Source organism: Staphylococcus sp. FSL K6-0223, assembly GCF_038008285.1.
In genome coordinates this window covers 807401-865071 of record NZ_JBBOYX010000002.1, presented here as the reverse complement: position 1 = coordinate 865071, position 57671 = coordinate 807401, and the positions used below count along the sequence as shown (strand labels likewise).

Below are 57671 nucleotides of genomic sequence, written 5' to 3'. Positions count from 1 at the left end.
GATATGTCTCCAACTATGAAGAAGGATGATAGAGTAATTGTTAATAAAATAAAGGTGACTTTCGATTTACTTAAAGATGGGGATGTTATCATGTATAGTCGTGACAATAAATTCCATTTCAGTAGAATTGTTGGTAAACCTGGAGAATCAATTGAAATTAAAAATCATAACTTATATAGAGATGATAGACGCGTCAATCAACAATATGGTAAAAATAGACAAATAAATAATATTGCATTACGAGATATTAAAGATTCAGATGGAGATACTGTACCACCTGGTTCATATTTTGTATTAAATGATAATGATGATAAAAAATCAGACTCAAGACGCTATGGTTTAATTGATAAAAAAGATATCATTGGCGATGTGAGTTTAAAATATTACCCTTTTAAAGAATTTGCCTATGATTTTTAGAAATTAGAAGAGGTGTGAAAATTGAAAAAAGAAATAGTAGAATGGATTGTCGCCATCGCCGTAGCGCTAGCACTTATATTTGTAATTGGGAAATTTATTGCTAAGCCGTACACTATTAAAGGTGATTCAATGGATCCTACACTTAAAGATAGTCAACGTGTAATGGTAAATATTATTGGTTATAAAATTGGTGGCGTGAAAAAAGGTAACGTCATTGTTTTCCACGCTAATAAAAAGGATGACTATGTAAAACGTGTTATTGGAACGCCAGGCGATAGTGTTCAGTATAAAAATGACACTTTATACATCAATGGAAAGAAACAAAAAGAACCATATTTAAATTATAATGAAAAGCGAAAACAAACCGAATATATTACAGGAACATTTAAAGTTAAAGACTTACCAAATGCTAATCCTAAAACAAATGTAATACCTAAAGACAAATACTTAGTTTTAGGTGATAATCGTGAAGTAAGTAAGGATAGTCGCTCATTTGGTTTAATTGATAAAGATCAAATTGTTGGTAAAGTATCATTTAGATTCTGGCCGTTTAACGAATTTAAATCAAATTTTAATCCGGAAAATACTAAAAATTAAAAAGTATACAAAATGATTTTAATAATGGGGATGTCTATAATTAAAAATTATAGACGTCTCCATTTTTTATTAATATTAGAACCTAACTTTGATGTGATAATATAAAGGATAAAGGAGTGAGGGAATGTTATGGAATTAAATACATATATCGGTAGAGCTGGTACGGTCAAATCAGCTTCGATGTTAAATTATATAAAGAACGAAATGAAACATGATCCTTTAGGCGATCCCATCGTATTAATCGCTCCAACTCAGAGTACATTTCAATTAGAACAAGCTTTTGTAAATGATTCAGAACTTAATGGAAGTTTGAGAACAGAAGTCCTTCACTTTGAAAGATTAAGTCATCGTATTTTTCAAGAAGTGGGAGGATATACAGAACAGAAATTATCTAAAGCTGCTATGCAAATGATGATTTATCATATCGTTCAACAATATGATTCAGAACTCAAATTATACCGTTCTCAATCTAAATATTATGGCTTTAGTGAAAAACTTGCTGAACTGATTCAAGATTTTAAAAAATATAGTGTTACACCGGATCATTTAGATCAATTTATTACAGAACATCAATTACAAACAAGAACGCAACATAAACTAGAAGATATTACTCTAATTTATAAAGAATTAGAATCTCGCATGAGCGGTGAATTTATAACTACTGAGGATAGTTTAGAACGTTTTATTGACCAAATGTCTAAATCTGAGTGGCTCAAACGAGCAGAAATATTTATCGATGGTTTCTACAACTTCTCAACACTTGAATATAGGATTATTGAAGCTTTAGTACAACATGCTAAGAGTGTCACAGTTCTACTAACAACAGATGGTAATCAAGACCCATTCAGTCTATTTAGAAAGCCATCAGAAGTTTTAACACATCTTGAAGACATTGCGAATCAATTAAATATTCACTTAAATAAAACCTTATTTCAACAAAAGTTTCGATTTGAAAATGATGATCTCAAACATTTAGAAAGTGATTTTGATGCTTTGCAAATGACACCTCAATCTCATTCAAATCATGTGGAAATACTTGAATCTTCAAATATGCGTGAAGAAGTAAATGAATTAGCAAGACGAATTATTAAAGATGTTCGTGATCATCATTTGAGATTTCAAGACATTGCTATCTTATATCGTGACGAATCATATGCATATTTATTCGAATCTATTTTTTCTTTATACGACATTCCCTTTAATATCGATACTAAAAAGTCAATGTCACACCATCCAATTATGGAAATGATTCGTTCTTTAATAGAGGTCATACAGTCAAATTGGAATATTAACGCAATGTTGCGTTTATTTAAAACAAATGTACTAACTTCACAATTTAAGAATAGTAGCTACTTAATAGATTTATTGGAGAATTTCGCATTAGAGCGCGGTGTATATGGTAAACGTTGGTTGGATGAGGAAGTATTTCATGTTGACCAATTTAATAAAATGGGACGTAAATCTCATGCTCTAACCCCTCAAGAAAAAGAAACTTACGAAGAGGTAGTTCGTTTAAAGAATAATGTCATTGATAAAGTTCTTTACTTTGAAAAAGCGATGAGTGACGCTACCACTGTGAGAGATTTCGCGACTGCTTTTTACGAAAGTATGGAATATTTTGAGCTGCCAAACCAACTCATGACTGAGAGAGATGAGTTAGATGTAGAAGGTAAGCATCAACAAGCGGAGGAAATCGATCAAATTTGGAACGGATTTATTCAAATTTTAGATGATTTGGTAACAGTTTTTGATACTCAAGAGATGACTTTGAAACAATTTCTTGAAGTGTTTGATATAGGATTAGAGCAACTAGAATTTGTCATGATACCACAGACCTTAGATCAGGTAAGTATCGGTACAATGGATTTGGCTAAGGTCGATAATAAACGACATATATACATGGTAGGTATGAATGATGGTTCATTACCTCAACCGGTATCTTCATCTAGCTTGATTACAGATGAAGAAAAGAAATATTTTGAACAAAATGCACAAATTGAACTAAGTCCGACATCAGATATTTTACAAATGGATGAAGCATTTGTTTGTTATATTGCTATGACACGCGCACGAGAAAAAGTAACTTTTTCATATAGTTTGATGGGAAATTCAGGCGATGAAAAAGAAATAAGTCCATTTTTATCACAAATTAAAGATTTATATCATCATTTAGATATAGTTAATATTCAACAAGAACATGAAGAACAACCAATAAGTCTTATGCAACATGTGCATCAAACTAAAATTGAATTATTTGATGCATTGCGTACATGGTTAGACCATGAGGACGTGGATATAAGATGGCTAGATGCATACCAAGTGATTCGAGATGATGAGCAATTAAATGATGGATTGGATTATCTTATCACTTCTCTAACTTATGATAATGAAACAGTACAATTAAATGAGACACTCACAAAGCAATTGTATGGAACAACTATTAATGCAAGTGTGTCACGTTTTGAAGGCTATCAACAATGTCCATTTAAGCATTATGCCTCCCATGGTTTAAGGTTAAATGAACGTTCGAAATATGAATTACAAAACTTTGATTTAGGAGATATATTCCATTCAGTGCTCAAACATATTTCTGACCGTGTAGAAGGTGACTTTAAAAACTTAGATCGTAAGAAGATTAAAGCGCTAACTGAAGAAGCATTAGAGTTGATACTGCCTAAAGTTCAATTCAACTTATTGAATTCAACAGCCTACTATAAGTATTTATCTAGAAGAATAGGTTCTATAGTAGAAACAACTTTAAATGCATTAAAGTATCAAACAGGCTTTTCAAAATTTATACCGCAAAGGTTTGAGACAGGATTCCGAAAATCACCTAGAAATAAAGATGAATTAGTTGCGCAACCTCTACATACTAAACAGGGAATCCCAATTAACATAAGAGGTCAAATCGATCGGATTGATACGTATACTAAAGGCGATCACAGTTATGTAAATATCATTGATTATAAATCTTCAACTGGTAGTGCGACTTTAGATTTAACGAAGGTGTACTATGGTTTGCAAATGCAAATGATGACTTACATGGACATCGTCTTACAAAATAAAGATAGATTAGAACTTACTGATATCGTTAAACCTGGTGGATTACTTTATTTCCATGTCCATGAACCACGTATTAAATTTGATAACTGGTCTAAAATTGATGAAGATAAATTAAATAAAGAACTAATTAAAAGTTTCAAAATGAGTGGTCTTGTAAATAGTGATGAGGAAGTAATAGATGCTTTAGATAAGCGTTTGGAACCAAGCTTTAATTCAGATATCGCCCCAATTGGTTTAACTACTAAAGGTGCCATAAGTAAGAATACGAGTCGTGTAGCGAATGAAAACGTTATTCGTCAATTTATTCAGCACAACAAAAATAACTTTATCGATACGGCTACTCACATTATGGATGGCCATACAGAGGTAGCCCCTTTAAAATATAAAAATACTTTACCATGTCAATTCTGTAGTTATCAGTCAGTATGTCATGTGGATAGTATGATAGATAGTAAACGCTATAGAACTGTAGACGAGTCTATTAAACCTATAGAATTAATCCAAAATATGATTGACGAAGGTGGTGACCAGTGATGATACCAACTAAACCTAATGACGTAATTTGGACTGACGCACAGTGGCGTAGTATATACGCTAAAGGTCAAGATGTACTCGTCGCTGCTGCCGCTGGTTCAGGTAAAACTGCCGTATTAGTTGAACGTATTATTCAACGTATTCTCCGAGATAATATGGACGTTGATCGTTTACTAGTTGTAACATTTACAAATTTGAGTGCGCGTGAAATGAAGCATCGCGTAGATCAACGTATTCAAGAAGCTTCTCTTGCAGAACCTGAAAATGAACATTTAAAAAATCAACGTGTTAAAATTCATCAGGCTCAAATTTCCACATTACACAGTTTTTGTTTAAAATTAATTCAACAACATTACGATGTTTTAGATATTGATCCTAATTTTAGAACAAGTAGTGAAGCTGAGAATGTCTTATTATTAGATCAAACAATTGACGATGTTCTTGAACGTCATTATGACATTTTAGACTCAGATTTTATCGAGTTAACTGAGCAATTATCCTCAGATAGAAATGATGACCAATTTAGAAATATTATTAAACGTTTGTACTTCTTTAGTATTGCGAATCCTAATCCATTCGAATGGTTAGATCAGTTATCTCAACCTTATAAAAATGAAAGCCAACAAGATCAATTGCTGAAATTACTTAATGATTTGGCAATGATATTTCTTAAAGCTGCTTATGAAGAGATTATAAAAAGTTTTAATTTGTTCTCAATGCTCGACAATGTGGAAAAGCAATTAGAGGTAGTGGAAGATGAACACCGCTTTGTTTCTAAAGTGATCGAAGGTGACATGATTAATTCTGAATTATTAGTCTCACATGAATTTGTGAGCCGTTTCCCTTCAATTACCAAAAAGATTAAAGAAGCAAATGAAGGTATGGAAGAAGCGTTAGATGACGCTAAGAAACATTACGATAAATACAAAAGTCTAGTTAGTGACGTAAAAAATGATTATTTTTCAAGAAGTGCTGAAGATTTGAAGTTAGATATGCAGAAATTGGCTCCCAGAGTAGCCTATTTAGCTCAAATCGTAAAAGATGTGATAGAGGAATTTAGCAAGCAAAAACGAAGTCGTAATTTATTGGACTTTGCAGATTATGAGCATTTTGCCTTGCAAATACTCACTAATGATGATGGTACGCCTTCACATATCGCAAAAACGTATCAAGAACATTTTGAAGAAATCCTAGTGGATGAGTATCAAGATACAAACCGTGTTCAAGAAAAGATTTTATCTTGTATTAAAACAGGTGAAGAGTACAACGGAAACCTATTTATGGTAGGTGATGTTAAGCAATCAATCTATAAATTTAGACAAGCTGATCCAAGTCTATTTATTGAAAAATATAATCGGTTCACTAGTGAAGGGGAAGGTACAGGTATGGTCATCGACCTATCTCAAAACTTCCGTTCTAGACAAGAGGTACTGTCTACCACAAATTATTTATTCAAACATATGATGGACGATAACGTAGGAGAAATAATATATGATGATGCGGCTCAATTATATTATGGAGCACCATACGATCAAACTGATAAACCTGTACAACTTCGTGCATTAATTGAAGCGGGTAAAGAAACGAGTGAATTGACAGGAAGTGAGCAAGAAGCCAATTACATCGTAGAACAAGTAAAAGATATAATTGCAAATGAACAAGTATTTGATATGAAGACTGGAACATATAGAAGTGCAACATTCAAAGATATTGTAATACTTGAGAGAAATACTGATAATGCGCGTAATTTGCAACAAGCTTTTAAAAATAGTGATATTCCATTCCATGTGAAAAGTAAAAAAGGATATTTTGAACAAACTGAAGTACAACTTGTTTTATCATTTTTAAAAACTGTTGATAATCCTTTACAAGATATTTATTTAGTAGGGCTCATGCGTTCAGTTATTTATCAATTTACTGAAGATGAATTAGCAGAAATTAGAGTAGTTAGTCCTAACGATATTTATTTTTATCAATCGATTCAAAATTATATTGAGGATGATAATTCTAAAACTCATTTAGTTCATAAACTACAAAGATTTATAAAAGATATAAAAAATTATCAAGATTATAGTCAAAATCAACCTGTTTATCAGCTAATAGATAAATTTTATAACGACCATTTCGTAATACAGTACTTTAGTGGTCTTATTGGTGGTAAAGGTCGACGTGCAAACCTTTATGGCTTAATTAATAAGGCTATCGAGTTTGAGAACTCTAGCTTTAGAGGTTTATTCCAATTTATTCGATTTATTGATGAATTGATTGATAGAGGAAGAGATTTCGGTGAAGAAAATATAGTTGGACCAAATGATAATGTTGTTAGAATGATGACCATTCATAGTAGTAAAGGATTAGAGTTTCCGTTCGTTATTTATTCAGGACTTTCTAAAAAATACAATGAAAAAGACCTGACTCAGCCTGTAATTCTAAACCAACAATACGGATTGGGAATGGATTATTATGATACTGATAAAGAAATGGTTTATCCATCATTATCCTCAGCAGCCTATCGCGCTATTAATAGAAAAGAACATATTTCTGAAGAAATGCGTCTTATTTATGTAGCATTAACTCGTGCTAAAGAACAATTAATTTTAATAGGTAGAGTCAAAAAAGAACAAGAATTGACAGAACTTGAACAATTACCTATATCTGCAGATCTTATTGCAGTGAATGAGCGCTTGACGGCTAAAAATTCATTTAAATTTATTTACAGTATTTTATCCAAACATCAATCAGCATCTTTACCTGATGATCAGAAATTCGAACGAGATATTGAAACACTTAATTCTGAAGTGAAACCACGTGTAACGATTACAATTGATCACTACGAAGATGTATCTACAGAAGAGGTCACGCCTGAAAATGAACGTCGAACAGTTAACGATATTGACGACATTAACAGTGGAAATGATGACGTAAAAGCTAAGATTCACCATCAATTAGCTTATAGATATCCTTATCAAGAAGATACTTTGAAACCTTCAAAGCAGTCAGTATCTGAACTTAAACGTCAACTTGAAACTGAGGAAAGTGACACAAATTATGATAGAGTTAGACAATACCGTATCGGCGTAGCAACATATGAACGACCAAGATTTTTAAGTGAAAATAAGAAACGTAAAGCCAATGAAATTGGTACGTTAATGCACACAGTCATGCAACATCTTCCTTTTAATGAAACAAGATTAACAAGAGAAGAGCTAGATTCATATGTTGATAAGCTGATTCAACTTAATATCATTGAAGAGGATGCCAAAGCTGATATTAAATATGATGATATTATGAGATTTATTGAAAGTTCATTGTATTTGCAAATTGCACAAGCAGACAAAGTATATACTGAATTGCCGTTTGTAGTTAATCAAGCTAAGGTCGATCAATTACCTGAAGATAATCAAGATGTTTCAATTATCCAAGGTATGATTGATTTAATTTTCCAAAAGGATGGAAAATACTATTTCGTTGATTATAAAACAGATGCATTTAATCGACGAAAAGGAATGACTGATGATGAGATTGGTCAACAACTCAAACAGAAATATCAAATCCAAATGGAGTATTACCGTAATACGTTAGAAACTATACTCAAACAGCCGGTTCAAGGTTATCTATATTTCTTTAAATTTGGTATGTTAAAGATAGATGAATAAAAATGTGTTTCAATTAGTTAGAATAAATATTCGCTATGTCAGTCATAAGTGTAAGGCTTATGATGACGTAGCGTTTTTATTTATTGATATCAAATATCCTATTAAGAAATTTCTTAATTTTCTTATTTATATGTTTGTTATTTGAACTTAGATATAGTTATAATATGTAATAAGATATAGATGAGGAGTTGATTATGAATGAAATTTTTATCATTCAAACACAATGACAGAACTTCATACGGGGTAAAAGTTAAACGTGAAGATGCTGTTTGGGATTTACCAATGGTTTTTGCTGAATTTGGTGAAGAAGATTTTCATCCCAAAACATTACTACAAGGATTACAACAAAACCAGACTTTAGATTTTCAAGAACAAGTACGTAAAGCAGTTGTGGCTGCTGAAGATAGCGGTAGAGAAACAGAGTTTAAAATTTCGTTTAATGATGTAGAGTTTTTACCTCCAGTTACACCTCCAAATAATGTTATTGCATTTGGGCGTAATTACCAAGATCATGCGAGCGAATTAAATCATGAAGTTGAACGTTTATATGTATTTACTAAAGCTGCTTCATCTTTAACTGGTGATGAATCAACAATTCCTAATCATAAAGATATTACAGACCAATTAGATTACGAAGGTGAACTTGGTATTGTCATTGGTAAATCAGGTGAGAAGATTCCTAAAGGTTTAGCTTTAGATTATATCTATGGTTATACAATTATTAATGATATAACTGACCGCACAGCTCAAAATGCGCATGACCAAGCATTCTTATCTAAAAGTTTAACTGGTGGCTGTCCAATGGGACCTTATATCGTCACTAAAGATGAATTACCAACCCCTGAAAATGTTAACATCGTAACTAAAGTGAACAACGATATCCGTCAAGATGGTAACACTGGACAAATGATTCTTAAAATTGATGAGTTAATTGAAGAAATTTCTAAATATGTAGCACTACACCCTGGTGATATTATCGCGACAGGTACACCAGCAGGCGTAGGAGCAGGTATGGAACCGCCACAATTCTTGCAACCTGGTGATGAAGTTAAAGTTACAATTGATAACATTGGTACGTTAACGACTTACATTTCAGAAAAATAATTAATTACTACTAAATTTTAAAAGCTTGTTGTATATAGATAGGCTGTCGATAAAATTACTTTTATCGACAGCTTTTTAGATTTGAGTTAACTCATCATTTATATGTCTTACTACATACAAAATAATAGAGTTATAAAATTTAAAAGTGCTGCTACATTTATAATTTCTAAATATGTTATGATAGTTGAGAAAATAAATATATGGGGGGACACAAGCATGTTACATGTCCATATCTTAAGTTGGGTATTAGCAATAGTATTATTTATCGCAACTTATTTAAACTTTTCAAAAATACAAGGTCCTTCACCTTACTTTAAACCATTACATATGGCATTAAGACTATTTATGTTACTCACATTATTTACTGGTTTCTGGGAATTAATTAAAGAATTTATCGCAGCAGCTCATGGCGATGGCGGAAACCATATGTTACTTACTTTGAAAATGCTATGTGGTTTAGCGGTTATTGCTTTAATGGAAGTAACCATTGCTAAAAGAAAGAAAAAAGAAGAAGGACATAAATTCTTTTGGATTACAATCGCGCTAATTATTATAACAATGGCTATTGGCATTATCTTGCCATGGGGCCCATTAACTAAAATGTTTGGTTTAGGTTAAAGTAATTAAAACAAGAAACTGCGTCTATACGTCATTGTATAGTACGCAGTTTTTTTATGTTCTTTTGGTTACATTATAGATTTTAAATATTACTTTATTAGATAGAGCAAGGTTATGAGCGATGTAAATGTGCTTTATCTAGCTTTGTAACCAATCATATTAATTAAATCTTTTGGGTGACTATATGGTGGAGCATAAGCAACTTCAAATTCTGTTAATTCATCAACTGTCATATGGTTCATCATTGCTATAGACAAGACATCAATTCTTTTATCTACGCCTTCTTGTCCAACTGCAGCGGCGCGTAAAAGTTTACGTGAAGTTTTGTCATAATATACTCTTAAATGTAGGGGAGTATTTCCTGGGTAATAACCAGCATGAGCTCCTTGTTTAACTTCTACCATTTCATAATCAAAATGAGAAAGTTCATTTGGTTTAACACCCACACTTGCGAATGTATAATCAAAGAATTTAACAATATTAGATCCTAAATACCCTTTAAATGTAATTGATTTATCTCCAGCTAATTGTTCTGCAATAATGCTAGCCCCTCTGTGTGCTCCCCATGCCAATGGTACTTGAGCTTGTAAATCAACATGTCGATAAAATGAAGTTATAACATCACCTAAAGCGTAAATATTGGGTATATTTGTTTGAAATTTATCATTTACTGGTATGAAGCCATGATCATCTAAGTGAATATTAGAAGATTTAATAAAGTTCGAATGCGGATGTGTTCCTACGCCTTCAATAATAAGGTCGTATTTTTCAGTTATCCCAGATGTAAAAGTAACTTCATTACCTTTAATTTGATGGATTTCTTCGTCAAATCTGTAAGAGATATTTCTTTTTTCTAATTCATCGATAATAGGGTGATTCATATCTTGATCCATTAGTTTATTAATTTGCTCTGAACGATGAATTAATGTGACGTCGAGCCCACGGGTATATAAGTTCTCTAATACTTCTAGTGATATATAACCAGCACCGACTACCAACGCGTTTTTAGCATGGTTATTAGAGATAAACTGATCAATTGCATCAGTATCTTCTAAATTTCTTAAATTAAATGAAATATTGCTATCAAATCCTAGATTATTAGCCCCAGCACCAGGACTTAAAATAAGCGTGTCATATGATTCTTCAAATGTTTCTCCGGTTTGTCTATTCACAACAGTGACTGTTTGATGCTTATCATTAATTTCAGTTACTTCATGATAGGTTTTAACTTTAATTTGCTTTTTATCATAAAATGATTCTGGTGTATAAGCTAATACTTTTTCCCTTTCAGTAACAAGCTGACCAATATAATAAGGTAGGGCACAGTTAGCAAAGCTCATATCTCTATCTTTCTCAAATACAATAATCTCGCTTTCTTTATCTAAACGACGAATCTGACTAGCGCAAGTTGCACCGCCTGCAACAGCACCAATAATGATTATTTTATTCAAATTGTGAACTCCTTTTATAAAAAATTAAAAAAATAAAAAGGGATACATCATCCATGTCATCCCCTTTAATACTTATCTTTATTAATAATAACGAATATTTAAATCAAAGAACTCATTTAAATAGCGACCTATACCATCTTCGTTATTACTATATGTCGTATCATTTGCGACATCTTTTAATTCCTGTAAACCGTTATTCATTGCAATACCATGTGATGCATATTTAATCATTTCTATATCATTATCTTCATCACCGAAAGCAATCACTCGTTCATCTGCGACATTAAGATACTGTTTAACGCATTTGATGCCTCGTGCTTTATTAATACCACGTTTAACGATTTCTATAACAGGAAATGGTGCACCCCAACGACGATGTTCAATATTCTCAGCGTAGAAATGAGTTAACATATCCTTTATTTTAGGAATATTATCTTCTTCTGCTTCAACAAGTAAAGAAGTTGGAGGTTCTGTTAGTTGCTCTAATAAATTACCTGTTTGTATTTTAGGATTCCCCATTGAAAATCCTTCAAATAGGCGTGGATCATGATTATTAATGAATACATAATCGTTTACTTCAGCTATGATATTTGTAACATGAGATTGTTGAAGGGCAGTTATTATATTTTTTGAAATTTCTACATCTAAAACTTCATGTATTGTAGTAAAATCGTTAGCTTTAGGATGATGGACGTAAGCGCCATTGAAATTGACAACCGGTGTATTCATATTTAATTCATGATAATAGATTTGACTCGCTCTATATGGACGACCAGTAGCAATCATAATATGATGGCCACGTTGTTGTAGTTCAGTTAAAACTTGTTTTGTATAGGATGAGATTTCTTTGTTGTCATTTAATAATGTTCCATCTAAATCTAGACAAATTAAATAAGGTTGCATATAAGACTCCTTGTGTATCAATTGTTCATGTAACAGTATCATAGCATTTTATTGGCGTTTTGTCGGATATTTGATATATTAGTATAAAGATAATTTTAAAGAGGTGATACTAATGGAGGAAGCATTAAAAGATAGTATCCTAGGGGCTCTTGAAATGGTAATCGACCCTGAATTAGGCATTGATATTGTCAATTTAGGTTTAGTATATAAAGTTGATGTAGACGATGAAGGTCTATGCACAGTTGAAATGACTTTAACTTCTATGGGCTGTCCTTTAGGACCACAAATTATTGAACAAATTAAAGGTGTATTAGCAGAAATTCCTGAGATTTCTGATACAGAAGTAAACATTGTTTGGAATCCGCCTTGGAATAAAGACATGATGTCTCGTTATGCTAAGATTGCTCTCGGTGTTGGATAACTAATAAATGACTAGGAATAGTTACACATTTTTACTTTTAAAATGTGTGTAGCTATTCTTTTTTGTTTAAACATATAAAATTTTTTATGATAGCGCTATTTAAGATTAAAGTGAGTTAAGAAATTTTTAATAAATTGACATTACTATTTAAATTGAATTAATGTTACAAATATATTACAATACATAAGACTTACTACATTTCGGGAAATGAAAATTCTTGCATAAAAGAGTTTAGATTTGCGCGTTATATAGTGCATGTTTAATGAAAATGTGAGGTATTTGACATAAATTTATTAAGTTAATAAGAATGAAACAGTAATTTTCAATATTTAATATGTATGGAAAATTGAATAAGAAGTGTATTAGATGAACTGAAAAGCATTTGTTTTATCATGGGAAATTATAAAAAGCTCAATTTAACTGTCTAACGAATTAACTACTTATAGGGAATGAATGTTAACAATGGAAAAAGAATTAAAGAAAGGTCATCAACGCGGTAAAAAAATGCGTTATATGCCTGGACTTGATGGTTTGCGAGCAATTGCTGTTATTGGAATTATAATATATCACTTAAATAAAAAATGGCTTACTGGCGGTTTTTTAGGAGTGGATACATTCTTCGTAATTTCTGGTTATTTAATTACTAGTTTATTATTAAAAGAATACGAAGAAACTGGAATAATTAATCTCAAAAATTTCTGGATTAGACGTATAAAGAGATTGTTACCCGCAGTTTTAGCATTGCTAATTGTTGTTGGACTTGCAACACTGATACTTGAACCGGATAATATTGTAAGAGTTAAACATGATATTGTTGCAGCGATATTCTATGTTTCAAACTGGTGGTATATTGCTAAAGATGTTAATTACTTTGAACAATTTTCATTTATGCCATTAAAACATCTGTGGTCACTGGCTATTGAAGAACAATTCTATTTGTTCTTTCCTGCGATATTGATATTATTATTGCTTACGATTAAGAAATATAGAAATGTGGCAGTAATATTTTGGATTATATCATTAGTATCACTTTTATTGATGGTAATTATCTCACAGCCACATATGAATCACTCACGTGTCTATTTTGGTACAGATACCAGATTACAAACGCTTTTATTAGGTGTACTTCTTGCATTTATGTGGCCACCATTTAAACTCAAGACTCAACCACCTAAAGCATTAAGAGCAACAATTGATACTGCTGGAATAGTCGGGTTAATATTTTTATTCATTCTATTCCTTACCGTTAAAGATGATAGTGATTGGATTTATAACGGTGGATTTTATATTATTTCAACGATGACCTTGCTTATTATAGCAAGTGTAGTCCATCCTGCAACTTTAGTTTCTAAAGTATTAGGTAATCCAATTTTTGTTTATATAGGCAAACGTTCATATAGCTTGTATTTATGGCATTTTGCAGTGATTAGTTTTATCCATAGTCACTATATAGATGGTCAAATACCAATATATGTCTATCTACTTGATATCATTTTAACGGTAGCGTTAGCTGAGTTATCTTATCGATACGTCGAAACACCATTTAGAAAGCAAGGTTTCAAAGCATTTGCTATAAACAAACGTTTCAAGCCTCAGTTTATTAGAACAATTATTACGATTGTATTAGCTTTGCCACTTATTTTAATACTTGCAGGTGCGTTTGATAAATTAGGTAAAGATAACATTAATGATAAAGCGCAAACATTTAACACTAGCGAAAATGATAAATATCTTATCCGTATGTTACCTATCGATGACATTAAACTTACTGCTGACGGAAGAACTGAAGAGGGTAAAGAGGATGAAGTATATTCTAATATTAAACCATTGCTAATTGGTGACTCGGTCATGGTAGATATAGGTGAGCAATTTAAATCTAGAGTTCCTAAAGCAAATATTGACGGTAAAGTAGGAAGAAATTTATATCAAGCATTACCTTTAGTAGATAGTAATTATAAACATTATAATCAGCCTTCAGATCAAGTTGTCCTTGAATTAGGTACAAATGGTGATTTTACTGAAGATCAACTTGATAATTTAATCGAAAAATTTGGTAAAGCTCAAGTGTATCTCGTGAACACTAGAGTACCTCGTTCATATGAAGGCCATGTAAATGAATTAATGGCTGATGCTGCTAAAAAACATAAAAATGTAAAACTTGTTGATTGGTATCAACGGTCAGAGGGGCATACAGAGTATTTTGCTCCTGATGGTATTCACCTTGAAAATAGTGGTGTTGAAGCACTCACTGATGAAATTCTAAAAAATATGAAAAAGAAATAGCTCGTATTAAGAAACTAGTTTGACGTTAATCAGCTAACGTTAGGCTAGTTTCTTTTTTATAATTTGAGGTATAAAGTTATTAGATATTAAAGAAATCATTTTCAAAATTAATGGAGAAAAAGGTCAAAAAATAAGCGCAAATTGTTGAATATCGATTAAAGAGGGACTATAATATAGTTAAGGTCAAAGAAAGTCAAAGTCAAAAATCAATTTTGACCTACTCTAAATAATAGAGGTGATAACAATTGGATATTAATCAAATGACTTACGCTGTTCAAGGAGCTTTACAAAAAGCCGTTGAAGCAAGCAAAGAATATGAATTACAAAATATTGAAATCGAAGCTTTATTAAAAGCTGCTTTAGAAGAAAATGAAAGTTTGTTTAAAAGCGTATTAGAAAGAGCAAATGTTGATGTTGATCAATTATCGAAAGCTTATGAAAATAAATTAAAAAATTATCCAACAGTACAAGGCGATAATGTTCAATATGGTCAGTATATAAGTCAAAAAGCGAATGATTTACTAAATAAAGCTGAAACTTATATGAAAGAATATGATGATGAATTTATTTCTATGGAACATTTATTGCGTGCTGCTATGGATATTGATGAAACGACTCAACAATATGTTGGAAATAAAACTGAAGTTATTAAAGAAATCATTACTAAAATTAGAGGAGGAAATCATGTGACATCTCAAAATCCTGAAGTAAATTACGAAGCTTTAGAAAAATATGGTCGCGACTTAGTAGAAGAAGTTCGCCAAGGAAAAATGGATCCTGTTATTGGTAGAGATGAAGAAATACGTAACTCTATCCGTATTTTAAGTCGTAAAACTAAAAACAATCCCGTACTTATTGGTGAGCCCGGTGTAGGTAAAACAGCTATAGTTGAAGGTCTAGCACAACGTATAGTTAAAAAAGACGTTCCTGAATCATTGTTAGATAAAACCATTTTCGAATTAGATTTAAGTGCCTTAGTAGCTGGAGCGAAATATAGAGGGGAATTCGAAGAACGACTTAAAGCTGTGCTTAAAGAAGTAAAAGAATCAGAAGGTCGAATTATTCTCTTTATTGACGAAATTCACATGTTAGTAGGCGCTGGTAAAACTGATGGCGCAATGGACGCTGGAAATATGCTTAAACCAATGTTAGCACGTGGTGAATTGCATTGTATTGGAGCAACTACACTTAATGAGTATCGAGAATATATTGAGAAAGATTCCGCTTTAGAACGTCGATTCCAAAAAGTTGGTGTGAGTGAACCTGATGTAGAAGATACTATATCCATTTTACGTGGTTTGAAAGAACGCTATGAAGTTTATCATGGTGTGCGTATTCAAGACCGCGCTCTAGTTGCAGCTGCAGAATTATCCGATAGATATATAACTGATAGATTCTTACCTGATAAAGCAATTGACTTAGTCGATCAAGCTTGCGCTACAATTCGTACTGAAATGGGATCTAACCCAACTGAATTAGACCAAGTCAACCGTCGTGTAATGCAATTAGAAATTGAAGAAAGTGCTTTAAAAAACGAATCTGACAACGCAAGTAAACACCGTTTAGAGGAGTTACAAGAAGAGTTATCTAATGAAAAAGAAAAACAAGCATCTTTACAATCTCGTGTAGAACAAGAAAAAGAAAAAATTGCAAAAGTACAAGAAAAACGTGCAGAATTAGACCGTAGCCGACAAGCATTAGAAGATGCTCAAACTAAAGGCGACCTTGAGAAAGCTGCGGAACTACAATATGGTACAATTCCTCAATTAGAAAAAGAATTAAAAGAATTCGAAGAGGCTTACCAAGACGAGACAGGTGAGGATAGCGAAAGAATGATTCGTGAAGTTGTATCAGATGAAGAAATTGGAGATATTGTAAGCCAATGGACAGGTATTCCAGTATCTAAACTTGTAGAAACTGAACGTGAAAAACTTCTTAGCTTAAGTGACATCTTACACGAACGTGTCGTTGGCCAAGACAAAGCAGTAGACTTGGTTTCTGATGCAGTAGTTAGAGCACGTGCAGGTATCAAAGATCCAAATAGACCTATTGGTAGCTTCTTATTCTTAGGACCAACAGGTGTAGGTAAAACTGAATTAGCTAAATCACTTGCTGCTTCACTATTTGATTCTGAAAAACACATGATTCGAATTGATATGAGTGAATATATGGAAAAACATGCAGTCTCTCGTTTGATTGGTGCCCCTCCAGGCTATGTTGGTCATGATGAAGGCGGACAATTAACTGAAGCAGTTAGACGAAATCCTTATTCAGTTATTTTATTAGATGAAGTAGAAAAAGCGCACAGCGATGTCTTCAATGTGCTACTTCAAATATTAGATGAAGGTCGACTTACTGACTCTAAAGGACGCAGTGTTGATTTCAAAAATACAATTATCATCATGACAAGTAATATTGGATCACAAGTGTTACTTGAAAACGTTAAAGACGCTGGAGAAATTAGCGAAAGTACTGAGAAAGCGGTAATGGATAGTTTACATGCTTATTTCAAACCTGAAATCTTAAACCGTATGGATGATATTGTATTATTTAAACCATTATCAGTTAGTGATATGAGTATGATTGTCGATAAAATCTTAACTCAATTAAACATTAGATTATTAGAGCAACGAATCTCAATTGAAGTATCTGATAAAGCTAAAAAATGGCTAGGTGAAGAGGCTTATGAACCACAATTCGGTGCTAGACCATTAAAACGCTTTGTTCAAAGACAAATCGAAACACCACTTGCCCGCATGATGATTAAAGAAAGCCTACCTGAAGGTACAACAATTAAAGTAGATTTAAATTCTGACAATGAATTACAATTTGACATTGAAAAACCAGAAAGAATTTAATTAAATAGAATGAATCAAACAAAGATCCAAGAAAGTGTGTGCAAGTCACTTTCTTGGATTTATTTTTTAAAGTTGCTCTTTCTTTATAAATGATTTAAATGTATCAATAAAATTCTCCAAATATTTGGTTTTCTTTCTATAATAAATATAAGTATAAGAGACAGGAGGAACAATATGTTCTGATTTATTAATTAATAAGTTGAAATCGTTTATATATTATCTTGCTATACTATATCTGGGTACTTAGCTTCTAGATATTTAATAGAATATTTAAACTTTAAATATCTTTCGGAGATATCTTTATTAGCGTTTTTAGTGTTATTTTTTTACTGGTCAAATAAAATTAATTTTAATAAGTATGGTATTTTTAGGTATATCTTCAGGATTAACCCGACCTCAAACTATAAAAGGAATATCAAATACTTCTTATTTAAAGCAAGTTTTAAATAATGCTGAAAACTTATACTTCATTATAAATACATCTTTTTTTATATTAGGTGGTTATTTATATTCTCTAGGATCCATTTAATACGTTCTATTGTATATATTGATGCTTTATATCATTTATATAATAATAATTTTATTACTAAGGAGAAGACAACATGAAAATCAACACTAATTTTAACAACAACATTATACCTTATGACTATGCTGCAGGTGCACAACCTACTCAACTAATACATAATAACCCAATTAAATCTTTTCCATTTACTGTAGAAGATTTACCATTCGGTACAAAATATATTGCTTGGACATTAATAGATTATGATGCTATTCCAGTATGTGGCTTCCCGTGGATTCATTGGGCAGTTGCTAACGTGAGTGTAAATAGCGATACAATAGATATTGTTGAAGACCTTTCTAGAATTAAAGGTGACTTTGTACAAGGTAAGAACAGCTTTGCAACAGGTTTATTAGCTGAAGACTTTTCAGATATTGAAAATCATTATGTAGGGCCTACGCCTCCAGACAAAGATCATTACTATGAACTTGTAGTTTATGCTTTAAGTGAAAAGCTTAATTTAAAAAATACCTTCTATGTTAAATGAATTATTACATCAAGTTGATTCTAAATTATTAGATAAAGCAAAAATTAATTTAGTAGGTAGAAAAGTTTAAGGGATAGGGCATCTTCCTCATAAACAATAATAAAACTTCATTTTGGTAAAAAAAAGACGAGAATACGTATGAACAATTAAGTCATCGTATCTCGTCTTTTTATAAATATTACTATGAATCGTATTGATCTGAACCTTTGCTTGGTTTCATAACCGCACCTAAAATAGCGATAAAAATTGTGAATACAACAGCCATAATGATTGGATTAATTACATTAAGCGCTGGACCACTGTTAAGGCTATTCAATACGAAGTTAACCATTTCAAGCAACAATACTGCCCAAATAAATGTCATGAGGTATTTCATTGCCTATAACCTCCGCTTATAAAATCGATAACTCTATTTTAAGTGAAATATTTAAGTTTGTATAGTAGTAATCAAGGATTAAGTCCTATAATTTTAACCTTTTTAGGATTAAGGATATCATATAATTATTATGAGCAAATTGTTGTTATTAATCACTTAAGCTATTTAAAGGTTTTGAGGTCATAGATATGCCTAAAACGCTACTTTTGAAAAGAGGTATAAAAATGAATCTACTTGAGTTTGAAAACAAAAATGTGTTAAATTAATACCTGGTATTAAAAAATTATTTAAGAAGGTGTACGACCATGAACGTGGGTATTAAAGGTTTCGGTGCTTATGCTCCGGAAAACATTGTAGACAATGCCTATTTTGAACAATTTTTAGAAACTTCAGATGAATGGATTTCTAAAATGACTGGTATTAAAGAAAGACACTGGGCAGATGAAGATCAAGACACATCTGACTTAGCGTACAATGCGAGTGTAAAAGCAATTGAAGATGCTGGTATTCAACCAGAAGATATAGACATGATTATTGTAGCAACTGCAACAGGCGATATGCCGTTTCCAAGCGTAGCTAATATACTACAAGAACGTTTAGGAACTGGCAAAGTAGCAACTATGGATCAACTTGCTGCTTGTTCTGGATTTATGTATTCAATGATTACTGCTAAACAATATATTCAATCTGGTGATTATAAAAATATATTAGTTGTAGGTGCTGACAAACTATCCAAAATAACGGATTTAACTGACCGTTCAACTGCTGTCTTATTTGGTGATGGTGCTGGTGCAGTAGTGATGGGTGAAGTTTCTGAAGGCCGTGGAATCATCAGTTATGAAATGGGTTCTGATGGTAGCGGTGGAAAATATTTATATTTAGACAAAGAAACTGGTAAATTAAAAATGAATGGCAGAGAAGTATTTAAATTTGCTGTAAGAATCATGGGTGATGCATCAACACGTGTAGTAGATAAAGCAGGTTTAACGTCAGATGACATTGATTTATTTATCCCTCATCAAGCAAATATTCGCATTATGGAATCTGCGAGAGAGAGATTGGGTATAGAAAAAGAGAAAATGAGTGTTTCGGTGAATAAATATGGTAATACTTCAGCTGCTTCTATACCTTTAAGTATCAATCAAGAGTTACAAAACGGAAAAATTAAAGATGACGATACTTTAGTCTTAGTTGGCTTCGGCGGAGGCTTAACATGGGGCGCAATCGTTATCAAATGGGGAAAATAGGAGGATAACGTATGAGTAAAAATAATAGAGTTGTTATAACGGGTATCGGAGCCTTATCTCCAATCGGTAACGATGCTAAAACAACATGGGCAAACGCATTAAAAGGAGTAAATGGTATCGATAAAATTACACGTTTAGATACCGAAAATTATAATGTTCATCTAGCAGGTGAGCTAAAGGACTTTAATATTGAAGATCATATTGATAAAAAAGAAGCACGTCGTATGGATCGTTTCACACAATATGCCGTTGTTGCTGCGAGAGAAGCGGTACAAGATGCGAAGTTAGATATCAATGATCAAACAGCTAATAGAATTGGTGTTTGGATTGGTTCAGGTATTGGTGGCATGGAAACATTTGAAACTGCGCATACTACACTTGTTGAAAGAGGCCCACGTCGTGTAAGCCCGTTCTTTGTACCAATGTTAATTCCTGACATGGCAACTGGACAAGTTTCAATAGACTTAGGTGCTAAAGGTCCAAATGGTGCTACGGTTACAGCTTGTGCAACTGGTACAAATTCAATTGGTGAAGCATTTAAAATCATCCAGCGTGGTGACGCTGATGCGATGATTACAGGTGGTACTGAAGCTCCAATTACTCACATGGCAATTGCTGGGTTTAGCGCAAGTCGAGCTTTATCTACAAATGATGATAAAGAAACAGCTTGTCGCCCATTCCAAGAAGGCCGTGATGGTTTTGTCATGGGTGAAGGTGCAGGTATCGTGGTTATTGAATCATTAGATTCTGCTAAAGCGCGTGGAGCTGAAATTTATGCTGAAATCGTTGGTTATGGTTCTACTGGAGATGCATATCATATCACAGCACCAGCTCCAGAAGGTGAAGGTGGTTCAAGAGCTATGCAAGCTGCCTTAGACGATGCAGGTATTGAAGCAAAAGACGTTCAATACTTAAACGCGCATGGTACGAGTACGCCTGTAGGCGATTTATATGAAGTTAAAGCTATCCAAAATACATTTGGAGAAGCTGCAAAATCTCTAAAAGTAAGTTCAACAAAATCAATGACTGGTCACTTATTAGGTGCAACAGGTGGTATTGAAGCCATCTTCTCAGCACTATCAATTAGAGACTCTAAAGTCGCACCTACCATTCACGCGGTCACACCAGATGAAGAATGCGATTTAGATTTCGTTCCTAATAAAGCTGAAGACTTAGATATTACTTACGCTATGAGTAATAGTTTAGGCTTCGGTGGACATAATGCTGTATTAGTATTTAAGAAATTTCAAGACTAATTGTATATAAATAAAAATCTTCAAGTGAGTTTATAGATGGCTCACTTGAAGATTTTTTATATGGAAAAAGAAATAACAATAGCTAAAACTAAATATAAGAGATTAATAATCAATATAGGGATCACCCATGAAGAAATCATGTAGTGGTCCTTTTTAGCGTGTTTAGGGTTAAAAAACTCATCATCTTTTATGGTTTGGTTTTTCTTAGATGAAGAAAGTTGAAATTTTAAACGACGAAAACCATAACTGGTTGTATCGAAAATTCCTTCTTGAACGATGAGTAAAGCAAAAACGATTATAAAAATGATTAAGGATACATAAAATATAATATTAATGAAATCTAAAAGTTTATGTTTGGTGAATAACCAAATGACAAGTGATAATAATGGTGTCATTGCAATTCCTATTCGTACTGATTTAAAAAACATAGACGCACACCTCCATTGTGTATAATATACATTTTTTACCTTAACGATAGAATTTCGAAATGTAGTATTAAATTTTAAGGATTGTTTATCACCGAGTAGGATAGACATTACCCTAAAAGATTTTATATCGATTAATCTATTCTTAGAAAAAATGCAAAGAATAAAAAAATAATTATCCTAAAAGCGGTGCTGTATAGTTAAAAACAGGATCGTTTTTTTAGGAGAAATTTCAGAATTTGTTAAAAACCACATAAGAATTAGTAAAATTAAAAAATATATCAGAAAAATATTGCGTATAATATAAGTTGCTATTTATAATATACATAATATTCTGAAAAAAGGAGTGGTAAAATTGAAATCGTATTTTTTAAAACGTTTGGGATATATGTTTGTTTCTTTATTCATAATTATCAGCATAACTTTTTTCTTAATGAAATTGATGCCTGGTTCACCTTTCAATGATGCAAAATTATCTCCTGAACAAAAGCAAATATTAGCGGAAAAATATGGATTAAATGACCCAGTTGGTGTTCAATATCTAAACTATTTGAAAAATGTAGTAAGTGGAGACTTCGGGAATTCTTTTCAATATCACAATCAGCCGGTTTGGGATCTAATAAGCCCTAGGTTAATTCCATCATTAGAAATGGGATTGATTGCAGTGATAATTGGTATTTTACTAGGTTTATTTCTTGGTGTAATAGCAGCGATAAAACAAAATACATGGATAGATTATTTAGCGACTACTGTTTCAGTAATCGCTGTCTCAGTTCCTTCATTTGTTTTAGCAGTACTTTTGCAAAACGTTTTTTCAGTTCAATTAAGATGGTTTCCAGTTGCTGGGTGGGAAGGACTACCTACAATAGTTTTACCATCTTTGTCTCTATCAGCTATCGTTATGGCTACTGTTTCAAGGTATATCAGATCTGAAATGATTGAAGTACTTAATTCTGATTATATTCTTTTAGCTTATGCTAAAGGAGTGCCTCAATATAAAATTATCTTTGTACATGCTTTGAGAAATGCATTAATACCGGTAATTACTGTCATAGTTCCTATGACTGCTAGCATAATGACTGGAACATTAACAATTGAAAATATTTTTGGTGTACCAGGATTAGGTGATCAATTCGTAAGATCTATAGCTACTAATGATTTCTCTTTAATTATGGCAATTACCATATTATTTAGTTCATTCTTCATAGTATCTATATTTGTAGTTGATATTTTGTACGGAATAATTGATCCAAGGATTAGAGTTAAAGGAGGTAAATAGATGAGTAAAAGTAATTTAATAAATAATTTTAGTGATAAAGACTTTACCTTCAAAAATAAAAAAACAGTAGAAGATAATATAATAACTAGAAAATCTAAAAATTTTTGGCAAGACGCTTGGACACAAATGAAAAGAAATAAACTAGCTATAGTAGGATTAGTAGGACTTATAATAATTATTCTTTTAGCTTTGATAGGTCCTTCAATAAGTAAGTATGATTATGCAGATCAAAATATTCAATATAGAAATCTTCCAGCTAAGATGCCGGTTTTAGATAAAGTGAAATTTCTTCCATTCGATGGTATTGATTTTAATGGAGACAATACATATAAAAAAGGAAATGTTAATGAAAAATTTTGGTTCGGTACTGATCAATTAGGAAGAGACTTATGGGCTCGCACTTGGAAAGGTACTCAAGTATCTTTATTTATTGGTATAGTAGCAGCAATTTTAGACATATGTGTAGGTGTTATGTATGGTGCTATATCAGGTTATTATGGTGGCAAGATAGATATGGTTATGCAAAGAATTATTGAGATTTTAGCTTCAATTCCTACTTTGATAATAGTGATATTGTTTGTATTAATATTTGAACCTTCTATTTGGACTATTATTTTAGCAATGACCGTTACTGGTTGGTTAGGTATGAGTAGAGTAGTTCGTGGAGAATTTATAAAGTTAAGAAATCAAGAGTACGTATTAGCATCGAAAGCATTGGGTGCTTCAAATTTAAGAATTATTTTTAAACATATATTACCGAATACTCTTGGAGCAGTAATAGTTACCTCTATGTTTACCATTCCAAATGCAATATTTTTTGAAGCTTTTTTGAGTTTTATTGGAATAGGTGTGCCAGCACCTAAAACTTCTCTTGGTTCACTAGTGAACGATGGTAGAGCAATGTTACTAATTCACCCACATGAACTATTTATACCTGCAACAATATTGAGTTTATTAATTTTATTCTTTTATTTATTTAGTGATGGATTGCGTGATGCATTTGATCCCAAAATGCGTAAGTAAGGAGGTATGAGTTGATGGTTAACAAAATACTAGATGTTAAAAATTTAAAAGTCTCTTTTTTTATTGAAGATGGTGAAATACAAGCAGTTAGAAATGTAGATTTTCATGTTTTAGAGGGAGAAACATTGGCCATTGTAGGTGAGTCAGGTTCTGGAAAATCAGTAGTTACTAAGGCAATTACTAAATTATTTGATACAAATATAGGGAAAATAAAAAAAGGTGAAATTTTATTTTTAGGAGATAATTTAGCTATTAAAAATAATAAAGAATTAAGTAAAATACGAGGGAAAGAAATCTCGATGATTTTTCAAGATCCTATGACTTCACTTAATCCTACTATGAAAATAGGAAAACAAATCATGGAACCCCTAATATATCATAAGAAGCTGAATAAAAAAGATGCGAAAAATAGGGCTTTGGAGTTATTAAATTTAGTAGGAATAGATAAAAGCGAAGAAATTTTTAATTCATATCCACATCAGTTTTCTGGTGGTCAACGACAAAGGGTTGTTATCGCTATCGCTTTAGCATGTGAACCAAAGTTATTGATTGCTGATGAACCAACTACAGCCCTTGATGTTACTACTCAAATTCAAATTCTAGACTTGATGAAGGAAATACAAAAGAAGATTAATACATCTATTATATTTATAACTCATGATTTAGGTGTTGTAGCAAATATAGCTGATAGAGTAGCTGTAATGTATGCAGGGGAAATTGTTGAAACTGGCAGTGTTGAGGAAATATTTTATGATTCACGGCATCCATATACTTGGGGATTATTATCATCAATGCCTGATTTAGATTCAAAAGATAATGAAACCTTACTTTCAATACCTGGTACACCTCCCGATTTGCTTAACCCGCCTAAAGGGGACGCTTTTTCGAGAAGAAGTGATTATGCTATGGAGATTGATTTTAAAAAAGAACCACCTTTATATGCTATATCTCCAACACATAACGTTAAATCTTGGTTGTTAGATGAAAGAGCAGCAGAGGTAGATCCTCCTATTGTTGTTAAAAGAAAAAGAAGAAAAATGCCACTAAATTACAAAATGCCACGGTTATTGAGTGAGGTGTCAGCTGGTGGAGAATAAAAGAGTTCTATGTGAAATTAAAAACATAAGTAAAACTTATAATTTAAAAAAAATAAATAAAAAGAAAGCTTTAAATAATGTTTCATTTGAAATTTTTAAAGGTGAGACATTTGGAATAGTAGGGGAATCAGGATGTGGAAAGTCTACATTAGGTAAAATTATAATAAATTTAATCAATAATGATGATGGCGAAGTAATATTTGATAAACAAGAAATACATAATTTAAAAAGAAAAAAAGACTTTTTGAAAGTAAATAAGCGTATTCAAATGATATTTCAAGATCCTTATGCCTCACTTAATCCGAGAATGAAAATAATGGACATTATAGCTGAGGGCATAGATATACATAAATTAGCAAAAAATAAAATTGAAAGAGAACAAAGAGTATATGAATTATTAGCTAAAGTGGGATTAAATAAAGAGCATGCTAATAGATATCCACATGAATTTTCTGGTGGACAAAGGCAAAGGATAGGTATTGCTAGAGCGTTAGCAGTTGAACCAGAATTTATAATTGCCGATGAACCAATATCTGCATTAGATGTTTCTATCCAAGCGCAAATAATAAACCTACTATTAAAATTACAAGAAGAAGAAGGATTAACAATTTTATTTATTGCACATGATTTATCTATGGTTAAGTATATCTCCGATAGAGTTGCAGTAATGCATTCAGGGGAAATAGTTGAAATTGGTTCTTGTGATGAAATATTTATGAATCCATTGCACGAGTATACTAAATCATTATTTAATTCAATACCCAAATTAGATCCTAATTACGAAAAAACACGTATCAATAATATTTATGAAGATACTGATCAAGAAATTGAAAAATCTTTGTACGAGATTAACTCGCAGCATTTCATACTTACTACTGAAAAGCGAGCAAGAGAAATACAGGCATCTACGAAAATATCAAAGTAGATTAAGAGAGGCTGATGGAATTGAATAAATATTTTAGAGCAACGATAATTCTAATTATATCAATTTTGACTTTAAGTTCATGTTCTCAAAATAAGGGCATGTACTCTGATGAAGGACAAGTCTTTAGAAAAGTTATACCACAAGACATGACAACACTCGATACTGCAATGATTACTGATTCTGTATCCAACGATATTGCAGAGCAAGCTTTTGAAGGGTTATTTTCATTAGATAAAAATGATAAAGCAACTTTGGCCATTGCTAAAAGTATGCCTAAAAAATCTAAAGATGGAAAAACTTTAATCTTTGATTTAAAGGAAAATGCTAAATGGAGTAATGGCGATGATGTAACAGCTAATGATTTTGTTTATGCATGGAGAAAAGTAGTTAATCCTAAAACAGGATCTGAATATGCTTATATCATGACGGATATTAAAAACGCTGACGACATTAATGCTGGTAAAAAGCCAGTTGAGTCTTTAGGTATAAAAGCCATTAACAAACATAAACTAGAAATACAATTAAATAGACCTATACCATACATTAATGAACTTCTAACATTAAGTACGTTCTATCCTCAGGATGAAAAAATTTCTGAAAAATATGGTGAAAAATACGGAACCAAAGTAGAAAAAACTGTGTTTAATGGTCCGTTTAAAGTTGATAAATGGAAACATGAAGATAAAATTTTATTATCAAAAAATAATAATTATTGGGATAAGAAAAATGTTAAGTTGGAGAAAGTTAACTACAAAGTATTGAAAGATAAACAGGTAGGAGCCTCTCTCTATGAGACAGGTTCTATAGATGATACTTTGATAACTGCTGATCAGGTCAATAAGTATAGAGACTCACCAGCTTTGAAAAAAAGAATAACTTCAGGAAACTTCTACATTAAATTAAATCAAAAGAAAGTAAAAGAATTTAGTAATAAGAATTTACGTTTAGCAATAGCAAGGTCAGTAAATAAACAAGGTTATGTTGATGCAGTTAAAAATGATGGTTCTTTACCTTCGAATACATTAACTGCAAAAGGAGTGGCTAAAGTAGAAGGTGATAAAGATTACGCTTCAACTATTAATTCACCTCTAGAATACAATCCTAAACTAGCTAAAGAAAATTGGGAAAAAGCAAAAAGAGAATTAAAATTAAAAACATTTACTTTTACAATGAATACTGAAGATACTCCTGATGCAAAAATATCTGCAGAGTATATAAAATCTCAAGTTGAAAAAAATCTTCCTGGGATAACATTAAAAATAAAGCAATTGCCTTTTAAACAAAGAATAGCATTAGAAACAAAGATGAATTATGAAGCATCACTTAGTGGATGGGGAGCGGACTATTCAGATCCAACTTCATATTTAGGAACAATGACTAAAGATAATCCTCAAAATAATACTGGGTGGAATGATTCATCTTATGATACTTCATTTAATAATGTGAATGATAAATTATTAAAAAATATAAACAAAAGAAACGCATCTATGAAAGGTATGGAAGAATTATTACTCCATGATGCACCTATTGCTCCAATTTATCAAAAAGGCGAGGCGCATTTAACTAACCCTCAAGTAAAAGGTTTAATTTATCATGTGGTTGGTCCTGACACTACATTAAAAAATGTCTATATTGATAAATCTATTGATAGAGAAACAGGCAAGAAAAATTAAGTTGATTTAAAACAATAGCGTTTCTGGATAGTTAGTCCAGAAACGCTATTGTTTTCATTTTTATATTATCTTTTACGTCCTAATCCCATGGCTTTTTCCATTTTTTTCAATGTTTTAAATGAAGCTTTATGAGCTTTGTCTCGCCCTTTATCCAAGATGTCATCTAAATCATCAGAATTGTAAAAGTTCTCATATTTCTCTTGGAAATTAATCAAGAAGTCTTTAACGATCTCTGCTAAATCACCTTTAAATTTGCCATAACCTTCACCTTCGTATCTAACTTCAATATCTTTAATAGGTTCATCAGTTAGACCTGAATATATAGATAAAAGATTTGAAACACCTGGTTTATTTTCACGATCGAATTTAATAATGCCATCAGAATCTGTTACGGCACTTTTAATTTTTTTTGCTGCCACATTTGGCTCATCGAGTAGTGAAATAAAGTTTTTCTGATTATCATCACTTTTACTCATTTTTTTAGTTGGGTCTTGTAAACTCATCACACGTCCTCCAACTTTAGGCATGCGAATTTCTGGTTTTACTAAGACATCATTATAACGACTATTAAAACGATCTACTAAATTACGGGTAAGTTCCATATGTTGCTTTTGATCATCGCCAACTGGAACAATGTTAGTGTTATAAATTACTATATCTGCAGCCATAAGAGGTGGATATGTTAATAATCCTGCTGGTACACCATCAACCCGTTTTTGTGCTTTATCTTTAAATTGTGTCATACGTTCAAGTTCACCAATAGAAGCAATTGTTGTAAGCATCCAACCAGCTTGTACGTGTGCAGGGACTTCAGATTGAATAAATAAAGTAGATTTATCTGAGTCAATTCCTGTAGCTAAATATATTGCTGCTAATTGACGAATTTGTTTACGTAATTTCAAACGATCTTGTGGTACCGTTATGGCATGTTGGTCAACAATACAGAAAAAACAATCATAGTCATCTTGTACATCTACAAATTGTTTTAACGCACCTATGTAGTTGCCGATAGTAGGAATACCACTCGGTTGAATTCCTGAAAATAAAGTTTCCATATTAGATGCCTACTTTCTAATTAATATTGTTTAGATAACATTATAACAGTATTTCGTTAAAATGTAAGTTGTGTTAAAATAATAATATAACTGGGTATATACTAAAAGCGAATTAAAAAATTTGATGAATTTCAAGATTTCTCAGAAAAATTAGGATTTTCTCATTTAATTTTAATCTTAGATAGTTATACTATTAAGTGTAAGATTAAGAAAGCTTAAAAATTCAATTTCTTAAATCGATAATAATATTAAAATAATGAATTTAATTCATTCTATAGGAGAGTGAGATGTATGGTAACATTATTTACTTCACCAAGTTGCACATCTTGCCGTAAAGCGAAAGCATGGTTACAAGAACATGACATTCCATATACGGAGCGTAACATTTTTTCTGAACATTTAACAATTGATGAAATTAAACAAATTTTAAAAATGACTGAAGACGGAACAGATGAAATTATTTCAACTCGTTCTAAAACATATCAAAAATTGAATGTAGATATTGATTCTTTACCTTTACAAGATTTATATTCTATTATTCAAGATAACCCAGGATTATTACGTCGTCCTATTATCTTAGACGACAAACGCTTGCAAGTTGGATATAACGAAGATGAAATTAGACGTTTCTTACCAAGAAAAGTTCGTACGTTCCAATTACAAGAAGCACAACGTTTAGTTGATTAATAACTAACATAACTATGTGATATTATCACTTTACTTAAAGATTAAGAACAACACTATTCATTGTTAATAGTGTTGTTTTTTGCATGTTATAGTACCTTCTAAAGTAGTAGTTTTTTGTTAAATAAATAGGGAATATGTTAATATAGATTACCGATTAAAATTAGTTAAATTTAATCAAACAAATAGATTGTAATTTACGTTCCGTTCTAATACAATATGGTTACTATTCATCGACTGTAAGGAGTGAGATGATATGAGAATAGAACGCGTTGATGACACAACAGTTAAATTGTTTATAACATATAGCGACATTGAAGCACGAGGATTTAATCGTGAAGACTTATGGACTAACCGTAAACGCGGTGAAGAATTCTTCTGGTCAATGATGGATGAAATTAATGAAGAAGAAGATTTCGTGGTAGAAGGTCCATTATGGATTCAAGTACATGCTTTTGAAAAAGGCGTGGAAGTGACCATCTCTAAATCTAAAAATGAAGACGCAATGAACATGTCAGATGAAGATACAAATGATCAATTTGATGATCAAGTGAATGAATTATTAGCACAAACCTTAGATGGTGAAGATAATTTAGAAGAATTATTTGAGCAACGTCAACAACAGAAAAAAGCTGAACAACAGGCAAATAATCAACGAACTCATAAACGTGCTAACGTAAGAACTGTAATTGTTAAATTTGATGATTTAGAACATGTTATTAATTATGCATATCATAATAACCAAAATACTACTGAATATGAAGATTTATTATATATGATTGATAATCACTACTATTATTCAGTTCATTTTGATGACTCTGTAAGCCAAGAAACTATTAATGATAGCTATAGTCAATTATTAGAGTTTGCTTATCCAACAGATAAAACGGAAGTATACTTAAATGACTATGCCAAAATTATCATGAGTCATAATGTTACTTCTCAAGTTCGTAGATATTTTACAGACTCAGAAGAATAACACGATTTATCTCACAAGGTACCAAATTAAGGTGCCTTGTTTTTTTATAAATTTTTAAAGTAAAAATTTTGTTCTCCTCGTTGTTATATATGAGGTGATGAAATGTTAATAGCAATGAATAGAATGAATGAGCGAGTTTTAGCGAAAAATGCGAAGAGAAATCAAATATATCGGTGTCCTTATTGTCTAGGGGAAGTTATATTACGACATGGAGTTAAAGTTATACCTCATTTTGCACATAAAGTTAAAAGTACTAGACTTTGTTATAAAGCTGAAACGTATAATCATTACCAATTAAAAATGCTATTAGCACAAAAATTTGAAGCAATAAATTATGATGTTGATATTGAACCCTTTTTTAAATGTATCAAGCAATATCCTGATTTAGTGATTAACCAAAGACACGCCATCGAAATTCAGTGTTCCACAATTAGTACGACTGAAATAATTGAAAGAACCCTTGGTTTAAAAAGTATAGGCTTAAAGGTTTATTGGATAATCAATGATGTGAAAAAAAGAGGGGATTTTATTGAACTTACACAATTTCAAACTACTTTTATTAATCCTATTCATCGTACCCTAATAACCTGGGACTTCACAAAATCAAGACTCATAGTTTACACGCACCTTCAAAATATCGCTGGAAAAAAATTTATTTGCAAAAAACATACCATACAAATTAAACAACTTTTCAATACATATCAATCAGAACAAGCACAAATCTATAAATTATCTAAAAGAACAATCAATAATTATATTCTACAGTGTAGAAGGAAAAATTCGGTTCTTGAACCAACTCTAAGTGCAATATATCAGCTACAAATGAATGATAATGAAGTATGTATAAATACAGGTTTTATATTTCCAAATCAAATATATATTGAAACACACCCAGTTGAATGGCAACTCAATTATCTATTATTAAGACGTAAATATGACAGACATCAAAGTTGTGACTTATTAATGTCTATCATTAAATTCAGATATTTCTCATACTATAAGTATCATAAGTTGACTATATTAAAAGATTTGTTAAATGACTTCGAGAAAATGTATTATAACAGATGTTTAAGCGTGCAAAACCAATCTTAAAATGAGAAAATTATATTATTGATATAATCAAGGAGGTTTACTTTATGAGTCAACAATTAACAAGAGAAGAGCAGGAACGTAAATATCCTGAGTATACATGGGACTTAACGACGATTTTCGAAAACGACGAGGCTTTTGAGGAGGCGTTCAAGGAAGTAGAGAATGAGTTAGGTAAGGAAGAACAATTCAAAGGACATTTAGGTGATAGTGCTGAAACTTTATATAATGCCTTAGCACTTGAAGATGAATTAGGAACTAAACTTGAAAAAGTCTATGTCTATGCTCATTTAAAGCAAGACCAAGATACTGCTAATGATAAATATACTGGTCTAGAAGCGCGTGCACATCAATTAGTAATTAAATACAGTTCTGCATGGAGCTTTTTAGTGCCTGAAATTTTACAGTTAGATCAGTCTACTATTGAACAATTTGTTTCCTCATTTGATAAATTAAAACAATATGAGTTCGACTTAAAATTAATTAACGAGAAACGTCCACACATTCTAGATGCAGACACAGAGAAACTATTAACAGAAGCACAAGATGCTTTATCTACACCTTCAAATGTTTATGGAATGTTTAGTAACGCAGACTTAGAATTTGAGGATGCCATTGATAAAGATGGGGAAGCACATCCGTTAACGCAAGGTACTTTTATAAAATATTTAGAGTCTGATGATCGTAAATTAAGAGAATCAGCATTTAGAAATGTATATAAAGCTTACGGTTCACATAACAATACATTAGGTGCAACACTAGCAGGAGAAGTGAAGAAAAATGTATTTAATGCTCGAACGCATCATTATAATTCAGCTCGTGAGCGTGCTTTAAGTAACAATCATATCCCAGAGGCTGTATATGATAATTTAGTCAAAACAGTGCATAAGTATCTTCCATTACTTCACAGATACACTAAATTAAGAAAAGAGTTATTAGGCATTGAAGATTTAAAAATGTATGATCTCTACACACCTCTAGTTAAAGATGTGAAATTTGATATGCCATACAAAGAAGCTAAATCGTGGATGTTAAAAGCACTCGAACCAATGGGCGAAGAATATTTAAACGTTGTTAAAGAAGGTTTAGACAATCGATGGGTTGACGTCTATGAAAATAAAGGTAAACGCTCTGGAGGTTATTCTTCAGGAGCACATCTTACAAATCCTTTCATTTTATTAAATTGGTCAGATACTGTTTCTGATTTATACACTTTAGTACATGAATTTGGTCATTCAGCTCATAGTTATTTCAGTCGTCAAAATCAACCTTCAAACTTAAGTGATTATACGATATTCGTTGCAGAAGTCGCATCTACATGTAACGAAGCGCTTTTAAGTGACTATATGGATAAACATTTAGACGACCAGCGTCGATTGTTATTGTTAAATCAAGAATTAGAACGCTTTAGAGCTACTTTATTCCGTCAAACTATGTTTGCTGAATTTGAACATAAAATTCACCAAATCGAAGAGGCGGGCGAACCATTAACACCTAACCGAATGAATGAAGAGTATGCGAAGCTTAATAAGCAATACTTCGGAGATGCTGTTGAAACAGATGAAGATATTAGTAAAGAATGGTCACGTATACCACACTTCTATATGAATTATTATGTATATCAATACGCTACAGGTTATAGTGCAGCACAAAGTTTAAGTCATCAAATTTTATCAGAAGGTAAACCAGCTGTAGAAAGATATATTAATGAATTCTTGAAAAAAGGTAGCTCAAACTATCCAATAGAAATTCTAAAAAATGCAGGCGTAGATATGACTACACCTAAACCTATTGAAGAAGCGTGTGAAGTATTTGAACAAAAATTAGATGCATTTGAAAAACTTATGAAAGCTTAGTACGAGTGTATTCGCTTTCAATTTGAACAGATTGTGACAATTTATGTATATAATTAAACAAAGGTTGAAAAGGGGTATGCACCGTGTTATATTATGAACATGAAATTAATCACATAACAAACATACCCCTTTGTTTGAAGTGAAAAATTTCTCCCATCCCCTTTGTTTAGCGTCGTGTAATCAGACACGGCGTTTTTTTATATTTAATTTTAAAATACTATTTTCTGATGTGTAAATTATGCAGTTCCTATACATAAAAGAGTATAAGATGATTTTCAATATAAATACTAAAAGACGGCTAGTTTTATTTTACTAGCCGTCTTTTTGCATTAAATTATTAAGGCATTTTTGATTTCCAAAAATCGCCTTCTGGATATTGTAATTTCTCAACTTTTTGTTGTAAGGAAAGTTTTTTTAATTCTTTATTAAGTAACTTTTCTGGCCACTCGTAAATAGTTAAAAGTTCTTCCATCGTTACTAATTGTTTCTTTTGAATGTACACTTCTAATTTAGGTGGGAGATTCTTCTCAATAGGTTTTCCCATTAATTCGTTTATGATGTAAGTATAGATATGATATGGGTATAAACCTTCAACTTTTAAACCTTCTTCTTGGACGTCTTCACTAAAGAAAACAAGAGAGGGCGCTTGCTCAATGTCCATTTCTCTAGCAATATGAAGATCTACCTTTAGGCTGTCAGTAAGCTTGCTCTTCTGTAAATCTTCCTTAAATACTTGATAATCAATACCTGCATTATTAATACAATCGCAAATCATATCTTCGGTAATGATATCGCGTTTAGGTATGATTTCATTTTGCATTAAATGAATAAATCTTTCAGCCCTCAAGCGTCCTTGTAATTCAGCTGCTTTATATGCCAGAGCAATGTTATCGAAATCCGATGTACTTTGAGCCTGACACTTAGTTAAAACTTTCAAGGAAGGGTTTAAAATGTGTCTTACTCGGATATATTGATTATATTCAATTCTTAATTTTGATAATATAGCTGATAGCTTAAAACATTCTTTGCTAAAAGGATCAAAAAAAGAATAAATTTCTATTTTACTTACAGGTGATAGATTAGCATCTTCACGACTCTTGTTATCCAATATTCTTAATTCTTCAGCCATGTATTTTCACCTACAATTATTTTTCGGAATTTACCATGTGGTTTGCAGTTAAGCGTAATCTTTCAAATAAATACTCACCAACACCTGCAGGGAAATTTGCATATTGAATCGCAGTATACATATTTTCTAACCATGCATCTCGCTCATATTCAGTAATTGTAAATTCCATATGTCTTCTTTTTAACATGGGGTGTCCATGTTCTTGAGTATATAAGTCAGGGCCTCCAAGAAATTGAGTTAAAAACTGTTTCTGCTTTCGGCTTGTTTCATTAAAGTCCCCTGGAAATAAATAATTAATACGATTATCTCTTTCGACTAGATAATAGAAATAGTCAATCATTTGATACAGAGCGTCTTGACCTACTAACTCATAAGGTGTTTTAGACATAATATCACCGTGTTCCATTAATATATATCTAATATAACATGAATTTTTACATTTGAAAGTAATTTGCCTTTTCGGAACATATTGCTATTTATCACTTGCTTTTTTCTTTTCTTCAAAGAATCTTTGTACTTTATTTAAAGGTTTTTTATGTTTTATATCGAATTCCTGAAGTAATTGTTTAAACTTTTCATAACCTTCATCGTACGAACTAACTTCATATTCAAGTTCGTAGTCAACTTTATTTAGGTATTCACTTTTATCTAATACAAGTAATTCGTTTTGATATTGAGTTTCTATTCTATATGTTGTTAAATCCCCTAAAATAACTAATTCTTCGTCTAAAACATTAAATTGTCCTTCAATAATATTTCTTATATCATCTGGTAGTTTGGAGTTTGATATTGAATCATTCATCTTTGGTTTAATATCAGTTGTGTGGTTATACTCTATTAATCCAACTTCAGCAGGTACCTTCAAAGTCATTTCATATGTATTATCTTTAACTCTGATACGTAATGCTGAACGATGATCTTTAAGTTTAAAATCTATAGTATCAATATAATAATTAGTTTGGCTAAATGGTTTTTCATTTTTAAAATAAGTGTTAAAAATTTTATCGTACAAATCTTTGGTTAAGATTTGTTTGAACTCAATTTCATTATTTGTTGCCATTGTAAACACCTCAATCATTTACTTTTGTTCATATTTAAAGCATTTACAATTATGACGAATTTCTTCTATAAATTAAAGTAATTTAATAGCACATTTAAGTTTGTGAAAAATTTTGTGAAGTCGTTTTAACTCTGAAAATTAACTTATAACGTATGTAGACTTCGGAATATATAAATTACTTGAAAGAAAATGAAAATCTGTAATTTAATCTAAGATTTCAATGCAAGTTGTGGCGTGTTTTGTAAGCGTATATTATGTTAAACTAGTATGGAATAAGGAGGAAGACAGGCATGCGTATTTATATAAATGAAATTAAAGTTAAAGATGATGGCATTTATTGCTTCTCAGAGGACCCAACAGATGGTCTAGAGGAAGTTGGACAAATGCTTGTTGATAGTGATAATTATGGATTCGCATATCTATTAGATGACGGTGAATCGTATTCTTATCTAATCTTTGTGCAAGAGACATGGTCACTGTTACATGAAAATAGAGATAAGAAGATTATCATCAATAACGATTTAGAATTGAAACATTTCCAAGAAGAACTAGATTACATATTAGAAAATATTGAAGGAAATAATAACTATGGTAAGGAGTTTGTTTCAGCTGTTGAAAAAACTTTCGAACTAGAGTGAAGCGGAGTGAAACAAAATGAACCAGTGGGATCAATTTTTAACACCTTATAAACAAGCGGTAGATGAATTAAAGGTAAAACTTAAAGGTTTGCGTAAGCAATATGAAGTAGGTGAACACACGTCACCTATCGAGTTTGTTACAGGAAGAGTTAAACCTATATCAAGTGTTATCGATAAGGCAAATAAAAGAGGTATTCCGTTCGACCGCTTACATGAAGAAATGTATGACATTGCTGGATTAAGAATGATGTGCCAGTTCGTGGATGATATTGATATTGTTGTTAATATATTAAGGCAACGAAGAGACTTCAAAGTCGTAGAAGAACGAGATTATATCCGTAATACTAAAGAAAGTGGCTATCGTTCCTATCATGTAATTATTAAATATCCTATTGAAACATTAAACGGACAAAAACATATTCTAGCTGAGATTCAAATAAGAACATTAGCTATGAATTTCTGGGCTACAATAGAACATACTCTTCGTTATAAATACGATGGAGACTATCCTGATGAAATACAACATCGTTTGGAAAGAGCAGCAGAAGCAGCATATTTATTAGATGAAGAAATGTCTGAAATAAAAGATGAAATTCAAGAGGCACAGAAGTATTATACTCAGAAACGTGCGAAGAAACATGAAAATGACTAATGAGGTGTAGATGATGCGTTATACAATCCTAACTAAAGGTGATTCGAAATCGAATGCATTAAAGCATAAAATGATTAATCATATGAAGGATTTTCAAATGGTAGAGGATAGTGAAAATCCTGAAATTGTCATATCTGTTGGTGGTGATGGAACGTTACTACAGGCATTTCATCAATATAGTCATATGTTATCAAAAGTCGCCTTTGTAGGGATTCACACCGGTCATTTAGGTTTTTATGCAGACTGGTTACCTCATGAAGTTGAGAAGTTGATTATTGAAATAAATAATACTGAATTTCAAGTGATAGAATATCCATTATTAGAACTAATTGTGAGGTATAACGACAATGGATATGAAACACGATATCTTGCTTTAAATGAAGCTACAATGAAAACAGAAAATGGTTCAACATTAGTTGTGGACGTTAATATACGTGGTAAACATTTTGAGCGATTTAGGGGAGATGGATTATGTATATCAACACCGTCCGGTTCAACTGCTTACAATAAAGCCTTAGGTGGAGCGCTTATACATCCATCATTAGAAGCAATGCAAATTGCTGAAATAGCTTCTATAAATAATAGGGTGTTTAGAACAGTAGGATCTCCTTTAGTTCTACCTAAACATCATACTTGTTTAATTACGCCTGTTAATCATGACACGATTAGGACAACTATTGATCACGTAAGTATTAAACATAAAAATGTAAATGCCATTCAATTTAGAGTAGCAAATGAAAAAGTAAGGTTTGCTAGATTTCGACCATTTCCTTTTTGGAAAAGAGTTCATGATTCATTCATATCAAGTGATGATGAAAGATGATTTTCAAATATGTTATCGAGAAATCAGAAACTGTTAAATCTTTCTTACAAAGAAATGATTACTCTAAAAAGACTATTAGCGCCATTAAACATAATGGCGCTTTATCTGTAAATGGACGTTCTGTAACAGTTAGAAAAGAGATGGCTATCGGAGATTACTTTGAAGTTCATATGCCAATTGAAACACCGAGTTCAAATTTGTTACCTTATCCAAAACCTTTAGATATCGTATACGAAGATGAATTTATACTTATAGTTAATAAACCTCAATTACAAAACTGTGCACCTTCTAGGGAACATCCTCATGAGAGTTTAGTAGAGCAAGTATTAGCTTATTTGATGAATAAAGATGAGCAGACAAATCCGCACATTGTCACTAGATTAGATCGTAATACATCAGGGCTCGTCTTATTTGCCAAGTTTGGACACATTCATCATTTATTTTCAAAGGTGAAATTTGAAAAAGAATATATATGTTTAGCTTATGGTCGTACTCAATCTGAAGGTGTTATAGAAGCACCAATTGCTAGAGACAACGAAAGTATTATTACAAGAAAGGTCTCCGATAAAGGAAAATATGCTAAGACTAGTTATTACACTATCGCTCAAAATAATAACTTGAGTTTATGTAAAGTGAAACTTCATACAGGACGAACCCATCAAATCAGAGTTCATTTCCAATTTATGGGTCACCCAATAGTAGGAGATGATTTATATGGTGGCATACATCGTCTAGTTGAGGGGCAAAGTTTACAATGTTGTTCACTTAAGTTCGTTCATCCCATAAAACATAATAAAATCACAATAAATGTTGATTACAAACAATTAATTCAATTATTTAACGTGCTATAATAAATATGCTTTGGAGGTGTGAATATTGTCTAACGACACAGAGATTAAAGATAAAGTGCGCGAAGACGTATATGATGAAGAATTATTAAATAGATTATTAGATGGAAATGACATCGACCAATTTAGAGATGAATTTTTAGCAATGCATAATTACGATCAAAGTGAATACTTTGAAGACACTGATGATAATAATAGACAAAAAATATTTGAGTTCTTATCACCTAAAGAAGTTGCTAATTTCTTTGATCAATTAGATATTGATGACGAAGATTACGAAGAACTTTTCGATAAAATTAATGCCAATTATGCAAGTCATGTATTAGAGGAAATGTCTTATGATAACTCAGTTGATATTTTAAATAAATTATCAAAATCTAAAGTCGCTAGCTTACTAACATTAATGGATAAAGATGAAGCTAATGAAATAAAAGCTTTATTACATTACGAAGAAGATACAGCTGGCGGTATCATGACAACGGAATATATCTCATTAAAATCCACAACACCAGTGAAAGAAGCGTTAATGCATGTAAAAGAACAAGCACCTGATGCTGAAACGATTTATGTTATTTTCGCTGTTAATGAAGCGGGACAACTGGTAGGGGTTTTCTCTTTAAGAGATTTGATAACCGCTGAAAATGATTCTTATATCGAAGATGTGATGAGCGAACGTGTCATTAGTGTGAATGTGGCTGATGACCAAGAAGATGTTGCTCAGGTCATAAGAGATTATGATTTTATTGCAGTGCCAGTTGTTGATTATCAGAACCACCTATTAGGTATCATTACTATTGATGATATTTTAGACGTAATGGATGAAGAGGCAAGTGAAGACTACTCTCGTTTAGCCGGTGTATCTGATATCGATTCTACAAGTGATTCAGTTATCAAAACAGCCAGTAAACGACTTCCTTGGCTAATTGTCTTAACTTTCTTAGGAATGATTACTGCTACTATTTTAGGAAGTTTTGAAGATACATTATCTCAAGTCGCTTTATTAGCTGCGTTTATTCCAATTATTAGTGGTATGTCTGGTAATTCAGGTACTCAATCCTTAGCCGTTTCTGTACGTAATATTTCTACTGGTGAAATTAATGAACAAAGTAAATTTAAAATAGCTTTAAGAGAAGCTGGAAGTGGATTTCTATCTGGTTTAGTTTGTTCAGTGGTACTATTCTTAATTATTGTAGTTATATATAGACAACCTTTATTAGCACTAATAGTTGGAGGCAGTCTTACATGTGCAATGACTGTCGGAACATTAGTTGGCTCTATGATTCCATTAATCATGAATAAATTTAAAATAGACCCAGCAGTTGCAAGTGGTCCTTTCATTACTACTATAAATGATATTGTAAGTATGTTAATTTACTTCGGTTTAGCAACATCATTTATGTCATATTTAACTTAGGAGGTCGCATGGAGTTTTTATCATTAGTTATCGTAGTTGTTGCTGCATTTTTAACTCCTATTATCGTTAACCGACTTAACATTAATTTTCTGCCTGTTGTAGTGGCAGAAATCTTAATGGGTATTATCATAGGTCATTCTTTCCTTAATATTGTGGAAAGAGATTCTGTATTAAACATATTATCTACTTTAGGCTTTATATTTTTAATGTTTTTAAGTGGATTGGAAATTGATTTTAAAGCATTTAAAAAAGATTCACGTTCTAGACAAGGAAAGAATAAACAAGAAAAGAATTTACCAAGTCATTTAAATTTAGCTTTGACTGTATTTGGTTTTATCATGTTGATTTCTATCATCTTGGCTTACGCTTTTAAATGGTTAGGTTTAGTAGATGATGTATTATTAATGGTCATCATTATATCAACTATTTCTTTAGGCGTTGTCGTACCTACACTTAAAGAAATGAATATCATGCGTACAACAATAGGTCAATTTATACTTTTAGTTGCAGTTTTAGCTGATCTTGTAACGATGCTTTTATTAACTGTTTATGGCGCTATTAATGGCCATGGTGGCAGTACGATATGGTTAACTGGCATACTCATAGTATTTACAATTATTTTCTACATACTCGGTGGCGTATTTAAACGCATGTCATTTTTACAAAAGTTAATGGATGGTACAACTCAAATTGGGATTCGTGCAGTTTTTGCATTAATAATTTTATTAGTAGCACTTGCTGAAGGTGTAGGTGCAGAGTATATTCTAGGTGCATTCCTAGCCGGTGTTGTTGTCTCACTATTAAATCCCGATGAAGAAATGGTGGAAAAATTAGATTCATTTGGATATGGATTCTTTATTCCAATATTCTTTATCATGGTGGGTGTAGATCTCAATATACCATCTTTAATTAAAGAACCATCTCTGCTCTTAATTATTCCAGTGCTCATCATAGCTTTTGTAGTGTCAAAGCTTATCCCAGTTTTATTTATAAAACGTTGGTTTGATACTAAAACGACGATTGCTTCAGCATTTTTATTAACTTCAACTTTATCTTTAGTCATAGCGGCTGCGAAAATCGCAGAACAACTTAAAACGATTTCAGCTGAGACCTCAGGTATATTAATTTTAAGTGCGGTCATTACTTGTGTATTTGTGCCTATCGTTTTTAAAAAGTTGTTCCCAATACCCAATGAGGTTAATCGTCGAATTGAAGTGAGTTTAATTGGTAAGAATCAGTTAACTATTCCGATTGCTCAAAATTTAACATCACAGTTGTATAATATTTCGTTATATTACCGTAAGGATTTAAGTGATAGCAGAAAATTATCTGACGAAATTACAATGGTAGAAATTGCCGATTATGAAGAGAATTTATTAGCTCGTTTAGGTTTATTCGAAAAAGACATCGTAGTATGCGCAACTAATGATGATGAAATTAATAGGAATGTAGCATTAATGGCAAAGAAATACGGTGTCGACCGTGTGATTTGTAGATTAGAAAGCTCTAATGAAGACGCGGAAATTAAAGCGCAAGGCATTGAGGTGTTTAGTAATTATCTAAGTAATAAAATTTTACTAAAAGGTTTGATAGAAACTCCAAATATGCTAAACCTTTTAAGCAATGTAGAAACATCTCTTTACGAAATTCAAATGTTAAATCATCATTATGAAAATATACAACTGCGTAATTTCCCGTTTGGAGGCGACATCATATTCGTACGAATAGTACGTAATAATGAATCATTAGTACCTCATGGTGATACACAACTACGTTATAAAGATCGTCTTATTGTGACTGGTTCGAAAGAATACGTTGATGAACTTAAACAAGAATTAGAATTCTATTATTAAAACTACAGCTTTAAATATCTTTAAGGTGGAAGTTAGAAAACAAATATTAGTATTAACGCCTATAATTGGATTTTAAACCAATCCAATTATAGGCTTAATTGTTATTAATCCAGTTTCGATAATTTATTGCGTTATTAGAAGTGTAGAAATTGAGTTACAAACTTCTCGATTTTCAATATTTTTATGATTGTTTTATCAAAGAATAAACAGTATTGTCTAAACATTAATCAAGGTCTAAAATACTTTATTATCAGGTACTAAAAGTGTTAAACTAATTATGGTAGAAGGGTTATTTAAGAAACAATTTTATAACCGTTGAAAAAAGAATTGATTTTTATTAAGGAGTTATACTGTAATGTTAAATTTAGAGAACAAAACATATGTCATCATGGGTATTGCAAACAAACGTAGTATCGGATTTGGTGTAGCTAAGGTATTAGACAAATTAGGTGCAAAGTTAGTATTTACATATCGTAAAGATCGCAGCCGTAAAGAATTAGAAAAATTATTAGAACAATTAAATCAATCTGAACATTATTTATATCAAATTGACGTACAAAGTGATGAAGATGTTATTAACGGTTTCGCTAAAATAGGCGAAGAAGTAGGAAATATTGACGGGGTTTATCATTCAATTGCGTTTGCTAATATGGAAGACTTAAGAGGACGCTTCAATGAAACTTCACGTGATGGCTTCTTACTTGCACAAGATATTAGTTCTTATTCTTTAACAATCGTTGCGCATGAAGCTAAAAAGCTTATGCCAGAAGGTGGAAGTATCGTTGCAACAACTTATCTTGGTGGTGAGTTTGCTGTTCAAAACTACAACGTCATGGGTGTTGCTAAAGCAAGCTTAGAAGCAAATGTTAAATATTTAGCACTTGATTTAGGTGAAGATAATATTCGTGTGAATGCTATTTCTGCAGGACCAATTCGTACTTTAAGTGCGAAAGGTGTAGGTGGCTTTAATACAATCCTTAAAGAGATTGAAGAACGTGCACCATTAAAACGAAACGTTGATCAAGAAGAAGTAGGTAAAACAGCAGCTTACTTATTAAGTGATTTATCAAGTGGTGTAACTGGTGAAAATATCCATGTTGACAGTGGATTCCACGCAATTAAATAACAATGCATATTATTTTAAGCGGTTGAGTAATTGACTCAATCGCTTTTTATTATTGCTTATTAACGATACATTAAGTATGCCGTTGTTAAATTGAAGTGTTAGTGATATTGCATTAGTGGGTTTAGACGTTTTCAATAAAAAAACATCACTTACTCGAAAAAAGTAAGCGATGTTGAAACTGTTTATTTAATATCTTTAACGTCACTGTTAGCTTTATCAATAATTCTTTGACGATATTTAAAGATGTTGCTAACTAATGTTTTAATTACTGCATATAATGGAACAGCTATTAGAATTAATGTAAATCCACCTAAATCTCCTGCAGCTAAGATAACAACAATAATTGTAAGTGGGTGAATACTTAATGATTTACCCATAACATTAGGAGTAATTACGTTTCCTTCAAGTTGTTGTGCTATTAATGTAACAACACAAACCCATATAAATGTTGTTGGGCCTTCAATGATGCCAAGAATAGCCGCGGGTGTGAATGAAAGCCATGGACCTAGGAAAGGAATTAAATTTGCCACACCTGCAAATAATACAAGTAATGGTGTGTATGGTAATCCTATGATTGTATAACCGATGTAAAGAATAATACCTAGAATCACACTGACTGTTACTTGACCTTGAATATATGATTTTAAAGTGAAGTTTAAATCTTTTAATAAATCTACGATGAATACTTTTCGTTCACCTTTAAAAAATTTCCCTATAGCTGGAATAAATTTCTCATGATCTTTCAACATATAAATTAAGAAGAAAGGTACCATGATTAATAAGAAAACTGTTGAAATGAATGATGTAATGTAAGTGACTGAGTTAGATAAAACTGATGTTGCGCCATCACCTACAGATCTAACAGCCTTATTAATACGATGAGTCACATCATCAGGTAATTTGTCCATTTGTTTTAAAGAGAAATTAATAATATGTTCAGCTTCTTTTTGTAACGCTGGTGTCTGTTTAATTAAATTATTAATATTCGAAATAATAATCGGTGCGATAAATGATACCACAATTGCTATAATTGCAATTAACCCGATAAATATCGTTAAAATACTAGCCCAACGTGGAAATCCCCATCTTTCCAAAATATTTTGAAAAGGTAAACATATGTAAAATAGAAAACCACTGATTAGGAATGGAAGGAATACAGAGCCGATAATCGTCGCAATAGGTGTAAATACTTCATGTACTTCCATAAATAGTTTGATGAGTATGAACAGCATGATAATAAATATGCCGGTTCTAAACCAAACTTTATTTAACATAAACCTCTTTCCTCCTATAGTAATACTTTTATTTATTCTTAATAAGTATATCTTAAAACTATATCTTAAAAAAGGGAAAATACTTTATAAATCATAGTTAAAGACGCTATGAAACAGCTTTCGCTTAATTTTTTTAAAAGGTTCTCCATATCTTGAAAATTAGTAATAAGATACTGAGGATTCTGCTTAAAATCATTTTAGAGAATTTAAATGTGTTGCAAGTCTTGATACAATGATAATACTACTATGAGGGGGCATACGCATATGACAGAGTTTAACGCTGGAAAAATAAATAAAAAAGTAATACACAGTGACATTCTAGATAGAGATGTAACACTCTCCATTTATTTACCTGAAGAATATACTGAGTTGTTTAAGTATCAAGTTATTATATGCTTTGATGGATTAGATTTCTTAAGATTCGGTAGAATTCAACGTACATACGAACAGTTGAGAAAGGATAATTCTATTCAAAGAGCAATTATCGTCGGGTTTCATTATGAAGATGTTGATAAACGACGAGAAGAGTTTCATCCATCAGGCAGTCGTTCACATTTGACAGTTCAAGCAATTGGTAAAGAAATATTACCTTTTATTGATTCTACTTTTCCAACTTATAAAGTAGGTAATGCTCGATTGTTAATTGGAGATAGTTTGGCTGGTAGTATCGCTTTAATGACTGCTCTAACATATCCAACTATATTTAGTCAGGCAGCAATGCTAAGCCCAATGTATGATGATAATGTAAAACAAAAAGTAGTTAATTGTGATAATAGAAATCAACTTACACTATGGCACGCAATTGGCTTAGAAGAGGAAGACTTCACATTACCTACAAATGGTAAACGTGCTAATTTTCTTACGCCTAACCGTGAATTAGCTGACCTTATTAAAGATTATGGTATTGATTATTACTATACCGAGTTCGAGGGTGGGCATAGTTGGAAATCATGGAAACCATTATTAGGAGATATTCTTGAATATTTCTTAAGTGATGTCATTCCAGATTAAGCGTTCTCCCTAATATTTATACTCTATTAGTGAAGGGCTATAAATATAAATCTTACTAAATATAGATATTTCAGAAATGTAATTGTTTTCACTTTAAAAGTAACGGTTTTCAAAAAATTTTGATATAATGGAAATATGTTAAACAAAGGAGGAATTTAAATGATTCTAGGATTAGCATTAGTTCCGTCTAAGTCATTCCAAGAAGAGGTGAATGCTTATCGTAAACGCTATGATACGCATTATGCACAAATCATGCCTCATATAACAATTAAATCTCAATTTGAAATTGATGATAATGAATTAGATTCTATTAAAGAAGAAGTGAAAAAACGTATTAGTGACATTCAACCAGTTGATGTTCATGCAACGAAAGCTTCAAGTTTTGCACCAACAACTAATGTTATTTACTTCAAAGTAGCTAAAACTGACTCTTTAGAAAAACTTTTTGATCAATTCAATACTGACGAGTTTTATGGTAAGGCTGAACATCCATTTGTTCCGCACTTTACAATTGCACAAGGCTTATCAAGTCAAGAATTTGAAGATATCTATGGTCAAGTAAAATTAGCAGGGGTAGACCATAAAGAGACAATTAACGAACTTTCTTTATTACAATATAGTGAAGAAGACGATAAATGGACAGTAGTAGAAACATTTGAGTTAGGATAATTAATATAAATGATTGGATGAATTGTACAGGGGTGTCGATTCATCCTTTTTTGTAGCGGATTTTTATGTTTTATCTCAAATGAAAAAAAGAAGTACATTAAGCCAAAAAAAAGCCTATCAATGAAAATTCATCAATAGGCTTCGAAATACTTTATTTCCTTTTTTGTCTACTACTTATAAAGTAATAACCATAGAATACAGCTAAAGATAGGAAAATCATAGCTGAGAAGTAAAATGTATTATTTAAATTATTTGTAAATTGAGTGATTAATCCACCAACTAATGGTCCAATCATAGATCCAAACCCTTGAACACTATTAAATACGCCCCAAGTTTCTTCTTGTTCTTCGGGATTAATATGACCAGCCATAAAAGTATTCCACGCAGGTAAAAGTATTCCATACATTAATCCAATAAAGAGACCTATTACCCAAACTAAGTAGATATTAGTTAACAATGATAAAGCAAATATTAATAACGTATATAATATGAAACCACCAAAGATAATGGTATACATAAATCCACGGCTATTATTATCAATAATCTTTGATAAGAACAACATTGAAAATGCACAACCAATACCACCTATAATGATTGCAATAGTGTATTCAACGGTAGAAACTTTGATTACTTTTGTAGCGTATTTAGGAAGTATAGGCACTAATGCTGAAATTGCTGCACCTTGTAGTAATATCCCAGGAAATAATACGAGATGTCGTTTTGTAACATCAACGATTTGTTTAAGCTGTTCTGAGACAGGTTTCGTATTATAATTCGTTAATTGTATATTAACAAAGTAATATAATACCCATGCGATAAGAACTACGAGAGACATCATGAAAGCAAAGTGAGTAGGGTGTACTTTGATTAACAAGTTCATTACGACCATGCCGACTAATAAACCTAGTAACCATGAGAAGTATACATACCCCATTTGCTTACCACGATTATTCTCTTCAACACTTGATAACATGATGACCCATATAGGACTAACGGCTATTCCTAGCATAATAGAACTAAATATGATTACGAATGGTGATGCTGGGAACCAGATGACTAGAAACAAACTTACAAATGCGAGTAAAAAGCCTGCAGTTAAGACAATCTTTGCACCAAATTTCTTAAGTAAAAATCCGATAACAAAATTTGTTGCTGCATCAGCTATAAAATGTATAGAAAATGCAAATGAAGTAATTGCGATTGCAATCGACGTCACTGTTGGCAAGAAGTTAATATAGCTAAGTATGTACATGCCTCGTGCAAATTCCATTAAGAATAAAATAACTAACATAATAACAAAATTTTTGTTATTGGAGTAATTATTTAACGAAGAATCTTGCATATAAAGGAACCTTTCCGTAGATTTCTTCTGGTTGAGATGAGTGACCAATTAAATCTAATAAATCTCTACATAGCTTCTGAGTAGAATAACTTACTTTTGATAATCGCATTTGATTTGTCATAGCTTCTAGTCTGTCTTCATGGTTTGTTAAATGAGATACGATATCGATGGCTTCATTTGGTGTGTCAGCAATTTTACCGAACCCTTTATCTTCGAAATAATGAGCATTTTCAAGTTCTTGACCAGGTGCTGGATTTAAGAAAATCATTGGGATACAACGTGTGAGTCCTTCAGAAATTGTAATCCCACCTGGTTTAGTAATCATTAATTGACTTGAAGCCATCCATTCATTCATATAGTTGGTATAACCCAAAATTAAAACGTTTGGATTATGTTTGAATTTTGCTTTTAAAGAGCGTTTCAGTTCTTTACTACGTCCGCATATCATCACTATTTGAGAGTGAGGACTTTTTTCTAAGATTTCATTAATCATATAATCGAAACCTTTAGAAACTCCAAATGCACCTGCTGACATTAAGATAGTTGGTTTGTTTGGATCTAAATGATGCTTAGACAACCAAGCTTCTTTATCAATGGAGTCTTCAAACTTATCAGCAATAGGGATTCCAGTTACTTTTATATGAGAAGCTGGCACGCCTGCTTCAACGAAATCATCTTTAGTATCCTCTGTAGCAACGTAATATCTTTGAGAATCTGGGGTAATCCAATTTTTATGCATGCGATAATCTGTCATAACAGTTGCAATTGGAATATTAATATTAAATTGCTCAGTAAGTACTGACATTACAGGTGTAGGGAATGTTAAAAGTATTAAATCTGGTTTCTCTTTTATGAGTAAGTTGATTAATTTATTTAATCCGTAATATTTATAAAAACATTTATCAAGCTCGTTAGGGCGGCTATAATAAAAACGTTTATACATATTTCTAAAATATTTAAAGCTATTGATATACCATTTTTTACAAATAGAAGTCATAATTGGGTGAGCTTCCATAAATAAATCATGTTGTATTACTGATAAATGATCTAAATTCATTTCATTCAATTGGTTGACAATACTTTGTGTGACTTGCATATGACCGTTACCAAATGATCCAGTAATAATCAATATCTTTTTATTTTGAGTAACCATTTATAGCCACCCTCCATTAATTTTTAAAATTTATAATAAGTGTAACGTATTTTCATACATTATAAAAGGAATTAAGCGACATGAAGTTGTCGCTTCTTAGCATGATAAATACAGTGTGCAACACATTTCAAATTCATGAATTAACTATGTAAACTAAGTAATTTAAATTTTTATTTATGCATTATACCACACTCATCTTCAAAATAAATTTTTAATTACTCAATCTAAACTTCGTACTAACACAAAATAAACTTATTAAAAACTTTATATTTTCTTAATCTACTTTCATACTAGCATTAATTAAGGGAAATGTATTGGGATGATTGGGGCTATAGAAATATTTTTAAGATATTTTTACTTAAGCTTAATAAAAATTGACTTAATTTTACATTGAAGAATATTTTTAATTAAATTTTTACCTCCTATTAAATATAGAGGGACTTTATTTTAATAACGAACCTCAATAAATAAGAATAAATTTATCAACACTAGTAAAATGTGTATAATAGAATTATTGTAAAAAAAGGAGCGATACATTTTGAATGCGAGTGCGTTGTTCGAGAAAATAAGAGTAAAAAATGTAATTGGAACACTAGATAAAAATGTAGATGATATTACTACTGATTCACGTACAGCTAAAGAAGGAAGTATTTTCGTAGCATCTAAAGGATATACGGTAGATAGTCATAAATTTTGTCAAAATGTAATTGAACAAGGTTGTAGTATTGTAGTGGTAAACAGGGAACTTGAACTTGATGGGGAAGTGACTCAAGTTGTTGTTCCAGATACATTAAGAGTAGCTAGTTTACTAGCACATACGTTATTTGATTTTCCAAGTCATCAGTTGACTACATATGGTGTCACGGGGACTAATGGAAAAACATCAATTGCAACAATGATTCATCTCATTTATAGAAAATTAAATAAAAATAGTGCCTATTTAGGTACCAATGGATTCCAAATCAATGAAACAAAAACTAAAGGTGCCAACACAACGCCTGAAACAGTTTCATTAACTAAAAAGATTAAAGAAGCAGTTGATGCTGATGCCGAAGCTATGACAATGGAAGTTTCGAGTCATGGTTTATCACTTGGTCGGTTAAGAGGTGTAGAATTTGATGTTGCGATTTTCTCAAATCTAACACAAGATCACTTAGATTTTCACGGCACTATGGAAGCATACGGCCACGCGAAGTCATTATTATTTAGCCAACTTGGTGAAGATTTAGCTAAAGAAAAATACGTCGTACTTAATAATGACGATGATTTCTCTCATTATTTAGCAAGTGTGACACCTTATGAAGTGTTTACATATGGCATAGATAACGAAGCTCAATTTATGGCTAAGAATATTAATGAATCGTTACAGGGTGTGGAGTTTGATTTAAGTACACCATTTGGAGATTATCGAGTTAAATCACCATATGTAGGTCGATTCAATATCTCTAATATTATGGCTGCTATCATTGCAGTTTGGAGTAAAGGCGCATCTATGGAAGAAATTATTAATGCGGTAACTTCTCTTGAACCCGTAGAAGGACGATTAGAGGTACTTGATCCTTCATTACCAATTGATTTAATTATTGATTACGCTCATACAGCAGATGGTATGAATAAATTGATTGACGCTGTGAAACCTTTTGTTAAACAGAAATTGATTTTCTTAGTTGGTATGGCTGGAGAAAGAGACATGACTAAAACACCTGAGATGGGTAGCGTAGCATGTCGTGCAGATTATGTTATCTTTACTCCTGATAATCCTGCAAATGACGATCCTAAAATGCTTACAGCTGAGTTAGCTAAAGGTGCAACTCATGATAATTATGTCGAATTTGATGATCGCGCTGAAGGCATTAAACATGCAATAGATGTTGCTGAACCTGGAGATACAGTAGTATTGGCATCTAAAGGAAGAGAACCTTATCAAATTATGCCAGGCCATGTGAAGGTTCCTCATAGAGATGATTTGATTGGATTAGAAGCTGCTTATAAGAAATTCGGCGGTGGACCTGTTGAAGATTAAGCAACTTCAGTATAATGAACTAATAATAAATATTTATTTCTATCAAAATAGCGATAGAGACGTTATGTTGATAGCGATTCCTGACTTATTTTGGTCTGTAGAACTGCCCCTCGACTTAACTATTAATGAGTTACATGAAGAATTGTTAATGCAATTTTTTAATTTTTATACTGAAAATGAAGCCGATGCACTCGCACGTGACATTTGTGATTGGATAGCAACAAAATAAAAGGAGAATGATGAATGAATTTAAAGGAAGAAGTAGAGTCAAGAAAAACATTTGCCATCATCTCGCATCCGGATGCTGGTAAAACTACCTTAACTGAAAAATTATTATACTTCAGTGGAGCGATTAGAGAAGCTGGTACTGTTAAAGGTAAGAAAACAGGGAAATTCGCTACAAGTGACTGGATGAAAGTTGAACAAGAACGTGGTATATCTGTAACTAGTTCAGTTATGCAATTTGATTATGATGATTATAAAATTAACATTTTAGATACACCAGGACACGAAGACTTCTCTGAAGATACGTACCGTACTCTTATGGCAGTAGATAGTGCTGTCATGGTCATTGACTGCGCAAAAGGTATTGAACCTCAAACTTTAAAACTTTTCAAAGTATGTAAAATGAGAGGTATTCCTATATTTACGTTCATCAATAAACTTGACCGAGTTGGTAAAGAACCATTTGAATTGTTAGATGAAATTGAAGAAACATTAAATATTGAAACGTATCCAATGAACTGGCCTGTGGGTATGGGTCAAAATTTCTTCGGTATTATAGATAGAGCGACTAAAACTATTGAGCCATTTAGAGATGAAGAAAATTTATTACATCTCAATGATGATTACGAATTAGAAGAAGATCATGATATTAAAAATGATAGTGCCTTTGAACAAGCTATTGAAGAAATGATGCTTGTTGAAGAAGCGGGCGAAGAATTTGATAATGATGCGTTACTAAACGGTGAGCTCACACCAGTTTTCTTTGGTTCAGCTTTAGCTAACTTTGGTGTTCAAAACTTCTTAAACGCTTATGTTGACCACGCACCGATGCCTAACGCTCGTCAAACAAATGAAGATGTTGAAGTAAGTCCATTTGATACAGACTTCTCAGGATTTATTTTCAAAATACAAGCGAATATGGATCCTAAACACAGAGACCGAATTGCGTTTATGCGTGTTGTTAGTGGTGCCTTTGAACGTGGTATGGATGTAACATTACAGAGAACAAGTAAGAAACAAAAAATAACACGTTCTACTTCATTCATGGCGGATGATAAAGAAACTGTTAACCACGCTGTAGCTGGTGATATTATTGGTTTATACGATACAGGTAATTATCAAATAGGGGACACACTTGTCGGTGCTAAGCAAAAATATAGTTTCCAAGATTTACCTCAATTTACGCCTGAAATCTTTATGAAAGTTTCAGCTAAAAATGTAATGAAACAAAAGCATTTTCATAAAGGTATTGAACAACTTGTACAAGAAGGTGCAATCCAATATTATAAAACGCTACACACCAATCAAATTATTCTTGGTGCTGTAGGTCAATTACAATTTGAAGTGTTCGAGCACCGTATGAAGAATGAATACAATGTTGATGTAGTAATGGAACCAGTCGGAAGAAAAATCGCGCGTTGGATAGAAAATGAAGAAGATATTAAAGATAATATGAACACTTCACGGTCTATATTAGTGAAAGACCGCTATGACAACTTTGTCTTCTTATTTGAAAATGAATTTGCTACTCGTTGGTTTGAAGAGAAATTCCCTGATATTAAGTTATATAGTTTATTATAAGTTTTGAGTTTAACTTTATTGACAACGGGGTATTCTTTAAGAACATATTAAACGAAGTAGATACGATTTAGATTGTGTTACTTGTACAATCTATGTATACTATTATTAACAAATGAATACCTATGACAACTTTGTCAGAGGGGAGTAACTAGAGGATAGTAGAACTTTAATTATTAGCAACTACTATTTAACACTTTATCGTCATTACGAAGGTAAGTCTTCCGGTAAAGTGGGCAATACAATTGCTTAGTGAGACCTTTGCTATTATTTAGCATAGGTCTCTTTATTTGTATTTTTTAATAAAGGAGTTGTCCACTATGGATCCAAGTTTGATTTTACCTTATTTATGGGTACTCTTAGTGCTTGTGTTCTTAGAAGGTTTATTAGCAGCTGATAACGCAATAGTTATGGCTGTAATGGTAAAACACTTACCACCAGAACAACGTAAGAAGGCATTGTTTTATGGTTTATTAGGAGCATTTATATTTAGATTTATAGCCTTATTCTTAATTAGTATTATTGCGAACTTCTGGTGGATTCAAGCTGCAGGTGCAATCTATTTAATCTATATGTCTATCAAGAATTTGTGGGATTTCTTCCATAAATCAGAAGAAGAGCATCATAAAGACTCAGGTGATGATCATCACTATGATGATTTAGGAAATGAAAAGAAAGTTGGGCCTAAAGCATTTTGGGGCACAGTTTTCAAAGTAGAATTTGCGGATATTGCCTTTGCTATTGATTCAATGTTAGCTGCTTTAGCTATAGCAGTGACATTACCTAAGATGGGGATTCACTTCGGTGGAATGGACTTAGGTCAATTTATAGTAATGTTCTTAGGTGGCATGATTGGTGTCATTCTTATGAGATTTGCTGCAAATTGGTTCGTTGAATTATTAAATAAATATCCAGGTTTAGAGGGAGCAGCCTTTGCCATCGTTGGTTGGGTTGGTATTAAATTAGTTGTAATGGTTCTTGCGCATCCTGATATTGGCGTTTTACCAGAAGAATTCCCTCATGGTGCTTTATGGCAATCCATTTTCTGGGCAGTGCTTATTTTACTAGTGATTATAGGATGGTTTACTTCTGTCATTAAAAACAAAAAGAAGAATAAATAGTTTATTATTTAAACATTGCTCCACTCATCTAACCTTTTGAGTGGAGTTTATTTTTAACTTTGTTATATTGAACATTGCAGTTTTATAGTTAAAATATTAAAATTTAAACTATAATCAAACTCGATAATACTGTATTGAAAACCTTAGAAATAACTAAAATTTAATAATTTTTACATATTTAACTAATATAAGTGAATATAGGAGTGGGTCATCAATTGGATAATGATAAAAAACAAGTCATACCCCGTAGTCAGTATCGTCGAAAGCGACGTGAATATTTTCATAATGAAGAAAGAGAAGAACGTATTAAACGTGAACGAGAAGCTCTAAAACAGCAAGTTGCTAAAGAAAAACAACAATCCAAGGTTAACGAAGAACGCGTTAAAGATAATTTACGTAAAGCAAGAATTGAGAAATTAACTCAAGAAGAAATTCAACAACAACACGAAATAGCAAATCAAAGGCAAAAAAATAGACATGAAGAGACCAATCAAACAGATGCATTAAAACCTTCTTCAATGAGCAAAAAATCTTCTAATTCTAAAGAATTAAGTGATCACACTCAAACACATTTAACTTCAGAGGATAGACCACGAAGTGAAGTTGAAGATAAACAAGTAAATCATAATCATAAAGAAACAAGAGTGCCATATTCTATCACTAACCAACCGAAGGACTTAGAGGGTGAAGACAAAACCGCTAAAGAAAATGATGACATCGTTCAACCAGAAGAGTCTAGTATAAATGAAACATCCGATAAAAAAGAGGTTAGCACTAAAGATAGTGATTATGAGAACAATAATCAGATAGAAACTTCTAATGATATAACAGATAAGAGAAAAAATAATGATAAGCGTCATTTAGATTCTGAACAAAACAAAGAAAAGCCATATTCATCTATAAATCATCATTCAGATGATAAGGAAAATGATGATGACAAAGGTAATGATAAATATTCAAAGAAAGATTCTCTAAAAACGAGTAATAAAAATGATAATTTTGAATACATCAAGAACGCAATAATTGCTTTCTTTAAAGAACACTGGCCAAAACTTTTAATTATCATAGGTATTATCTTATTATTACTTATATTAAATGCTATATTTACAACAGTTAATAAAAATGATCATACTAATGATAGTGCTTTTAATGGAAATGACAAGAATTATACAACTACAATGAAAAACGCTAATAACTCTGTCAAATCAGTAGTAACTGTTCAAAACAATGTATCTAATAATACTACTATTCCTAAAAGTAAATCAGGTTCAGATAATGAAATTGGTTCGGGTGTCGTCTACAAAAAAGTAGGCGACTCTATTTATATTTTAACGAATGCTCACGTAGTCGGAGATAAAGATAAACAGAAAGTTACATACAATAATAATAAGTCTGTAGAAGGAAAAGTGGTTGGCAAAGACAAATGGTCTGATATTGCTGTTGTAAAAGCTAAGTTATCAGATGAAAGTATGAAACCAATAACTTTAGGTGATTCAAATAACTTAGTATTAGGAGAATCAATATTAGTAGTTGGTAATCCTTTAGGAGTAGATTTTAAAGGCAGTGTTTCTAAAGGGATTATCTCAGGTTTAGATCGTCATGTACCTGTGGATATAGACAAAGACAACAGTTATGATGTGTTGATGAAAGCATTTCAAGTTGATGCCCCAGTTAATCCAGGTAACTCTGGAGGAGCAGTAGTAGATAAAGATGGTAGACTTATAGGTATTATTTCGTTGAAGATAGATATGGAAAATGTAGAGGGTATGGCCTTTGCAATTCCGATTAATGATGTACGTAAAATAGCACAACAATTAGAAGACAATGGAAAAGTGCAATACCCTAACACTGGTATAAAAATAAAAAATGTAGCAGATATTTCAAGTGAAGAACGAGAGGAAGCCAACCTTCCATCAAGTGTTAACAATGGTGTGCTTGTTAATGATGTTAAAGAAAATAGCTTAGGTGAAAAATCAGGGTTGAAAAAAGATGATGTAATAGTAGAATTAGATGGTAAAACCGTTGAAGATAATTTACGCTATAGACAAATTATTTTTAGCCATAGAGATGATTTAAAAACTTTAACAGCTAAAATCTATAGAAATGGTACAGAAAAAACTATTCAAATTAAACTGAAATAAACGTTGAGGTGAAATTTATGTCTATATTAAGTCAATTACTTAAGAAATCAAGTCCTCAACAAGGGATTGTTCTTTATTATCTCTTTGCCATTGTGGTTGCATTTCTATTATTAAATTTACCTTTTGTACATAAACATGGAGTTGATGTTAATCCTATAGATACATTGTTTGTTGCGGTTTCTGGAATTAGTGTGACAGGATTAACACCAGTAAATATAGTCGATACTTATTCTACCTTTGGACAAATAATCATTTTGATTATTTTAAATATCGGTGGAATAGGTGTCATGGCTATCGGTACATTACTCTGGGTAGTGTTGGGTAAGCACATTGGTATAAGAGAACGACAACTTATCATGTTAGATAATAATAAAGACACGATGAGTGGTACTGTAAAATTGATTTTAGAGATTGTAAGAACAATATTTGTAATTGAACTTGTAGGCGCATTATTATTAGCATTTTACTTTTATCGAGATAATCCTGATTTAAAACACGCTTTTATGCAAGGTGTGTTTGTATCGGTTTCTGCTACAACAAATGGTGGTTTAGATATAACGGGAGAATCTCTTGTGCCATATGCAAAAGATTATTTTGTTCAAACAATAGTTATGTTTCTAATTGTTTTAGGTTCGATTGGATTTCCGGTTCTTCTCGAACTTAAAGCATACATAAAAAATAGAGTAACTAATTTTAGATTCTCATTATTCACTAAAATAACAACGTCTACATATCTATTTTTATTTGTATTCGGTGTACTATCTATATTGTTATTAGAACATAACCATGCCTTCAAGGGATTGAGTTGGTATCAGGCTCTATTTGATTCATTATTCCAGTCTGCGACTACACGTAGTGCTGGTTTACAAACAATTGATGTGTCACATTTCAGTGATGCCACAAATATTATAATGAGCATATTAATGTTTATTGGGTCCTCTCCAAGTTCGGTTGGTGGAGGTATCCGTACAACGACTTTTGCTATTCTTATTCTTTTTATTATTAATTTTAATAATACTGCTGATAAAACAGGTATCAAAGCCTTTAATAGAGAAATTCATATTATGGATATTCAACGTTCCTTTGCGGTATTTACAATGGCATCAATTCTAACTTTTGTAAGTATGATTATTATTGCTGCTACTGAACAAGGTAAATTGACATTTATACAAATCTTTTTTGAGGTAATGTCAGCATTCGGTACGTGTGGCTTAAGTTTAGGTGCAACTGATAATATTAGTAATTTAACTAAAATTGTACTAATGATTCTAATGTTTATCGGACGAGTCGGCTTGATATCATTTATTATTATTTTAGCTGGACGTAAAGAACCTGATAAATTTAGCTATCCTAAAGAACGGATTCAAATAGGATAATTTTTATAAAATACTTCTGGTAAATGAATACTATTTATCAGGAGTGTTTTTATGTTTAGATAAGTTTTTATTATTTATTGTGTTTTGTTTTCCAAAGGAATTATTTGAATTACTTTTATATTAATTACACTACAAGATATTTACATGTTAAACTTACTTTAATGAGAGGAGTGGCTAGATGGAAAAAAATGAAAATATTACTGTAGATGTGATTGCAACCTCAGATATGCATAGTCACTTCTTAAACGGGGACTATGGATCAAATATCTACAGAGCAGGCACATATGTCAAAGATGC

General features: G+C 31.8%; 47 protein-coding genes, 1 pseudogene and 1 riboswitch (2 of these 49 running past the window's edge). Of the genes and pseudogenes, 37 read left to right on the top strand and 11 right to left on the bottom strand.

Annotated features, from left to right (window positions below; translation table 11 throughout):
- From lepB (MHI13_RS15025) to MHI13_RS15000, 6 genes are all read left to right on the top strand, one after another.
- Nucleotides 1-417: the 3' portion of a signal peptidase I gene (gene lepB, locus MHI13_RS15025; RefSeq protein WP_064210352.1), read on the top strand. It extends 102 nt beyond the left edge of the window; the window shows 417 of its 519 coding nt (coding positions 103-519); its start codon lies off the left edge, out of view; its stop codon occupies nucleotides 415-417.
- A 21-nt stretch (nucleotides 418-438) separates the two neighbouring features.
- On the top strand, nucleotides 439-1014 hold the full coding sequence (gene lepB, locus MHI13_RS15020; RefSeq protein ID WP_002433408.1) for a signal peptidase I: 576 nt from the start codon (nucleotides 439-441) through the stop codon (nucleotides 1012-1014).
- A gap of 129 nt (nucleotides 1015-1143) precedes the next feature.
- On the top strand, nucleotides 1144-4611 hold the full coding sequence (gene addB, locus MHI13_RS15015) for a helicase-exonuclease AddAB subunit AddB (RefSeq protein WP_340761433.1): 3468 nt from the start codon (nucleotides 1144-1146) through the stop codon (nucleotides 4609-4611).
- Nucleotides 4611-8267 carry a helicase-exonuclease AddAB subunit AddA gene (gene addA / locus MHI13_RS15010; RefSeq protein ID WP_064210350.1) on the top strand — a complete coding sequence of 1219 codons (3657 nt, stop codon included), beginning with the start codon at nucleotides 4611-4613 and terminating at the stop codon, nucleotides 8265-8267. The genes addB and addA overlap by 1 nt, the downstream gene beginning before the upstream one ends.
- A 198-nt stretch (nucleotides 8268-8465) precedes the next feature.
- Entirely contained in the window at nucleotides 8466-9371 is a 906-nt protein-coding gene (locus MHI13_RS15005; protein WP_002433262.1) for a fumarylacetoacetate hydrolase family protein, read from the top strand.
- Between the two features lie 216 nt (nucleotides 9372-9587).
- Entirely contained in the window at nucleotides 9588-9989 is a 402-nt protein-coding gene (locus MHI13_RS15000) for a YisL family protein (protein WP_002433419.1), read from the top strand.
- A 134-nt stretch (nucleotides 9990-10123) separates the two neighbouring features.
- Here the strand turns inward: MHI13_RS15000 and MHI13_RS14995 are convergent, their stop codons facing one another.
- A complete protein-coding gene (locus tag MHI13_RS14995; protein ID WP_064210348.1) occupies nucleotides 10124-11440 on the bottom strand; it encodes a CoA-disulfide reductase in 1317 nt (438 codons plus the stop codon).
- Between the two features lie 81 nt (nucleotides 11441-11521).
- Nucleotides 11522-12343: a Cof-type HAD-IIB family hydrolase gene (locus tag MHI13_RS14990; protein ID WP_340761429.1), complete on the bottom strand. Its 822-nt coding sequence runs from the start codon at nucleotides 12341-12343 to the stop codon at nucleotides 11522-11524.
- 112 nt (nucleotides 12344-12455) lie between these two features.
- On the opposite strand from MHI13_RS14990, the gene MHI13_RS14985 reads away from it, so the two are divergent.
- The 4 genes and pseudogenes from MHI13_RS14985 to MHI13_RS14970 all read left to right on the top strand — a co-directional run bounded on the left by MHI13_RS14985 (nucleotide 12456) and on the right by MHI13_RS14970 (nucleotide 19024).
- Nucleotides 12456-12764, top strand: coding sequence for a metal-sulfur cluster assembly factor (locus MHI13_RS14985; protein ID WP_002433201.1), 309 nt, complete (start codon nucleotides 12456-12458; stop codon nucleotides 12762-12764).
- Between the two features lie 462 nt (nucleotides 12765-13226).
- Nucleotides 13227-15047, top strand: a complete 1821-nt coding sequence (locus tag MHI13_RS14980) for an acyltransferase family protein (protein ID WP_064210347.1) — start codon at nucleotides 13227-13229, stop codon at nucleotides 15045-15047.
- Between the two features lie 245 nt (nucleotides 15048-15292).
- Nucleotides 15293-17905 (top strand): ATP-dependent chaperone ClpB, encoded by a 2613-nt coding sequence (gene clpB, locus MHI13_RS14975; protein ID WP_064210346.1) that lies wholly within the window; start codon nucleotides 15293-15295, stop codon nucleotides 17903-17905.
- Between the two features lie 602 nt (nucleotides 17906-18507).
- Nucleotides 18508-19024, top strand: a pseudogene (locus MHI13_RS14970) (YbhB/YbcL family Raf kinase inhibitor-like protein).
- A gap of 111 nt (nucleotides 19025-19135) precedes the next feature.
- Here the strand turns inward: MHI13_RS14970 and MHI13_RS14965 are convergent.
- On the bottom strand, nucleotides 19136-19330 hold the full coding sequence (locus MHI13_RS14965) for a YjzD family protein (RefSeq protein WP_002433216.1): 195 nt from the start codon (nucleotides 19328-19330) through the stop codon (nucleotides 19136-19138).
- A gap of 305 nt (nucleotides 19331-19635) precedes the next feature.
- Between MHI13_RS14965 and MHI13_RS14960 the strand changes: the two genes are divergently transcribed.
- Together MHI13_RS14960 and fabF are read left to right on the top strand one after the other, a co-directional pair.
- Entirely contained in the window at nucleotides 19636-20577 is a 942-nt protein-coding gene (locus tag MHI13_RS14960) for a beta-ketoacyl-ACP synthase III (RefSeq protein ID WP_002433345.1), read from the top strand.
- Nucleotides 20578-20588: 11 nt separating this feature from the next.
- A complete protein-coding gene (gene fabF / locus MHI13_RS14955) occupies nucleotides 20589-21833 on the top strand; it encodes a beta-ketoacyl-ACP synthase II (RefSeq protein WP_064210345.1) in 1245 nt (414 codons plus the stop codon).
- Nucleotides 21834-21889: 56 nt separating this feature from the next.
- Here the strand turns inward: fabF and MHI13_RS14950 are convergent, their stop codons facing one another.
- The gene (locus MHI13_RS14950; protein ID WP_064210344.1) at nucleotides 21890-22261 is read right to left on the bottom strand and encodes a DUF3899 domain-containing protein; all 372 of its coding nucleotides are present in this window, start codon (nucleotides 22259-22261) and stop codon (nucleotides 21890-21892) included.
- 352 nt (nucleotides 22262-22613) lie between these two features.
- Here MHI13_RS14950 and opp3b point away from each other — a divergent pair, with 352 nt between their 5' ends.
- Genes opp3b through MHI13_RS14925 form a run of 5 tightly spaced genes read left to right on the top strand, consistent with a single transcriptional unit; the run spans nucleotide 22614 to nucleotide 28255 of the window.
- Entirely contained in the window at nucleotides 22614-23537 is a 924-nt protein-coding gene (gene opp3b / locus MHI13_RS14945) for an oligopeptide ABC transporter permease (RefSeq protein WP_153019916.1), read from the top strand.
- Entirely contained in the window at nucleotides 23538-24560 is a 1023-nt protein-coding gene (gene opp3C / locus MHI13_RS14940; RefSeq protein ID WP_047796029.1) for an oligopeptide ABC transporter permease, read from the top strand. It begins immediately after the preceding gene.
- Nucleotides 24561-24574: 14 nt separating this feature from the next.
- Complete coding sequence (locus MHI13_RS14935; protein WP_064210343.1) at nucleotides 24575-25657, top strand: ABC transporter ATP-binding protein; 1083 nt, start codon at nucleotides 24575-24577, stop codon at nucleotides 25655-25657.
- Entirely contained in the window at nucleotides 25644-26582 is a 939-nt protein-coding gene (locus MHI13_RS14930) for an ABC transporter ATP-binding protein (RefSeq protein ID WP_064210386.1), read from the top strand. Before MHI13_RS14935 ends, MHI13_RS14930 begins: the two co-directional genes overlap by 14 nt.
- A 14-nt stretch (nucleotides 26583-26596) precedes the next feature.
- Nucleotides 26597-28255: a peptide ABC transporter substrate-binding protein gene (locus MHI13_RS14925; protein WP_047796031.1), complete on the top strand. Its 1659-nt coding sequence runs from the start codon at nucleotides 26597-26599 to the stop codon at nucleotides 28253-28255.
- Nucleotides 28256-28320: 65 nt separating this feature from the next.
- Here MHI13_RS14925 and trpS read toward each other — a convergent pair whose 3' ends face one another.
- The gene (gene trpS / locus MHI13_RS14920) at nucleotides 28321-29310 is read right to left on the bottom strand and encodes a tryptophan--tRNA ligase (RefSeq protein ID WP_002433373.1); all 990 of its coding nucleotides are present in this window, start codon (nucleotides 29308-29310) and stop codon (nucleotides 28321-28323) included.
- A gap of 291 nt (nucleotides 29311-29601) precedes the next feature.
- Here trpS and spxA point away from each other — a divergent pair, with 291 nt between their 5' ends.
- The 4 genes from spxA (at nucleotide 29602) to pepF (ending at nucleotide 33918) form a co-directional block, all read left to right on the top strand.
- Nucleotides 29602-29997: a transcriptional regulator SpxA gene (gene spxA / locus MHI13_RS14915; protein ID WP_001829294.1), complete on the top strand. Its 396-nt coding sequence runs from the start codon at nucleotides 29602-29604 to the stop codon at nucleotides 29995-29997.
- Between the two features lie 253 nt (nucleotides 29998-30250).
- Nucleotides 30251-30973, top strand: coding sequence for an adaptor protein MecA (gene mecA, locus MHI13_RS14910; protein WP_002433124.1), 723 nt, complete (start codon nucleotides 30251-30253; stop codon nucleotides 30971-30973).
- Nucleotides 30974-31075: 102 nt separating this feature from the next.
- Entirely contained in the window at nucleotides 31076-32065 is a 990-nt protein-coding gene (locus MHI13_RS14905; RefSeq protein ID WP_064210342.1) for a competence protein CoiA, read from the top strand.
- Between the two features lie 44 nt (nucleotides 32066-32109).
- Nucleotides 32110-33918: an oligoendopeptidase F gene (gene pepF / locus MHI13_RS14900; RefSeq protein WP_064210341.1), complete on the top strand. Its 1809-nt coding sequence runs from the start codon at nucleotides 32110-32112 to the stop codon at nucleotides 33916-33918.
- A 337-nt stretch (nucleotides 33919-34255) separates the two neighbouring features.
- Here pepF and yjbH read toward each other — a convergent pair whose 3' ends face one another.
- The 3 genes from yjbH to MHI13_RS14885 form a co-directional block, all read right to left on the bottom strand.
- The gene (gene yjbH / locus MHI13_RS14895; RefSeq protein ID WP_002433191.1) at nucleotides 34256-35047 is read right to left on the bottom strand and encodes a protease adaptor protein YjbH; all 792 of its coding nucleotides are present in this window, start codon (nucleotides 35045-35047) and stop codon (nucleotides 34256-34258) included.
- 16 nt (nucleotides 35048-35063) lie between these two features.
- On the bottom strand, nucleotides 35064-35435 hold the full coding sequence (locus tag MHI13_RS14890; protein ID WP_030065104.1) for a truncated hemoglobin YjbI: 372 nt from the start codon (nucleotides 35433-35435) through the stop codon (nucleotides 35064-35066).
- Between the two features lie 84 nt (nucleotides 35436-35519).
- On the bottom strand, nucleotides 35520-36107 hold the full coding sequence (locus MHI13_RS14885) for a CYTH domain-containing protein (protein WP_064210340.1): 588 nt from the start codon (nucleotides 36105-36107) through the stop codon (nucleotides 35520-35522).
- Between the two features lie 290 nt (nucleotides 36108-36397).
- Here MHI13_RS14885 and MHI13_RS14880 point away from each other — a divergent pair, with 290 nt between their 5' ends.
- The 7 genes from MHI13_RS14880 (at nucleotide 36398) to fabI (ending at nucleotide 43461) form a co-directional block, all read left to right on the top strand.
- Nucleotides 36398-36745 (top strand): UPF0738 family protein, encoded by a 348-nt coding sequence (locus tag MHI13_RS14880; RefSeq protein ID WP_002433336.1) that lies wholly within the window; start codon nucleotides 36398-36400, stop codon nucleotides 36743-36745.
- A 16-nt stretch (nucleotides 36746-36761) separates the two neighbouring features.
- Nucleotides 36762-37397, top strand: coding sequence for a GTP pyrophosphokinase (locus MHI13_RS14875; RefSeq protein ID WP_002433078.1), 636 nt, complete (start codon nucleotides 36762-36764; stop codon nucleotides 37395-37397).
- 13 nt (nucleotides 37398-37410) lie between these two features.
- Nucleotides 37411-38220, top strand: a complete 810-nt coding sequence (locus tag MHI13_RS14870) for an NAD kinase (RefSeq protein ID WP_030065108.1) — start codon at nucleotides 37411-37413, stop codon at nucleotides 38218-38220.
- Complete coding sequence (locus MHI13_RS14865; protein ID WP_047796036.1) at nucleotides 38217-39071, top strand: RluA family pseudouridine synthase; 855 nt, start codon at nucleotides 38217-38219, stop codon at nucleotides 39069-39071. The genes MHI13_RS14870 and MHI13_RS14865 overlap by 4 nt, the downstream gene beginning before the upstream one ends.
- Before the next feature lie 25 nt (nucleotides 39072-39096).
- Entirely contained in the window at nucleotides 39097-40482 is a 1386-nt protein-coding gene (gene mgtE, locus MHI13_RS14860) for a magnesium transporter (RefSeq protein WP_023350579.1), read from the top strand.
- 8 nt (nucleotides 40483-40490) lie between these two features.
- Nucleotides 40491-42335, top strand: a complete 1845-nt coding sequence (locus MHI13_RS14855) for a monovalent cation:proton antiporter family protein (RefSeq protein WP_037548605.1) — start codon at nucleotides 40491-40493, stop codon at nucleotides 42333-42335.
- Nucleotides 42336-42690: 355 nt separating this feature from the next.
- On the top strand, nucleotides 42691-43461 hold the full coding sequence (gene fabI / locus MHI13_RS14850; protein WP_002433356.1) for an enoyl-ACP reductase FabI: 771 nt from the start codon (nucleotides 42691-42693) through the stop codon (nucleotides 43459-43461).
- Nucleotides 43462-43643: 182 nt separating this feature from the next.
- Here fabI and cozEa read toward each other — a convergent pair whose 3' ends face one another.
- Nucleotides 43644-44735 (bottom strand): lipoteichoic acid biosynthesis protein CozEa, encoded by a 1092-nt coding sequence (cozEa, locus tag MHI13_RS14845; protein WP_002433349.1) that lies wholly within the window; start codon nucleotides 44733-44735, stop codon nucleotides 43644-43646.
- Nucleotides 44736-44999: 264 nt separating this feature from the next.
- On the opposite strand from cozEa, the gene MHI13_RS14840 reads away from it, so the two are divergent.
- Together MHI13_RS14840 and MHI13_RS14835 are read left to right on the top strand one after the other, a co-directional pair.
- On the top strand, nucleotides 45000-45746 hold the full coding sequence (locus MHI13_RS14840) for an esterase family protein (RefSeq protein WP_064210339.1): 747 nt from the start codon (nucleotides 45000-45002) through the stop codon (nucleotides 45744-45746).
- Between the two features lie 159 nt (nucleotides 45747-45905).
- Nucleotides 45906-46415, top strand: coding sequence for a YjcG family protein (locus MHI13_RS14835; RefSeq protein ID WP_023350576.1), 510 nt, complete (start codon nucleotides 45906-45908; stop codon nucleotides 46413-46415).
- Between the two features lie 151 nt (nucleotides 46416-46566).
- On the opposite strand, the gene ltaA is transcribed toward MHI13_RS14835, so the two are convergent.
- Nucleotides 46567-47757, bottom strand: coding sequence for a lipoteichoic acid biosynthesis MFS flippase LtaA (gene ltaA, locus MHI13_RS14830; protein ID WP_023350575.1), 1191 nt, complete (start codon nucleotides 47755-47757; stop codon nucleotides 46567-46569).
- Nucleotides 47735-48910, bottom strand: a complete 1176-nt coding sequence (locus tag MHI13_RS14825) for a diglucosyl diacylglycerol synthase (RefSeq protein ID WP_002433223.1) — start codon at nucleotides 48908-48910, stop codon at nucleotides 47735-47737. The genes ltaA and MHI13_RS14825 overlap by 23 nt, the downstream gene beginning before the upstream one ends.
- Nucleotides 48911-49448: 538 nt before the next feature.
- Here MHI13_RS14825 and MHI13_RS14820 point away from each other — a divergent pair.
- From MHI13_RS14820 to MHI13_RS14790, 7 genes are all read left to right on the top strand, one after another.
- Nucleotides 49449-50933: a UDP-N-acetylmuramoyl-L-alanyl-D-glutamate--L-lysine ligase gene (locus tag MHI13_RS14820; RefSeq protein ID WP_023350574.1), complete on the top strand. Its 1485-nt coding sequence runs from the start codon at nucleotides 49449-49451 to the stop codon at nucleotides 50931-50933.
- A complete protein-coding gene (locus tag MHI13_RS14815; RefSeq protein ID WP_064210338.1) occupies nucleotides 50923-51162 on the top strand; it encodes a YueH family protein in 240 nt (79 codons plus the stop codon). Before MHI13_RS14820 ends, MHI13_RS14815 begins: the two co-directional genes overlap by 11 nt.
- 14 nt (nucleotides 51163-51176) lie before the next feature.
- Complete coding sequence (locus MHI13_RS14810; protein WP_002433266.1) at nucleotides 51177-52739, top strand: peptide chain release factor 3; 1563 nt, start codon at nucleotides 51177-51179, stop codon at nucleotides 52737-52739.
- Between the two features lie 127 nt (nucleotides 52740-52866).
- A riboswitch (yybP-ykoY riboswitch) is annotated at nucleotides 52867-52987 on the top strand.
- A gap of 69 nt (nucleotides 52988-53056) precedes the next feature.
- Nucleotides 53057-53857: a TerC family protein gene (locus tag MHI13_RS14805; RefSeq protein ID WP_064210337.1), complete on the top strand. Its 801-nt coding sequence runs from the start codon at nucleotides 53057-53059 to the stop codon at nucleotides 53855-53857.
- A 215-nt stretch (nucleotides 53858-54072) separates the two neighbouring features.
- Nucleotides 54073-55998, top strand: a complete 1926-nt coding sequence (locus MHI13_RS14800; RefSeq protein ID WP_064210336.1) for a S1C family serine protease — start codon at nucleotides 54073-54075, stop codon at nucleotides 55996-55998.
- Between the two features lie 17 nt (nucleotides 55999-56015).
- Nucleotides 56016-57374: a TrkH family potassium uptake protein gene (locus MHI13_RS14795; protein WP_064210335.1), complete on the top strand. Its 1359-nt coding sequence runs from the start codon at nucleotides 56016-56018 to the stop codon at nucleotides 57372-57374.
- Between the two features lie 178 nt (nucleotides 57375-57552).
- Nucleotides 57553-57671: the 5' portion of a bifunctional metallophosphatase/5'-nucleotidase gene (locus MHI13_RS14790; protein ID WP_064210334.1), read on the top strand. Its footprint extends 1390 nt past the window's final position; 119 of the gene's 1509 nt are visible here — the first part of the coding sequence; its start codon is at nucleotides 57553-57555; its stop codon lies off the right edge, out of view.

What these genes read in the sequence shown, in the direction of transcription:
- addB (WP_340761433.1), top strand. Translation starts at nt 1,144, where the DNA reads ATGGAATTAAATACATATATCGGTAGAGCTGGTACGGTCAAATCAGCT.
- addA (WP_064210350.1), top strand. Translation starts at nt 4,611, where the DNA reads ATGATACCAACTAAACCTAATGACGTAATTTGGACTGACGCACAGTGG.
- MHI13_RS15005 (WP_002433262.1), top strand. Translation starts at nt 8,466, where the DNA reads ATGAAATTTTTATCATTCAAACACAATGACAGAACTTCATACGGGGTA.
- MHI13_RS15000 (WP_002433419.1), top strand. Translation starts at nt 9,588, where the DNA reads ATGTTACATGTCCATATCTTAAGTTGGGTATTAGCAATAGTATTATTT.
- MHI13_RS14990 (WP_340761429.1), bottom strand. Translation starts at nt 12,343, where the DNA reads ATGCAACCTTATTTAATTTGTCTAGATTTAGATGGAACATTATTAAAT.
- MHI13_RS14985 (WP_002433201.1), top strand. Translation starts at nt 12,456, where the DNA reads ATGGAGGAAGCATTAAAAGATAGTATCCTAGGGGCTCTTGAAATGGTA.
- MHI13_RS14980 (WP_064210347.1), top strand. Translation starts at nt 13,227, where the DNA reads ATGGAAAAAGAATTAAAGAAAGGTCATCAACGCGGTAAAAAAATGCGT.
- MHI13_RS14965 (WP_002433216.1), bottom strand. Translation starts at nt 19,330, where the DNA reads ATGAAATACCTCATGACATTTATTTGGGCAGTATTGTTGCTTGAAATG.
- MHI13_RS14960 (WP_002433345.1), top strand. Translation starts at nt 19,636, where the DNA reads ATGAACGTGGGTATTAAAGGTTTCGGTGCTTATGCTCCGGAAAACATT.
- fabF (WP_064210345.1), top strand. Translation starts at nt 20,589, where the DNA reads ATGAGTAAAAATAATAGAGTTGTTATAACGGGTATCGGAGCCTTATCT.
- MHI13_RS14950 (WP_064210344.1), bottom strand. Translation starts at nt 22,261, where the DNA reads ATGTTTTTTAAATCAGTACGAATAGGAATTGCAATGACACCATTATTA.
- opp3C (WP_047796029.1), top strand. Translation starts at nt 23,538, where the DNA reads ATGAGTAAAAGTAATTTAATAAATAATTTTAGTGATAAAGACTTTACC.
- MHI13_RS14935 (WP_064210343.1), top strand. Translation starts at nt 24,575, where the DNA reads ATGGTTAACAAAATACTAGATGTTAAAAATTTAAAAGTCTCTTTTTTT.
- MHI13_RS14925 (WP_047796031.1), top strand. Translation starts at nt 26,597, where the DNA reads ATGGAATTGAATAAATATTTTAGAGCAACGATAATTCTAATTATATCA.
- trpS (WP_002433373.1), bottom strand. Translation starts at nt 29,310, where the DNA reads ATGGAAACTTTATTTTCAGGAATTCAACCGAGTGGTATTCCTACTATC.
- spxA (WP_001829294.1), top strand. Translation starts at nt 29,602, where the DNA reads ATGGTAACATTATTTACTTCACCAAGTTGCACATCTTGCCGTAAAGCG.
- mecA (WP_002433124.1), top strand. Translation starts at nt 30,251, where the DNA reads ATGAGAATAGAACGCGTTGATGACACAACAGTTAAATTGTTTATAACA.
- MHI13_RS14905 (WP_064210342.1), top strand. Translation starts at nt 31,076, where the DNA reads ATGTTAATAGCAATGAATAGAATGAATGAGCGAGTTTTAGCGAAAAAT.
- pepF (WP_064210341.1), top strand. Translation starts at nt 32,110, where the DNA reads ATGAGTCAACAATTAACAAGAGAAGAGCAGGAACGTAAATATCCTGAG.
- yjbH (WP_002433191.1), bottom strand. Translation starts at nt 35,047, where the DNA reads ATGGCTGAAGAATTAAGAATATTGGATAACAAGAGTCGTGAAGATGCT.
- MHI13_RS14890 (WP_030065104.1), bottom strand. Translation starts at nt 35,435, where the DNA reads ATGTCTAAAACACCTTATGAGTTAGTAGGTCAAGACGCTCTGTATCAA.
- MHI13_RS14885 (WP_064210340.1), bottom strand. Translation starts at nt 36,107, where the DNA reads ATGGCAACAAATAATGAAATTGAGTTCAAACAAATCTTAACCAAAGAT.
- MHI13_RS14880 (WP_002433336.1), top strand. Translation starts at nt 36,398, where the DNA reads ATGCGTATTTATATAAATGAAATTAAAGTTAAAGATGATGGCATTTAT.
- MHI13_RS14875 (WP_002433078.1), top strand. Translation starts at nt 36,762, where the DNA reads ATGAACCAGTGGGATCAATTTTTAACACCTTATAAACAAGCGGTAGAT.
- MHI13_RS14870 (WP_030065108.1), top strand. Translation starts at nt 37,411, where the DNA reads ATGCGTTATACAATCCTAACTAAAGGTGATTCGAAATCGAATGCATTA.
- MHI13_RS14865 (WP_047796036.1), top strand. Translation starts at nt 38,217, where the DNA reads ATGATTTTCAAATATGTTATCGAGAAATCAGAAACTGTTAAATCTTTC.
- MHI13_RS14855 (WP_037548605.1), top strand. Translation starts at nt 40,491, where the DNA reads ATGGAGTTTTTATCATTAGTTATCGTAGTTGTTGCTGCATTTTTAACT.
- fabI (WP_002433356.1), top strand. Translation starts at nt 42,691, where the DNA reads ATGTTAAATTTAGAGAACAAAACATATGTCATCATGGGTATTGCAAAC.
- cozEa (WP_002433349.1), bottom strand. Translation starts at nt 44,735, where the DNA reads ATGTTAAATAAAGTTTGGTTTAGAACCGGCATATTTATTATCATGCTG.
- MHI13_RS14840 (WP_064210339.1), top strand. Translation starts at nt 45,000, where the DNA reads ATGACAGAGTTTAACGCTGGAAAAATAAATAAAAAAGTAATACACAGT.
- MHI13_RS14835 (WP_023350576.1), top strand. Translation starts at nt 45,906, where the DNA reads ATGATTCTAGGATTAGCATTAGTTCCGTCTAAGTCATTCCAAGAAGAG.
- ltaA (WP_023350575.1), bottom strand. Translation starts at nt 47,757, where the DNA reads ATGCAAGATTCTTCGTTAAATAATTACTCCAATAACAAAAATTTTGTT.
- MHI13_RS14825 (WP_002433223.1), bottom strand. Translation starts at nt 48,910, where the DNA reads ATGGTTACTCAAAATAAAAAGATATTGATTATTACTGGATCATTTGGT.
- MHI13_RS14810 (WP_002433266.1), top strand. Translation starts at nt 51,177, where the DNA reads ATGAATTTAAAGGAAGAAGTAGAGTCAAGAAAAACATTTGCCATCATC.
- MHI13_RS14805 (WP_064210337.1), top strand. Translation starts at nt 53,057, where the DNA reads ATGGATCCAAGTTTGATTTTACCTTATTTATGGGTACTCTTAGTGCTT.
- MHI13_RS14795 (WP_064210335.1), top strand. Translation starts at nt 56,016, where the DNA reads ATGTCTATATTAAGTCAATTACTTAAGAAATCAAGTCCTCAACAAGGG.